Here is a 56,653-nt window from a genome sequence, read left to right on the forward strand (position 1 = left end):
GAGCAGCCAGACCTCGTTGCCGTCCCAGACCGGGCCGATGGTGTTGATCAGGACCCGGCGCTCGGTGCGGTCCCTGGCCAGCAGCTTGGTCAGTACGCCGATGCCGAAGTCGAAGCCTTCGAGGAAGAAGTAGCCGGTCCACAGGACGGCGATGAGGAGGAACCAGATGTCGTGAAGGTGCATGGCTAACGCTCTCCCTGCCGTCAGTACGCGAAGGTCAGCGGACGGTCGGCGTCCTCGCCGGCACCACCGGAGCCGGCCGCGCCCGCCCCGCCACCGGGCCCGTCACCAGGTCCGCCGCCCGGCCCGCCGAGGGGCAGCCGGAGCCGGGGATCCTTGGCCGGCGGCTTCTCGTCCACATCGGGACCGGCCTTGGCGTACTTGGCCAGCAGCCGGATCTCGACGACCGCGAGCACCCCGTACAGCAGGGTGAAGACGCTCATCGAGATCAGCACCTCGGTGGTGCTGACGGTCGGCGAGACCGCGTCGCCGGTCTTCATCAGCCCGTAGACCACCCAGGGCTGGCGGCCCATCTCGGTGAAGATCCAGCCGAAGGAGTTGGCGATCAGCGGGAAGCCCATGGTGAGGATGCCGAGCCGCCAGGCCCAGGCGGTGAGGAACGGGTTCAGCTCGCGGCTCCGGGTCAGCATCAGCCGGGGCACCTCGGTCTCCCCGGTGCGGAACTCCGGCGCCAGCCACCGCTTGCGGCGGGTGGTCCACAGGCCGACGAGCCCGGCGACGAAGGAGGTCATCCCGAAGCCGATCATCAGCCGGAAGCCCCAGAAGGTCATGAAGATGCTGGGGATGTAGTCCTCGGGGTCGCCGCCGTAGCGCGCGGCCTCCCGCTCGGCGATGTCGTTGATACCGGGGACGGCGTCGGAGAAGTTGTTGTGCGCGAGGAAGGAGAGCACCCCGGGTATCTCCAGCTCGACGCTGTTGCGCCCCTCGCTGACGTCGCCGACGGCGAAGACCGAGAAGGGCGCCGGGTCCTGCGTCTCCCACAGCGCCTCGGCGGCGGCCATCTTCATCGGCTGCTGCTCGAACATCACCTTGCCGAGCTCGTCACCGCTGATCGCGGTCCCCAGCCCCGCGATCACCGCCACGACCAGGCCGACGCGGAGTGAGGAGCGCATCGCGCCGACCTGCTTGCGGCGCCGCACGTCGAACTCCTCGCCCTTGTCCTGGGCGCGCTTGGCCCGCCACAGGTGGAGGGAGGAGATGCCGACGACGAAGGCGGCACCGGTCAGGAAGGCCGCGGTGAGGGTGTGGAAGACCACGACCAGCGTGGTGTTCTGGGTCAGGACCGCCCAGAAGTCGGTGAGCTGCGCCTTCCCGGTGGCCTTGTCGAGGGTGTAGCCGACCGGGTGCTGCATCCAGGAGTTGGCGGCCAGGATGAAGTACGAGGACAGGATCGTCCCGGCGGCCACGATCCAGATGCAGGCGCAGTGCAGCTTCTTCGGCAGCTTGTCCCAGCCGAAGATCCACAGGCCGATGAAGGTGGACTCGAAGAAGAAGGCGATCAGCGCCTCCATCGCGAGGGGCGCGCCGAAGACGTCACCGACGAAGCGGGAGTAATCCGACCAGTTCATGCCGAACTGGAACTCCTGCACGATGCCGGTGACCACCCCCATCGCGATGTTGATCAGGAAGAGCTTTCCCCAGAACTTCGTGGCATGGAAGTACTTGTCCTTGCCCGTGCGGACCCACGCCGTCTCCATGCCCGCGGTGAACGCGGCCAGGCTGATGGTCAGCGGGACGAAGAGGAAGTGGTAGACGGTCGTAATCCCGAACTGCCAGCGCGCCAGTGTCTCCGGCGCCAGAGCGAGGTCCACGTCGTTCTCCTTACCGTCGTGCTCGCATCGCGGCGGCAGCCGCGGACCCCACCGCGGTTGCTCAACCCTTCACAAAGGCACATAAAGCGTGCGCGCTTGTGAACGCGTTCACATTCACAAGCAATTATGGAGCACACGACAACGCCCCCTGTCACCGGGGTGGCAGGGGGCGGAATCAGTCACGCATGAGAGGCTGAGAGGTCGGGCGTCACGCGGTCAGGCGTCACCTCGCGGGCGCCGTGCGATCACGCGCAGGGCGCCGGTGTCACGCCGGCGGGGGTCACAGGGCCTTGCGGAACTCCTCCGCCGCCCGCAGGAACAGATCGTTGGCCTCCACCTCGCCGATGGTCGTCCGCACGCCCTCGTTCCCGTACGGCCGGACGATCACGCCCGCCTTCTCGCAGGCCGCCGCGAAGTCCTGGGTGCGGTCCCCCAGCCGCATCCAGACGAAGTTCGCCTGCGACACCGGCACCGTCCACCCCTGGGCGACCAGCGCCTCGTACACCCGGGTCCGCTCGGCCACCAGCGTCTCGACCCGCTCCCGCAGCGCGTCCTCGCTGCGCAGCGAGGCGACCGCCGCGTCCTGCGCCAGCTGGCTCACGCCGAAGGGCACCGCGGTCTTGCGCAGCGCCGCCGCCACCGGCTCGTGCGCCACGGCGAAGCCGACCCGCAGCCCGGCCAGGCCGTACGCCTTGGAGAAGGTGCGCAGCACGCAGACGTTCGGCCGGTCGCGGTAGAGCTCGATGCCGTCCGGGACCTGCGGGTCGCGGATGAACTCCTTGTAGGCCTCGTCCAGCACCACCAGGACGTCGGACGGCACCCGGTCCAGGAACCGCTCCAGCTCGGCGCGGCGCACCACGGTGCCGGTGGGGTTGTTGGGGTTGCAGACGAAGATCAGCCGGGTCCGGTCGGTGATGGCGGCGGCCATCGCGTCCAGGTCGTGCGTCTCCCCCTCGTCCAGCGGCACCTGCACCGAGGTGGCGCCGGAGACCTGGGTGATGATCGGGTACGCCTCGAAGGAGCGCCAGGCGTACATCACCTCGTCGCCCGGGCCGGAGGTCGCCTGCACCAGCTGCTGCGCGACGCCGACCGAGCCGGTGCCGGTGGCGAGGTGGCCGATGGGCACCTCGAAGCGCTCGGACAGCTCCGCCATCAGCCCGGTACACGCCATGTCGGGGTAGCGGTTGAACGCCCCGGCGGCGCGGGTGGCGCTCTCCAGCACGCCCGGCAGCGGCGGGTACGGGTTCTCGTTGGAGGACAGCTTGAAGGCGACCGGCCCGCCCGCGGCGGCGGGTTTCCCGGGCTTGTACGTGGGGATGCCGTCCAGCGCAGCACGCAGCTTGGGGCTCTTCTCAGACACCGCGGGTCCTCCTCGACCGTCCGGGCTCATCAATACTCCACACCTTATGAGGATTGCCCCGGCTGCCGTAAGGAGTGAGTTCACCGAGAGCGCTGTCCGAACCGCTGAAGATCTCCGGCCCGGGCCGGGCCCGGGGGTCCGGGCGGGACGGGCCCGGGGGTCCGGGCGGGACGGGCCCGGCGACCACACCCGCACTCGACCGCGGGCCCCGGCCGCACCCCGCGAGGTCTCCCGGCGGAGCCCGGTCGAGCCCCGGGGGGCGCAGAGGAGAGATCCGTGCGCTGGTGGCGGGCGCCGTAGCGCGCATCCCTCGTGCAGGTGAGTTGAGACCTCTTCGAAACCTGAACCAATCAGCAGGCGTAGATATGCCAGGGGCCTACAGAGGCGCACCCGCTCCCTCAACTGCCTTGGTTTCCAAGGCGAATTGGGGGGTCATCTCTTGCAGAATCGTGCCTTCGGACCGCCATTCGTGGGACCCCGCAGACGTGGCATCTGAGCCCTACTATCGGCTCGCCATGACAGCAGCAGGTAAGCACCAGGTGAGCGGGTCGACCGGCCGCCGGTTGGGGCGAGCGGGCATCAGGGACGTGGCCGCCGCAGCCGGGGTATCGATCACGACTGTCTCCGACGCGCTCAACGGCAAGGGCCGACTACCGGAAGCCACCCGCCGCCACGTCCGCGAGGTCGCCGACCGGCTGGGCTACCGCCCGTCCGCGGCCGCCCGCACCCTCCGTACCGGCAAGTCGGGGCTCATCGGCCTGACCGTGACCACCTACGGGGATGAACCTTTCACCTTCACCGAGTTCGCCTACTTCGCCGAAATGGCACGGGCCGCGACCTCCGCCGCCCTCGCCCGCGGCTATGCGCTCGTCATCCTCCCCGCCACCTCCCGCCACGACGTGTGGTCCAACGTGGCGCTCGACGGCACCGTGGTCATCGACCCCTCCGACCAGGATCCGGTCGTCACCGAGCTGCTCCGCCAGGGCATCCCCGTGGTCAGCGACGGCCGCCCGGCCGGCACCCTGCCGGTCACGGCCTGGGTCGACAACGACCACGAGGCCGCGGTGGTCGGCCTGCTCGACCATCTCGCCGAGGCCGGCGCCCGCCGCATCGGGCTGCTGACCGGCACCAGCACCGACACCTACACCCGGCTGTCCACGTCCGCGTACCTCGACTGGTGCAAGCGGGTCGGCCAGGACCCGGTGTACGAGGAGTACCCCGCCCACGACCCGTGCGCCGGGGCGGTCGCCGCCGACCGGCTGCTGGCCCGCCCGGACCGCCCCGACGCCGTCTACGGACTCTTCGACCCCAACGGCACCGACCTGCTCGCCGCCGCCCGGCGCTACGGCCTGCGCGTCCCGGACGATCTGCTGCTGGTGTGCTGCAGCGAGTCCGCGGTCTACTCCGCCACCGACCCCCCGATCACCACCCTCTCGCTCAAGCCCCGCCGCATCGGCACCGCCGTCGTCCAACTGCTGATCGACGCCATCGAGGGCCACGCGCCCACCGGTCCGGTCGAACAGGTGATACCGACCGAGCTGATGGTGCGGACGTCCTCCCAGCGCCGGCCGCACCGCACCACGGTCAGCCCGCCACGGGGTCCCACCCGCGGGTGACCGGAAGACGCCTGCGTGATTGACCACCCGCGCCGGACTCCTACCAGGTCAATTCGGGAGAAAAGCCCAGGAGAGTGGAGCCTGGCCCCGATTGACGGCACCCTGGTGCGACACAAGCCGTGAGAGTCATTCCTATGATGGGCGGATGACACCGTGGACCGCCCTCGACCAGGCACGGTCCACAAGGTGCACGGCGGCGCGATGGTGGAGGGGTCGATGACTCAGGGGGCCGGTCTGGGACCCACGGCACGGACCACGGCGGCGGTGCCGCCCGTACCCGCGTACGCCGCGCCCACGCCCGTGGCTCCGCCCGTGCGCCCGCGCCCCTACGCGACCCCCACGCCCGCGACCACGTCCACCCAGCCGCCCGCCCGCCCGGACGTCCCGGAGTACACCCCGACCGAGCACAGCCTGCCGGCCATGGGCCCCGGCCACACCCTGATCGACCGCCCGCTCGTCACCACACCCGACCGGCCCACCGTGACGCTCCACCCGGTGCCCGACCCGGCCCGCGCGGCCGCCGAGCCCGAGGGCCCCGGCCCGCTCTACGTCGTCGGCGACGTCCACGGCTACCACGACGAGCTGCGCGCGGCGCTCGCCGCCGAAGGGCTCATCGACGCGGACGGAAACTGGTCCGCGGGCAACACCCGGCTGTGGTTCCTCGGCGACTTCACCGACCGCGGTCCGGACGGCATCGGCGTCATCGACCTGGTGATGCAGCTGTCCGCCCAGGCCGCCGCGGCCGGCGGATACTGCAAGGCCCTGATGGGCAATCACGAGCTGCTGCTGATCGGCGCCAAGCGCTTCGGCGACACCCCGGTCAACTCCGGCGCCGGCACCGCCTCCTTCCAGGCCGCCTGGCTGCTCAACGGCGGGCAGCGCACCGACATGGAGCGGCTGGAGGACCACCACCTGCAGTGGATGTCCCGGCTGGACGCGATGGCCGAGGAGGACGGGCACCTGCTGGTGCACTCCGACACCACCGCCTACCTGGAGTACGGCGACTCGATCGAGGCGGTCAACGACGCGGTGACCGAGGCGCTCCAGCGCAGCGACGCCGACGAGTGCTGGGACCTGTTCCGCAAGTTCACCAAGCGCTTCGCCTTCCGCGACGAGGAAGCGGGCCCGCCGGCCGTGCGCGAGCTGCTCGAGACCTACGGTGGGCGGCGCATCGTGCACGGGCACAGCCCCATCCCGTACCTGCTGGGCGAGGTCGGCTCGGAGGACGGCGAGGACGGCGGCGCGCCCTCGGTGGACGGGCCGCACGTCTACGCGGACGACCTCGCCATCGCCATGGACGGCGGCGTCACGATGGCCGGAAAGCTGCTGGTCTGCCAACTCCCCCTGGCTGGATGAGGATTCAGCGGGCAGCCGCTTGGGCAGGTAGGCAGTTCATTCGGCCGGAGCGAACCGGAGTGAATTCGGGACACACTCTGTCACCCCGCGCCGGATCCGCTCTACCATCGGCTTATCCGTAGCAGGCTCTCCTCCGTTTCCGCCGCACTGCCCGGTGTAGGCCCTACGGAGCATCGGGGGATGCACATGAACAGCGCTCCGCACCTGCTGATCGAGGACCGTCCGGAATTCGAGCGAGTCCTCGACGAGGCGCTGCGCGACGCGGACCGCCACCCGGAACTCGCCGCCATGGGGCAGCGGCTCAACGCCGAGCAGCTGCGCACCATGGCGCTCAATGCCTCGGCCGCGATATCGGCGTGCGCGGCCGCCGAATACCAGCAATTCGTCACCGCGCGCGATCAGCTGCGCGAGCCACCGCCGCGCCGCGAGCCCTCCGACGCCGCCGCCTCGGGCGCGTCGGCCACCCCGTCTGCCTCGGACGCCTCCGCTGCCCCGGCCGCCTCGCGCGCTACGTCTGCGTCGTCGTCCGCCGCGTCGTCCGAGGACCCCGCCACGGGGGAGACCGCCGTCAGCGCCATGGATGACACCACCGGTGCCGGCCTGGTGGCGATCCTCGCCGTGCTGGCCCCGGTGCTCGCCGGGACCGCCGCGCTGATCTTCCTGCTGGTGGGCTACGGGCTGCGGATGGTCGACCCGGTGCCGTCCATCGCCCAACCGATGATCACCGCAGGCTGGCTCTTCACCGTGCTCACCGCCGCCGGCATCCTGCTCGCTGCCGTCGGCCTGCTGATCACCGCCCTGCGCAACGATTCCGCCGCCGAGCCCGACCCGGTCGGCCGGCAGCGCATCGAGGAGGTCGCCCAGGCCAGAGAGGCCTGGCGGCAGGCGCTCCTGGAGCGCGGGGTGCTGCCCTTTCTCCGCGAGGCCCTCGCCGATCCCGCGGCCCCGCTGACCAGCGCCACCGGCTCCCCCGCCCCGCACGGGCCACAGCCCGCCGGCCGCACCCCCCAGCTGGGCTACAGCCGGCCCGGCTTCAGCACCGAGCGCGACGCCCCCAGCACCCGCCCGAGCTTCACCAGCCCGGACTTCACCAGCCCCGACTACGGCGGGCCGGAACACCCGGCGGAATGACACGAGCGATGCGTGTCATTCCCGGCCCGGCCCGCGGCGTCGTGCTCGATCAGTCCGCGATCGGCAGATAGACGCGATTGCCCGCCTCCGCGAATTCGCGGGACTTCTCGGCCATACCGGCCTCGATGTCGTCCAACTCGCCGCCATGCCGCCGCCGGATGTCCTGAGAGATCTTCATCGAGCAGAACTTCGGACCGCACATCGAGCAGAAGTGGGCGGTCTTCGCCGGCTCGGCCGGAAGCGTCTCGTCGTGGAAATCCCGGGCGGTGTCCGGGTCGAGGGCCAGGTTGAACTGGTCCTCCCAGCGGAATTCGAAGCGGGCGTCGGAGAGGGCGTCGTCCCATTCCTGGGCGCCCGGGTGGCCCTTGGCCAGATCCGCGGCGTGTGCGGCGATCTTGTAGGTGATGACGCCGGTCTTGACGTCGTCGCGGTCGGGCAGCCCCAGGTGCTCCTTGGGGGTGACGTAGCAGAGCATCGCGGTGCCCCACCAGGCGATCATCGCGGCGCCGATGCCGGAGGTGATGTGGTCGTAGGCGGGCGCGACGTCGGTGGTGAGGGGGCCGAGCGTGTAGAACGGGGCCTCCTCGCAGATCTCCTGCTGGAGGTCGATGTTCTCCTTGATCTTGTGCATCGGGACGTGCCCGGGGCCCTCGATCATGGTCTGCACGTTGTGCCGCTTGGCGATCGTGTTGAGCTCGCCCAGGGTCTTGAGCTCGGCGAACTGCGCCTCGTCGTTGGCGTCCGCGATGGAGCCGGGGCGCAGCCCGTCGCCGAGCGAGTACGTCACGTCGTAGGCGGCGAGGATCTCGCAGAGCTCTTCGAAGTTCTCGTAGAGGAAGCTCTCCTTGTGGTGCGCCAGGCACCAGGCGGCCATGATCGAGCCGCCGCGGGAGACGATGCCGGTCTTGCGCCGGGCGGTGAGCGGCACGTACCGCAGCAGCACGCCGGCGTGGACGGTCATGTAGTCGACGCCCTGCTCGGCCTGCTCGATGACGGTGTCCTTGTAGATCTCCCAGGTCAGCTCCTCGGCCTTGCCGTCCACCTTCTCCAGGGCCTGGTAGAGGGGGACGGTGCCGATGGGGACGGGGGAGTTGCGCAGCACCCACTCGCGGGTGGTGTGGATGTTGCGGCCGGTGGACAGGTCCATGACCGTGTCCGCGCCCCAGCGGGTGGCCCAGGTCATCTTCTCCACCTCCTCCTCGATGGAGGAGGTGACGGCGGAGTTGCCGATGTTGGCGTTCACCTTCACCAGGAACTTCTTGCCGATGATCATCGGCTCGATCTCCGGGTGGTTGACGTTGGCCGGAAGCACCGCGCGGCCCGCGGCGATCTCCTCGCGGACCACCTCGGGGGAGACGTTCTCGCGGAGCGCGACGTACTCCATCTCGGCGGTGATCTCGCCACGCCGCGCATACGCCAACTGGGTGACCGCGGCCCCGTCACGGCCCCGGCGGGGGAGCCGGGGGCGGCCGGGGAAGACCGCGTCGAGGTTCTTCAGCCCGCCGCGCGGCGCGGTGTGCTTGATTCCGTCGTCCTCCGGGCGCAGCGGGCGCCCGGCGTACTCCTCGGTGTCGCCGCGCCCGACGATCCAGTTCTCCCGGAGCGGCGGCAGGCCGCGCCGCACGTCCGTCTCGACGGCGGGGTCGGTGTACGGGCCGGAGGTGTCGTACAGCCGCACGTCCTGGCCATTGGTGAGGTGCACGCGCCGCACCGGGACCCGCAGGTCCGGGCGGGATCCGGTCACATAGTCCTTGTGCCAGCCGATCCGCTGCTCATCGCCGCTGGCGGCAGGCGTGTGTGCATCCTGAACGGTCATCAGACCTACTCCCTACGCCGGCATTACCCGGTAACAGGTTCAGCGGTCGACGCAGCGGTGTCCGTGTCCGGAATGCCGGTATCGCCCGGCGGTCCGTGTGACGGAGGTCAGCGTCCTCTCAGCCCGGTGCTCCGAGCTCCCGCGATTGCAAAGGTGCCACGAGGCTAGCGGTTCCCCCGGCCTGCTGAACAGAGGCCCCCGCTTCCCTTGCGGGGATCGGCTCTCTTGCGATGATCGGTCGGTGACCCCGACATCCGATGGACCGCCACCCGACCCCTCGCACGGGAACGCGCACCAGCACGGCCACAGCCACGGACACGCGCACGGGCCCGCCACACCGGTCTCCGCCCATCTGCGCAAGGTCATCGCGGCCGTGCTGATCCCGTTCGCCGCGGCGGTGGCGGTCGGGCTGATCGTGCTGTGGCCCGGCGGCGCGCCCGAGGGGAAGGGCGGGGAACGCAGCGGCCTGGGCTTCGACCAGGACACCGTCTCCGGCCGGGTGGTGCGGATCGAGGAGGTCGACTGCGCGGACGTCAATGCCCAGCCGCAGCAGCCGGCGCCCGGGGAGAGCCAGACGGCGCCCGCCGAGGGAGGCGGCGAGCCGTGTGAGCGGACGACGATCGAGGTGACCTCCGGCAAGGACAAGGGCCGCCGCTTCGAGGAGATCGTGCGGCCGGACGCCTCCCGCCACTACTCGACGGGTCAGAAACTGAAGCTGGCGTACGCGCCCAAGGCGCCGAAGAACCTCCAGTACTCGGTCAGCGATGTGGACCGGGGCTTCCCCATGGCGGTGCTGGCCGGGCTGTTCGCGGCGGCCGTGGTGGTCGTGGGACGGCTCCGCGGGGTGTTCGCGCTGGTGGCGCTGGCGATCAGCTTCGGGGTGCTGACGCAGTTCATCCTGCCGGCGATCCTGCAGGGCGAAAATCCGCTGGTGGTCGCGGTGATCGGAGGCAGCGCGATCATGCTGATCGCGCTCTATATGTGCCATGGGCTCAACGCGCGGACCTCGGTGGCGGTGCTGGGCACGCTGATCTCGCTGCTGCTGATCGGGCTGCTCGGCTCGGTGTTCATCGCGTGGGCGAGCCTGACCGGCAACACCGACGACCAGACGGGCCTGGTGCACGGGCTCTATCCGGACATCGAGATCGAGGGTCTGCTGCTGGCGGGCGTGATCATCGGTTCGCTGGGTGTGCTGGACGACGTGACGGTGACACAGACCTCCGCGGTGTGGGAACTCAAGGACGCCGACCCCACGGCGGGTTGGCGCAAACTGTATGCGGCTGCGATGCGGATCGGGCGAGATCACATCGCCTCGGTGGTGAACACGCTGGTACTGGCATATGCGGGCGCGTCCCTGCCGCTGCTTTTGCTGTTCACGATCGCGGACAGCGGGGTGGGCACGGTAGCGACGAGCGAGATCGTCGCCGCGGAGATCGTCCGCACCCTGGTGGGCAGCATCGGGTTGGTCGCCTCGGTGCCGGTGACCACCGCACTGGCCGCGCTGGTCGTCTCGGCCGACCGGGCACCGGCGGAGGGTGGCCGGGCCGGCGCCGGCGGCCGGGGGCGCCGGCGCCGGGCGAAGCCGAGGGGCCGCGGCCGGAGCTGATCAGCCCGCGAACCGGTCCTTGGCGAGGATCCGGTCCAGCTCCGCGTCGAGGTCGGCGACCGGATCGCCGGCATCCCGCTCCTCGCCGAACGGCACCAGGCGATCGGTGCGGTCCAGGAAGGCGACCAGCGGGGCGGCACCGGCCCGGAACAGGGCGCGTTCACCGCCGACTTGCAGTCGGATGAAGACGTCGGGACTGCCTTCAGGGTTGGTGGGGGCGATGTGGACATCGCCCTCCCCGGCGGGCCGGCTGAGCCCGTCGAGAAGCAGTTCACGGGCGAATGCCCAGGTCACAGGTGCGTCGCCGGGCAGGTGGAAGGTGATTTCGACGGCGTACGGATCATTGCTGTCGTACGCCAGCTCGACCGGGATGCGGAAGGACAGGTCCGTGGAGACCACGAAGGACATCGTCACTTCCGCCTGGACTGTGTCGCGCATGTCTCGCATCGTTCGCCGCCCCGAATCGATTGGGAATGGCCAGGTTTGAACCCTCTGGCCTTCTTGACAATATGGTCCGCCATCGTCTAGCGGATCACAAGGAGTGGGTTTTCAGATACTGATAGAGAACGAGAGAGAGCTGATGACCTGACTGACCCTGGAGCGTAGCGAATCCGTCGCAGTACGGAGTCGTTCCGCTTCAGCGCACGGTACCGAAATCGCCAGAGTGGCCGCCGTCGGGCCCGCCGCGACCGGGAACGCGCCGCAGGCCGTGCCCAGCGCGTACTCCTGGCATTCGAACACCGGTTGTGCACGGCAGCGGCCGTTCAGCCGCCGCCGGAGTTCCCCCGCGTCCCGCACCGAGTACGGGGTGATGGCCTGGACCGGATGCCGGGACAGATGATCTTCCCGGGCCTGCTCGTCGAGCTGCCCGAGCAGGCACTGACCGATCGCATGCGCATGCGCGGTGCTGCGGAAATCGGCCCATTCCTCAACGACGGGCGACTGAGGTCCCTCGGCCACCGCGAGCACCTCGACTTCGCCTTCCCGGTAGATGGAGAAATACACCGCGACGTCGAGCTCGGCGGCGAGCAGGGCGAGCGTGTCGGCCATCTCGGCGCGCTGCCGCTCCCGGTCACCGGCCCGGCCCAGCCGTGTCGCGGCCTCGCCGAGCACGAACACGCCGTGCTCGCGGCGCAGATAGCCCTCATGGGTCAGGGTGCGCAGCAGGTGGTAGGCGGTGGGCAGCGGCAGGCCCGTCTCGCGGGCGAGTTGCTTGGCCGGAGCGCCGCCACGATGAGCGCCCGCCGCTTCCAGGAGGTGCAGCGCACGCTGCACCGAGCTGATCAGGGTCGGCTCGCAGGCCGCACCCGCCTTCGCTGTCGCCAACAGGCACCCCCGGGGTGTGTTTGCGAGGGCAGGCGCCGATCCTTCGAGACGAGGAGGGGCGCCGGGGACTCGCACTTTAACCGGAGTAATGCCTTCAGGCGGAGGATGGGTGCGCCATGTCCCTCACGCGGCGTACCCCCATGACGGACGCTGCTTACGATTACCAGTCACCTCGGGACGAAGACGATGAAGAGGTGAATTTCCGTACGGCATAGATCAAACCGCCAACCAGCGCCACCAGCAGCAGAACCCGGAACGCCAGCCAGGCGACGAAGCCGACGACGGTGAGGATCAGGCCGCCGAAGACCGCGAGGACGAGGACCGGCACGGCGATCCACGTCACCCACCACGGCAAGCCCTGGAATATGTTCTTCGCGGCCACTGTCGGTCCCTGCTTTCTGCCTGGATCAGGTCTTCGTTCTCTCGCTCCCCCTCGCACTTTCGATGCTAGGGCGCGCAGCGCCGGATGGGCGGCCGCACGCCCCCCGTCCTCCCCTGACCTGTCCCTTACGGGTTCCGGGGACGGATCTCCGCTCTCCGGATGGGTCCGGGGCTCAAGGCCCTCAGCCCTCCGGCGGAGAGAAGACCACCATCACCCGCAGGTCCTCGCTGATGTGATGGAACTTGTGCGCCACCCCGGCCGGCACGTACACCACACTGCCCCGCCCCACCTGGGTCGTCTCCATCCCCACCGTGATGGAGGCCCGGCCGCTCACCACCAGGTACACCTCGTCCTGGTCGTGTGGGCGCTGCGGGTCGATCGCGCCCGCGTCCAGCGCGTACAGGCCCACCGACATATTCCGTTCACGCAGGAACTGCAGGTATGCGCCGTCGTTCGCGGCGCGCTCCGCTTCCAGCTCATCCAGTCGGAACGCCTTCATCTTCTCCTCGCCCCTTGATCGGCCGCATGGGTCTGCCACGATCTCAGCATGAAGAATTTCGTAGTCAAGACGCTCGCGAACGCGGGGGCCCTGGCGGTCGCCATCTGGCTGCTGAAGGACATCACGCTGTCCGGCGGTGTCGGTGACAAGGCGCTCACCCTGATACTGGTCACGCTCCTCTTCGGCGTGGTCAACACCATCGTCAAGCCGGTCGTGAAGCTGCTGTCGCTTCCCCTGTTCATCCTGACCCTCGGCCTGATCACCCTGGTCATCAACGCGCTGATGCTGCTGCTGACCTCCTGGCTGGCCGGGAAGTTCGACCTCACCTTCCACGTCGAGGGCTTCGGCACCGCCGTGGTCGGCGGCCTGATCATCGCCATCGTGGCCTGGGCCCTCCATGTCATGCTGCCCGACGACAAGGACTGACCCGCCCCGGCCGGCTCCGGGCGGGCGACCGGGAGGAGCGCCGTGAACCCTGGCGACGGAACGCGAGCGGTACGGGCCGGGCTGCCCGAGCCCGAGCCCTACCAGCCCACCCTGCCCGGTCCGGTCTTCGCCGCGCACTACCACCTGCCGGGCGACGCCGACCCCACCACCGGCGCCTTCACCTACGGCCGCGACACCAACCCCACCTGGTCGCTGCTGGAGCGGGCCATCGGCGAACTGGAGTCCCCCGGCACCGAGGCCGAGACGGTGATCTTCGCCTCCGGCATGGGTGCCATCTCCGCGGTGCTCCTCTCCCAGGTCCGGGCGGGCGACGCGGTGGTGCTCCCGGACGACGGCTACAACCTCCTCGTCGGCCTGCGCGAGCGGCTGACGGACTACGGCGTCGAGGTGCGCACCGCACCCACCGCGGGCGACGCCCAACTGAGCGTGCTCGACGGCGCCAAGCTGCTGTGGATCGAGTCGCCGTCCAATCCCGGGCTCGACGTGTGCGACATCCGGCGCCTCACCGCCGCCGCCCACGACCACGGCGCCCTGGTCGCGGTCGACAACACCCTGGCCACCCCGCTCGGTCAGCGTCCACTGGAGCTGGGCGCCGACTTCGCGGTGGCCAGCGGCACCAAGGCCCTCACCGGCCACGGGGACGTCCTGCTGGGCTACGCCGCCACCCGCGACCCGGAACTGGCCGCCCGGGTCAGGGCGTGGCGCAAGATCGTGGGCGCCATCCCCGGCCCGATGGAGGCCTGGCTGGCGCACCGCTCACTGGCCACCCTCCAGCTGCGCGTCGACCGGCAGGCCGCGAACGCGCTGGCCCTCGCCGAGGCGCTGCGCGACCGCCCCGAGGTGACCGGGCTGCGCCACCCCGGCCTGGCCGACGATCCGGCGCACGCCGTCGCGGCGGCGCAGATGCGCGGCGGGCGGTTCGGCTGCGTGGTCTCCTTCGCCCTTCCGGACAGAGCACACGCACAGCGCTTCCTGGGCGCACTGCGGCTGGTGGACGACGCGACGAGCTTCGGCGGGGTCCGCTCCACGGCGGAGCGCCGCGCGCGCTGGGGCGGCGACGCGGTTCCGGAAGGCTTCATCCGCTTCTCCGCCGGCGCCGAGGACCCGGACGACCTGATCGCGGATGTGCTGCGGGCGCTGGACGAGGCGGCCGGCCAGGTTCGCCGCGCGTAGACGGGTTTCGGCCAGCTCCAGGTGCGGCAGATGTCACCTATGACCGATCGACCTGTGGTCAAGCGCACCGCTCGCGCCATCCTGCTCACCGGCGGCACCGACGCCGGCAGCGAGCCGGAGATGATCCTGATCAAGCGGACCAAGCCGGGCGAGGCGCCGTACTGGATCACTCCGGGCGGTGGCATGGAGCCCGACGACGCCTCGGTCGTCGACGCCCTGTACCGCGAGGTCGACGAGGAGTTGGGTGCCACGGTCAGCCAGGTGGTGCCCGCCTTCGTCGACACCGTCCCGCACCGCGAGCCCGCGCCGCCCGGAGCGGCGGGTGCGGATGCCGCCGTCGGGGAGGGGGTGAAGGTGCAGCACTTCTTCGTCTGCCGGCTGGCCTCGATGGACCTGTCCCGGCGGCACGGCCCCGAGGTGGACGAGCCGTGCGGGGAGTACGAAGTGGTGCGTATCCCCTTCACCCGCAAGGGCATCGCCTCGGTGGAGGTGGTGCCGCCGTCGCTGCGCGCCTATCTCGACGCCAACGTGGAAGGGGTGCTGGCGCTGCTCGCGGACGACTTCGGCCACGGCGTGTGAAGGGCGCGCGCCGTGGAGCGGGCCTGGCGGAGACCAGCCGGCGCCGCCCCTGACCGCGCGGCGCATCCGCCGCGCCCTGGCCGCGTCCGCCGTGGCTGGCCGCGTCCGCCGCGCCTGGCCTAGCCGAACCAGCCGCTGAACGGCTGCGCCGCCTGCTCGTCCCGCTGCCGTGCCCTGGCCAGCGCGCGCTCCGCCTCCCGCCGCCAACGCCCCGGGTCGGACGGCGCCTGCCGAGCCACCGGCCGGACCCTCCGCGGGACCCGGCCACTCGCCTCGGCGGCCGCGCCGAAGAAGTCGCCGCCCTTCCGCTTGACGTCGTCCGTCCCCCAGTCGCGGTCCGGATCCAGGTGCGGAGCACCGGCCTGCTCGGCGACCTGCGGCCTGGTCTGAGGCCCGGTCTGAGGCCCGGTCTGTTCACTGGCGGCGAGCGCCTGGGCGCGGTCGCGCGCCGCGGAGCGCGGCTGCGGGGGCACCTTCGCCAGCCGTGGAATGTGCTTGGCGCAGTGGATGTACGCCTCGTCGACGGTCACCTCGACCCACATCACCGCACGGCGGCCGGGCACCGGATCGACCGGCAGCCCCGGCCGGGCCGCGCGCATCTCCGCGTCCTCCACCAGCCGGGCACGGCCGTTGACGTGCAGCCCGATCCGGTCCCGGAGGAAGTCGATCACGAGGATGCCGACCTGGGGGTTCTCCTCGATGTTGCCGAGGCTGGCCAGGACGCCGTTCCCCCGGTATTCGGGGTAGGCGAGCGTACGGTCGTCGAAGACGCGCAGGAATCCCGGCGGCCCGGCGCGGAAGGTGCTGTCGCAGTGACCGTGCCGGTCGGCGGTGGCCAGGAAGAACATCTCCTGGCGCGCCAGGAACTCGCGCATCCGGACGTTGAGATGGTCCAGCACCTGCTCGTCGTAGAACCGGTCGGCGCGCTCGGCCGTGCCCAGCCGGTGCTGGAGCGCGTGCTCGCCGTCGCTGCCCGGGCGCCTCTCGGTCGCCATCGCCGTCACCGCCGCCGTCGCGCTGTTGTCCACAGTCCTCGTCCCCAGTCCGGGCCTTGAGATCTTCGCTTCCTTGCGCGACGGGGCTAGCGCCCGGCCGCGACCAGCTCTTCGATCGAGTCGTGGCGGATGCGGTGGCTGGGAACACCGACGCCCACCAGCGCGTCCACGCTGCTGCGGATCATCCCGGGCGGCCCGGAGAGATACGCGTCATAGGTGTTCCACGGGCCGTACTGCCGTACGGCGTCCGGAAGTTGTCCGCTCAGCCCGTTGGTGGGCCCGTCCGAGACCACCGGGCGCACCGAGAGCCAGGGGTGCGCCCGCTCCAGGCCCAGCATGGTCTCCATGTCATAGAGGTCATGGTCGCTGCGGGCGCCGTAGAAGACCTCCACCGGGCGGGTCCGGCCGTGCTCGGCGACGTCCTCCACCAGCGCCTTGATCGGCGCGATGCCGGTGCCACCGCCGAGACAGAGCAGACCGTTGTCGGTCTTGTGGTCGACCGTCATGGAGCCGGCGGGCGGGCCGAGCCGGAGGACGTCGCCGGGGCGGGCGCGGTTCACCAGTGCGCTGGAGACCCAGCCCGCCGGAACCGCCTTGATGTGGAAGGAGAGCAGCCCGTCCGGCCGGGGAGCGGACGCGAAGGAGTAGTGCCGCCAGACGCGCGGCCACCAGGGGGTCTCCAGGCTGGTGTACTGCCCGGCGAGAAACGGATAGGGCTGGTCCGGGCGGACGGTCACCACGGCGATGTCCGGGGTGCGCCGCTCATGCGCGACGACCTCGGCCTGCCACCAGGCGGGGGCGCGCAGTTCGTCCTCGGCGGCCGCGTCGATCATGATCTGCGAGATCGCGGTGTACGCCCGCACCCAGGCCGCCTCGGTCTCCGCGTCCCAGCTCTCCGTGGCGTAGCGGGTGAGGGCGCCGATGAGGCACTCCCCGACGGCCGGGTAGTGCTCGGGCTGGGTGCCGTACTTGCGGTGTCCACGGCCGAGATTGGCGAGATACGCGGTGAGGATGTCCGCGTCGTCGACATGCTGGGCGGCGGTGAGCAGCGCCTTGAACAGCCGGTCGCGCTGGGCGTCCATGGAGGCGGGGAACAGCGCCCGCAACTCGGGGTTCTGGAGGAAGAGCAGCGCGTAGAAGTACGAGGTGACCTTGTCGGCGATGGGCTCGATCTCGGCCATCGTGCGGCGGATCAGCACCGCGTCCGGGGACGGCTCGTCGACGTAGGCGCGTGCGCGTGAGGGGGCGGAGGCGGAGGCAGCGGCGGGTGCCGAAGCGGGTGCGGGGGCCGAAGCTTGGGCGGGGGCCGAAGCTTGGGCCGGCGCCGGGGCGGAGGCAGGGGCTCGCGCGGATATCCGAGTGGGGTGCTGAGCGGCGTCCGGTCTCAGCCCGTCGACGCGCGGCGGAGCCGGATCGGCCAGGCGCGCGGGGGCGGAGGCCGGGGCGGGGGCCGAAGCCTGGGCGGGCGCTGAGGCCGGGGCGGCGGCAGCGGCTGGGGCAGCGGCGGGGGTCGGGGCCGGGGCGGCGGCGGTGAAGGAATCGGCGGCCCCGGAGGGCGAGGCCGTCTCGGTCTCCTCCCGCGCCGCGGTCTCGCGCCGCGCCGCGAACCCCGGACCGGGCTCCACACCCGGCGCGCCGCTTGCGGCCGGGACGGGCTCCACACGCTGGGCACCGCTGCCGGCCGGGCCGGGCGCCGATCCGGCCTGCGGCACCTCAGGCCAGGAGGTGGCGGCGGCCGGACCGGCGTCGACAGCGCCTTGACCGGGCGCGGGGCGGCGGGGGACATCCGTCTCCGGCCCCGGCTCGGCGGTCCGCTGATGCTCCATGCGGTACAGCGAGGGCACGGAGAGATCGGGCTGCCCGGCGTTCGGCCGCTCCCACTGCCGGGGCACGGACGTCTGTTGCCGGGCTTCCGCGGCAGCGGGCGTCGAGGGACCGGGCACAGGATCCGGGGCCAGATCCGGAGCCGGGGCCGTCGCCGGGCGCTCCTGAACCGCGGGCGACGGGGCGGCCGGGGCCGGGGCCGGGCGCTCCTGGACCGCGGGGGACGGGGACGCCGGCGCGGCCGTACGGCGGTCGGCACCGGTTCCGACCGGCCGTATCCGGCTCACCTGCCGGCTGGGTACGGGCCCCTCACCCTGCGCCGCCGGTTGCCGGTCGGTGTGCTCCGCGCCCTTCTTGCCCGGGGTGAACCATCCCCAATCGCCGCTGTTGCCGCCGGGGTCGCCACCCTCGGCAGACGACGTGGTGGTCGGAGCGTCCATGGTTCCCTCGCCTCGAACATCTCTCTGTCGGTCCTGGCACACCCGAAGTGGGACGTGCCTGTCATTCCCCGTTCCGTTCCATTCGTGTCGCTGCGGTCCCGTCCGGCCGGCGCCCGGCCGCGGTCCTGCCGTGCAGCTTGCCATCAGTCCGTCGGCAACGGACAAATAGCCGGAAGTCCGCGTAACGAGAGGTCTTGTCCCGTTAGGCTGGGTTGGCCGATGCGGCGGCGCGCCGGCGTCCCGGCGCGTGACCGGGGTCGACCCTACCGGGCGTCGTGATTTGCACAACCCCCGAACCGAATGGCCCCTTACACCCGGCAATGCCGGTAATTACCTGCGGTTACCGACCAATTCGTATGCCTCGCGCAGATCCTTCCCGGTATATGCGTAGGAGGCGATTCCGCTCACATGGTGATCGGCGTTGACCGCGACCGATGTGGCCGCCACGGCGAACAGTTCGGCGTCTGACATCGAGTCCCCGTACGCCACGACGTCGGCTCTGGTGAGGCCGTAATTCGCGCAGAGTTCGTCGGCGATCCGCACCTTCGCGGTCGCGTTGAGAATGCCCGCCGGATCCACCGGCTCGCGGAATGGCACCGCGGGCCAGCGCGACCCATGGGCGGCGTCCGCTCCCCAGTCCAGCAGCCGCTCCACGAAGAAGCCCGGTGAGAGGGAGATCACCGCGCACCGCTCGCCACGTGCTCGGATGTCCGCCCAGACCTCCCGGATGCCCGACAGCCACGGCGCTCCTTCGAAGGCCGCCGAAACCTGCTCCTCGGTCAGCTCGCTCCACAGCGCACAGGCCCGTATCGCGAACTGGTCCGGTACCAGTTCACCCCGCGCGAAGGCCCGCTCGAGGTCGTCTATCTCGCGCTCCACACCCAGCTGCCGCGAGATCTCGATGGCGGCGGCGGATCCATGAATGAGCGTTCCATCGAGGTCGAACAGGTGCAGTCTCGTCATGAATCAAGAGCGTAGGCGTACGCGCTTTTCCCCGGGCGAGGAGGAGGAGCCGAAGATCCCGCGCAACGGGAGAGGTCGAGGCGTCCCGGCTTCTTTCTCCAGGGGAATGGGACGCCGGGAACGCCGCTGCGCGAACCGCCCCGCGCGAACGCCCACGCGCGGACACCAAAGCGCTCCGGTGCCGGGTCGGGATCGGGGCACCGGAGCGCTGGGGCTGCCGGGTGGGTGAGGGGTGCCGCGCATCGGGCGCGGGGCGAGGTCAGCGGGCGGAGGACACCGATTGGTCGACCGGCGCCGGGGTGCCGCCCGTGGCGACGACGCGACTGGTGCGCACCGTGCGACGCTCCAGGGTCACCGAGACGACGGCGGTGCCGAGAGCCGCGGCGGCCATCAGGGCGCCGACCCAGTTGGTGGCGGTGTAGCCCAGGCCGCCGGCGATGACCAGTCCGCCGAGCCAGGCGGCGAGGGCGTTGCCGAGGTTGAAGGCCCCGATGTTGGCCGCCGAGGCGAGGGTGGGGGCGTTCGGCGCCTGGTCCATGACCCGCTTCTGCAGCGGCGGTACGGAGGCGAATCCGAGGGCGCCGATCAGGGTGATGGTGACGGCCGCGGCCACCTTGTCGTACGCGGTGAAGGAGAACAGGCCGAGCGTGACGGCCAGCGCGCCGAGGGTGCTGAAGAGCAGCGGCATCAGGAAGCGGTCCGCGTAGCGCCCGCCGATGAGGTTGCCGACGACCATGCCCAGGCCGAAGAGCACCTGGAGCCAGGTGACGGAGGACTCCGCGTAACCGGCGGCGTCGGCCATCATCGGCGTGATGTAGGTGATGGCGGCGAAGACTCCGCCGAAGCCGAGCACGGTCATGGTCATCGCCAGCCACACCTGGGGGTTGCGGAAGGCGGCCAGCTCGCGGCCGAGGCGGGCGGCGGCCGGTCCGGGCTGCGCCGGGACCAGGGCGGCGATCCCGGCGAGGCCGATCGCGCCGAGTCCGGCGACCACGTAGAAGGTGGCGCGCCAGCCGAAGGTCTGGCCGATCCAGGTGCCCATGGGGACGCCGACGACGTTGGCGACGGTCAGCCCGGTGAACATGGTCGCGATGGCCCCGGCCCGCTTGTCGGGGGCGACGAGGTCGGCGGCGACGACCGAGCCGATGCCGAAGAACGCGCCGTGCGCGAAGGAGGCGAGCACCCGGCCGGCGAGCAGCACCCCGAAGGCGGGGGCGACCGCGGAGAGCAGGTTGCCCGCGATGAACACCCCCATGAGCATCAGCAGCATCTGCTTGCGGGTGAAGCGGGTGCCGAGCACGGTCAGCAGCGGGGCGCCGACAGCCACGCCCAGGGCATAGCCGGTGGTGGCGTACCCGGCGGTCGGAATGGACACGTCGAAGTCGGCCGCGACCTCGGGCAGCAGCCCCATGATCACGAACTCGGTGGTGCCGATCCCGAAGGCGCCGATGGCGAGCGCCAGAAGGGCGAGAGGCATGTCGGGGTCCCTCAGTTGATTGCGGGGGCGGCTTTACGTCACTGACAATAGTTGCAGACGCGCTATATATGCAAGCGCCGTCTATTTCGCTGCTGCTCTATCCTGGGCAGTGCCGCGCCGACGGCACCGAAGGAGGGACCCCATGGGACGATCCGCGCCGCACCCGCCGAGCCCGTCGCGCCCGGCCGGCGGAAGCCATGCCGCCGACCCGCCCGTCGGCCCCCGGCCCGCGCCCCCGACCCTCGCTCGCGGCTGGTGCGCCCTGTCCTCGCTGCACGGGCGGATCGAGAGCCATGTGGAACGCGCCCTGCAGGCCGCGCACGGTCTGAGCGTCCGCGAGTTCTCGGTGCTGGACGTGCTCAGCTACCAGCACGACGGCGACGGCGGCCACCTCCAGATGAACCAGCTGGCCGATGCCGTGGTCCTCAGCCAGAGCGCGACCACCCGACTGGTCAGCAGGCTGGAGGACCGCGGTCTGCTGACCCGCTACATCTGCCCCACCGACCGCCGGGGCATCTACACCGACGTCAGCGCCGACGGCCTCCAGCTGCTGGAGGAGGCCCGGCCGACCAACGAGACGGCCGTCCGCGAGGCGCTGGAGGAAGCCGCGAAGCGGCCCGAGCTGGCGCCGCTGGTCGCCGCCGTCGAAGCGCTGGAGTCCGGCACCGCACAGCGCTAGAGGACACCCCCCAGGGGGTGTCCGATGGGTCGCCGTGGGAGAGGAGACCCGTCGGACACCCCCTAGGCTGCCGATCATGAGCGACTTCGACATACGCCCGGCCGCCCCCGCGGACATCCCCGCCATCGTGGCGATGCTGGCCGACGACCCGCTCGGGTCGCGCCGCGAATCACCGGATGACCTCACGCCGTACCAGACGGCCTTCGCGCGACTGGACCGCGATCCGAACCAGCACGTGGTGGTCGCGGTCCGCGAGGGCCGCGTCGTCGGCACCCTGCAGCTCACCGTCGTCCCCGGACTGTCGCGTCGCGGGGCCACTCGCTCGATCATCGAGGGCGTCCGCGTCCACAGCGACGAACGGGGCTCCGGGCTGGGCACCCAGCTGATCGAGTGGGCCATCGACGCGTCACGCCGCGAGGGGTGCCAACTGGTCCAGCTCACTTCGGACGCGACCCGCGTCGATGCCCACCGCTTCTACGAGCGGCTCGGCTTCACCGCCTCCCACCTGGGCTTCAAGCTCCAGCTGGGCTGAGGGCCACAACACGGCCGGCCCGGAGGACAGCCGAGGCCGGCGGGGCGAGCGGGCGCGCTCAATCCGCCGAGGAGGGTGCGGCGACGTCCTGCCGGGCCCGCCTGCGGTGCGCCTTCTGACGGCAGGCGGATCCGCAGAAGCGGGGCGGCCGGCCGGTGCGGGCCGGCCGCATCGGAGCACCGCAGACCTCACAGTGCCAGGACCTGGTTTCGTTACGGTCGCCGAGCGACGTTCCGTTACCCCCGGTACGCCGCGCACGGGGTTTCGTGACAACTGCCTGCTGCGGCGGAAGCGGCGCCGCCGGGCTGGATTCGCGGGCCCGAAGCCCGTCACAGATGATCGCGATGGCCCGCCCGGGCCCACCGGCCGCGGACCGGCACCGCTCCATGAGCATCGCGCCGGCCAGCAGCGCCCGGATATCGGCGGTATCCACATCCTGCCGTACGGCGCCCGCTCGCTGAGCATTCGTCAGAAGCTCGCCCAGCGCCTGGTCGAAGTCCGTGCCGGCCGTGGCGCACTCCGCGTACGGCGCCTCCGCGAGCGCGCCGAAGGCTTCCCGGAGCGCCTTGTCGCCGCCGGCCGCGGCCACAACTCCGTGCAGGAACCCGAAGAACGCGCCTTCCGCGTCGGGCGACTGCGCCAACCGGACGGCCTCGTCGGTGAATTGCCGCACCGCCCCCTCCACCACGGCCCTGAACAGCAGCTCCTTGGAGGGGAAATGACGGTAGACGGTGCCCGCGCCGACCCCGGCCCGTCGCGCGACCTCGCCCAGAGAGGCCGTCAGACCCTGTGTGGTGAAGGCGGATCGAGCCGCTTCCAGCACCCGCGTCCGGTTCCGCCTGGCGTCGGCGCGCAGCGTCTCGTTCACATCCGTCACCTGCGTGCCTCCTCGACGGAGCGTGCCGTCACCTGGGTAACCGGGCCGCACATTCCGTATTTTCCAAGCGGGTCGGGACTTCCGATTCTAACGACGGAGAGCGGGCCGGAGGAGCGGGGGATAAGCGGATCAGATAAGTCCGATTTCCTGCGTCGTCCGATGCCGTCCGATGCCGTCCGTCACAGACCGCGCCAGCCCTCCGGGTCGATACCCCCGGGCACCACGTCACCCGGCTCGTAGGGCTGCCGGGTGAAGACGAAGGTGCCCACATCCAGATGGGTGTCCGCGCCGCCATGGCCACCCGCGCCGGGCACCACCCGCAGCGTCTCCCCCGCGTAGTAGCCGCTCAGCCCGGTCCAGGTGCCGTCCGCCTCGGCACGGAAACGCGCGGCCCGCTGGCTGGGCCCGCGCAGCGGAGTCAGCTCCAGGGCCCGGTCAGCGGCCAGCCGCAGCAGATACGGGGTGGTACCCCAGTACCAGGGGCCGGTCAGCGCCAGCAGCTCCGGATCCACCTCGGGCAGCGGCCGCCAGGGCTCGGGAACGCGCGGCTCACGTTCGGCCACGATGCGCACCAGGTCGGCGGCGGTGGCGCCGACCGCCGGCCCGGAGGTGGCGTTGGACAGCACGATCGCGGCCAACCGGTCCTCCGCGCTGATCCACAGCTGGGCCAGGAAGCCGGGCATCGATCCGCCGTGGCCGAACAGCGCCCGCTCGCCGTCCCGGGTGAGCTGGATGCCCAGCCCCCACCCGCCGGCCGGGTCGCCGGGCTGCGGCACGGCGGTCGGCGTCCGCATCTCGGCCAGGGTGGCGGGCGCCAGCACCCGCTCGTCTCCGTCGAGCAGGAAGGCGGCCCATCGGCCCAGGTCATCGGCGGTCGACCACAGCTGACCGGCCGGGCCCATGAGGCCGGTATCGACAGCTGGTTCGGGCATCATCACGTCCGCCCAGGGGTGCACCGCCCATCCACCAGCGTGCGGAGCCTGCGGTTCCAAGGTGGTGCGGGTCATGCCCAGCGGCTCCAGCACCTCGCGCCGCAGCACCTCCCCCCACGGGGCGCCGCGCACCTCCTCCACCAGCGCGCCGAGCAGCGCGAAGCCGGGGTTGGAGTAGTGGAACCGCCGGCCGGCCGGATGCGGCCACGGCCGCTCGCCCAGCAGGTCGCCCCGCTCCGGGCGCAGCTCCCCCGGCGTCCGCTCCCACCACGGCCCGCGCGCCTCGGCGGCCAGCCCGGAGGTGTGCGTCAGGAGCTGGGCGATGGTGACCTCGGCGGCCTCGGCGGCGCCCAGCCCCGCGCCCATGCCCGCGCCCGCGTCCGTCCCCCGGCCCGCGCCCATGCCCGTGCCCGCGTCCGTCCCCCGGCCCGCGCCCGTGCCCGCACTCGCGTCCGTGCCCGCGTGCCCGAGCGTCAGATGCTTGCCGAGCGGGTCGGCGAGATCCAGCAGGCCCTCGTCCCGCAGCCGCATCACCAGCACCGCCACGAACACCTTGGTCAGCGACCCGATGCGGTACTGGGTGTCCCCGTCCGGAGCGTGGCCGTCCACGCAAGTGCGCGCCCCGGTCCACACCGGCCGCCCGTCTCGCACGACCGCGCCCACCAGTGAGGGGGTGCGGCCCTCGGACTGGGCGACCGCGATGCGGTGCCACAGGGCGCGCCGGGTCTCGGGCAGCAGCTGGGCGAAGTCGTCATCAGGCGTCATGAGCGCACCCTACGGGCCCGGTTCCGGCGGCTCACCCCAATTCGCCCGGGCCTCGACGCGGGCCGCGGGAGGCGCGGATCGGGTCGCCGCCGCCACTGGCCTTCACCCCGACGTCAAGGTCTACGGTCGAAGCCATGCGGATCGGAGAGCTGGCCAAGCGGACCGGGACGACCACACGCACCCTGCGCTACTACGAATCCCTGGGGCTCCTCCCGGCGCGCCGCGCCGGAAACGGCTACCGCGCCTATGACGAGGAGGACCTGCGGCTGGTCCGGGAGATCAGGACGCTCCAGGCATTCGGCTTCGGCCTGGAGGAGACCCGGCCCTTCGTGGAGTGCCTGCGCGCCGGCCATCCGGCGGGGGACGCCTGCCCGGCCTCGCTCGACGTCTACCGGCGCAAGCTCGCCGAACTCGACGACTGCATCGCCCGCCTGCAGGGGATACGGGAGCAGGTCGGCGCCCAGCTGGTCCAGGCCGAGCAGGCCCGGGCCGAGCTGGACGCGGCGTCCCGCACCCCCGGCGGCCCCGAACCGCGCTGCGAACTGGCGCACTGACGCGGTGCGGTGCGGCCGCTCGCCCGTACACGACTCCACGAAGACGACTCACGTACCCGACTCAGGTACACGGCTCACAGGAGACAGAGATGATCCAGACGACAGGCGTGACCACGGTCACCGACGCGACCTTCTCCCAGGAGGTCCTGGACTCCGACCGTCCCGTCCTGGTGGATTTCACCGCCGCCTGGTGCGGCCCCTGCCGGATGATCGCTCCGGTCCTCGCGGAGATGGCCCAGGAGGAGGCCGACCGCCTCAAGATCGTCCAGCTGGACGTGGACAGCAATCCGCAGACGACGGCGGCGTACGGCGTGCTGTCGATGCCCACCCTCATGGTCTTCCGGTCCGGTGAGCCGGTGAAGTCCCTGGTGGGCGCCCGGCCCAAGGCCCGCCTGCTCCGCGATCTGGCCGACGTCCTGGACTGAACCCACCCCCGGCATCAAGCGATTTCTTGGGGGGCTGCAAGGAAATCCAAGGATTGACTTGGGTTTTCGGGGTGGACGACGATCTGTGCGGGCCCAGGCGGCAACCTGTCCAGGGACTTCACCCACCGGTCCGGACCATCGGTGGAGTCCCTGGACGGGTGCCGACCCCTCGTTGTCCACACGCATGATGTTCCGGAAGGTGAATGATGGAAGCTCTGGAGGCCCTGGCCATCGGCGCGGCGGGCGTCGCCGCGGGCGGGATCAACGCAGTCGTCGGGTCGGGCACCCTCATCACCTTTCCCACCCTGCTGGCCTTCGGCTACCCGCCGGTGCTGGCCAACGTCTCCAACAACATCGGCCTGGTGCCCGGCGTGCTCAGCGCCACCTACGGCTACCGCAGGGAGCTCAAGGGCCAGTCGAAGCGGCTGATCCGCTTCGGGAGCGCATCGCTCATCGGCGGACTCACCGGTGCCCTGCTCCTGCTGCAGCTCCCCTCCGCGACCTTCGACGCGGTGGTCCCGGTGCTCATCCTGACCGCCTGCGCCCTGTTGCTGCTGCAACCCCGGATCAACCGCTGGGTGAAGCAGCGTCAGGGCGAGCGCCGGGAGGACGGTGGCCTGCCCATGTGGTGCGGGGTTCTCGCCGCCGGGGTCTACGGCGGGTATTTCGGCGCGGCCCAGGGCGTGCTGCTGATGGGGCTGTTCGGCAGCTTCCTCCACGACGATCTGCAGCGGCTCAACGGCGCGAAAAATGTGCTCGCCGCCATCGTCAACGGCGTCGCCGCGATCGTCTTCGTCGCGGTGGCGGACATCGACTGGGCGGCCGCCGGACTGATCGCCGCCGGCTCCAGCCTGGGCGGCCTGCTGGGCGCGCGCATCGGCCGCCGACTGCCGCCGTCCGCGCTGCGCGCCGTGATCATCACCGTCGGTGTGACGGCGGCGGCCGTCATGACCGTGCGCTGATCATTAAGCGGCCGGCCGAGCCGAAAAAAGGCACTCGAACCCGCTCCGATAGCATGACGAACTCACGAGGATCAACCCTCGCCCGTCCTTCACCGCAAAACATGCTATCCAGCACGAAGAGTGACCTCATTAGCCAACGACTGACAAATCGGCCAAACAATTGATATCCATAGCATCGCGGGTGCTTTCGCGAATAAACGGAAGAATAACGTTCGCCGCGTGGCGTCAACCGCGGACGATCCTGTGGGCCGCAGCGGGTGTGGTGACCCTCGGATTCATCATCGCGCTGGAGATCGCCGCACGTCACTACGGCCTCCCGGGGCCGATGACCAACCAGGCGAAAGAGGTGATCTGCGCTCCCAAGTCAGGGCCTCTGCTGTACGCCAGCATGGCGCTGATGATGGTGGTGCTCACCTGGCGCCAGCGGTTCATCGCGTTGGGTACCGCGATCGGTATCGATCTGGTCTTCCTGCTGGTGCGGTTGGCGTTCCACATCAAGATGACCGACGGTCACTTCTTCGGCAACGGCGCGCTGTGGGTGATGCTGGGCTGTGCGGTCGTCGCGGTCACGCGCCGCACCGGCGCCGAACGCACACTGCTGCTGAAGGGCGTGGGGCTTGGCCTGCTGCTGGTGGCCGGCCGCAAGACCGGTGACACCTGGCTGCTCATCACCTCGAAGACCCGCCCGACGGTGCTCGACCAGTACGTGGCCACCGCCGATCACGCGCTGGGCAACCCGTCATGGGTGGTGGGCCAGATCGTCAAGGCCACCGGTCCGGTCGGCAGCCATCTTCTCGACTGGGTCTACATACAGCTCGCGGTGGCCGCGGTCGTGGTCACCATGTACCAGCTGCGCAACGTGGCGAGCGAGCGCCGCTTCCCGCGCCATCACCTGGTGCGCACCTTCCTGGTGATCGGCCTCCTGGGGCCGGGTATCTACATGATCTTCCCGGTGGTCGGGCCGATCTTCGCCTACGGCCCGGGTGCCACCGGCACCGGCGGCCTGCACTGGGCGGTGGCCGATCTGTGGCCGCACACGCCGCCGTCGCTCACCACCCCGCACTCGATGCCGTACGACGACCTCACCCCGCGCAACTGCATGCCCAGCCTGCACACCGCCTGGGCTACCGCGATATTCATCCATTCCCGCAAGGGCCCGCGTGCTCTGCGATTCGCCGGCGCTTTCTGGCTGATCGCCACGCTCGGTGCGACGCTGGGCTTCGGCTACCACTACGGTGCGGACATCATCGCCGGCGTGGTGTTCACCCTCACCATCGAGGCAGCTCTGCGCGCGCAGGTACGTGGCTGGGACCGGTCCGCAATTCAGCTGGTCGCTCACGGCGCGACGGTTTTCGCCGCGCTCCTGGTCTCCTATCGCTATCTGCCGATGGAGATGGCCCAGCATCGGTGGGTGTTCGGACCGCTGCTCATTCTGGCGATGGCTTCGGTGATCTACGGCTACGTGCGGACCACCAGATCGTGGGAACAGAAGACCGCGCCACCGGTGCGGCAACCGGAACCGCAACCAGAACTGGTGTGAATCACGTGGTGGCCGGGGTGCGTCAGGCCCCGGCCATGTCCACGAAGCGCGAGTAGTGACCCTGGAAGGCGACCGTGATCGTCGCGGTCGGACCGTTACGGTGCTTGGCGACGATCAGGTCGGCCTCGCCGGCGCGCGGCGACTCCTTCTCGTACGCGTCCTCGCGGTGCAGCAGGATGACCATGTCGGCATCCTGCTCGATCGATCCCGACTCACGGAGGTCCGAGACCATCGGCTTCTTGTCGGTGCGTTGCTCGGGGCCACGGTTCAGCTGGGAGAGCGCGATGACCGGCACCTCCAGCTCCTTGGCGAGCAGCTTGAGGTTACGGGACATGTCCGAGACCTCCTGCTGGCGGCTCTCGGGACGGCGGGCGCCACCGGACTGCATCAGCTGGAGGTAGTCGATGACGACCAGTTGGAGGTCGTTGCGCTGCTTGAGCCGGCGGCACTTGGCGCGGATCTCCATCATCGACAGGTTGGGCGAGTCGTCGATGTAGAGCGGGGCGGCGGAGACGTCCGGCATCCGGCGGGCCAGCCGGGTCCAGTCCTCGTCCGTCATGCTGCCGGAGCGCATGTGGTGCAGCGCCACCCGGGCCTCGGCGGACAGCAGACGCATCGCGATCTCGTTGCGCCCCATTTCCAGCGAGAAGATGACACTGGGCAGACCGCTCTTGATCGAGCAGGCCCGCGCGAAGTCCAGCGCCAGGGTGGACTTACCCATGGCCGGACGAGCGGCGATGACGATCATCTGGCCAGGGTGCAGGCCGTTGGTGAGCGCGTCCAGATCGGTGAAGCCGGTGGGGACGCCGGACATCTGACCGCTGCGCGATCCGATGGCCTCGATCTCGTCGAGCGCGCCCTCCATGATGTCGCCGAGCGGCAGATAGTCCTCGCTGGTGCGCTGCTCGGTGACGGCGTAGATCTCCGCTTGGGCCTTGTTGACGATCTCGTCGACGTCACCGTCGGCCGCGTATCCCATCTGGGTGATGCGGGTGCCCGCCTCGACCAGGCGGCGCAGCACGGCCCGCTCGTGGACGATCTCGGCGTAGTACTCGGCGTTGGCCGCGGTCGGGACGGACTGGACCAGGGTGTGCAGATACGAGGCGCCGCCGACGCGGGTGATCTCGCCGCGCTTGGTGAGCTCGGCCGCGACCGTGATCGGGTCGGCGGGCTCGCCCTTGGCGTAGAGGTCGAGGATCGCCTGGTAGACGGTCTCGTGCGCGGGCCGGTAGAAGTCGTTCCCCTTGAGGACCTCGACCACATCGGCGATCGCGTCCTTGGAGAGCAGCATGCCGCCCAGCACCGACTGCTCGGCGTCGAGGTCCTGCGGCGGGACCCGCTCGAAGCTCGGACCATCCCAGCCGCCGCCGCCGTCCCGGTCGCCGTCCTGCTGCGAGTCGCCGCCGAAGGAGGCGCGGCCCTCACCCCGGCGCTGCCTGGGGGACGGGAGTCGGTCGCTCGGGCCGCTGCCCGCCCAGGGGTCGTCAAGGGGCTCGGGCATGCTCACCCGCCACCTCCCTCCCGTCCGCGGCGCGGACTTCGTGGTGCCCCTTTTTCCTCACGGCACGGCTTTCCGACAACTAGGCGCTCGGCTCCGTTCACAGCGGCGGGCGCCGCACCACGGTAGGCCCACCAGGGCCGTCCGCCAATCTGGTTATCCACAGGCCATGTGGACGACGCGACGCTTCCTGTGGAGAACGTCCCCGATCCTGTGCACGACACGGGGGACAGCACTGTGGACAATGCCACTCCCCACCTGCAACCACCCCTGTGACCTGCGCTTTCTCGATCCATAGGCTGTGGGGAAGAAAAACTTTCCCGAGCGGGGCAAGATCGCGACAAACGGCGCAGAGAAGATCACCGTCCGCCACCTGTTGTAAGAGACACAAAGCCATTGTGTCCCTTACCTGTGGAAGATTAGATTGGGGGGCATGACCCAGGCTCCCGTGAGCGCCCCGAGCGGGCGGAAGAACCCCGCCCGCCGCCATGACCGCGAGATCATCGCCCTCGCCGTCCCCGCCTTCGGCGCACTCGTCGCGGAGCCGCTCTTCGTCATGGTCGACAGCGCGATCGTCGGCCATCTCGGCACCCCGCAGCTCGCCGGTCTCGGCGTCGCCGCCGCCCTGCTCACCACCGCCGTCAACGTCTTCGTCTTCCTCGCCTACGCCACCACCGCCGCCGTCGCGCGCCGGCTCGGCGCCGGTGACCGGCCCGGGGCCGTGCGGCAGGGCATGGACGGCATCTGGCTCGCCCTCATCCTCGGCGGCCTGCTGATAGCCGTGGCCGTGCCGGCCGCCCCGGCGCTGGTCGAGCTCTGCGGCGCCTCGGCCACCGCCGCCCCGCACGGCGTCACCTATCTGCGGATCAGCGCGCTGGGCATGCCCGCGATGCTCGTGGTGCTCGCCGCCACCGGCGTGCTCCGCGGCCTCCAGGACACCCGCACCCCGCTGTATGTGGCCATCGGCGGCTTCGCCGCCAATGCCGCGCTGAACGCCGCTCTGGTCTACGGTGCCGGGCTGGGCATCGCCGGGTCCGCCTGGGGCACCGTGATCGCCCAGCTCGCCATGGCCGGCGTCTATCTGACCGTCGTCGTCCGGGGAGCCAGACTGCACGGCGCCTCGCTCCGCCCCGACCCCGCCGGCATACGCGCCTGTGCCCAGGCCGGGGCACCGCTGCTGGTCCGTACGCTCTCGCTGCGGGCCATTCTGATGGTCGCCACCGCGGTCGCGGCCCGGCTCGGCGACGCCGACATAGCCGCCCATCAGATCGTCCTGACCCTGTGGAGTCTGCTCGCCTTCGCGCTGGACGCCATCGCCATCGCCGGGCAGGCCATCATCGGCCGCTACCTCGGGGCCGGCGACGCCGCGGGTGCCCGTGCCGCCTGCCGGCGGATGGTGCAGTGGGGAATCGCCTCCGGGGTGGTGCTCGGGCTGCTGGTGGCGGCCTCGCGACCGCTGTTCATCCCGCTCTTCACCAGCGACGCGTCGGTCCGCGACGCGCTGCTCCCGGCCCTGCTGGTGGTGGCCGTCGCCCAGCCCGTCGCCGGCATCGTCTTCGTCCTGGACGGCGTGCTCATCGGGGCGGGGGACGGTCCGTATCTGGCCTGGGCGATGATCGCCACCCTGCTGGTCTTCGCACCCGCAGCCCTGCTGGTGCCGGTCCTCGGCGGCGGACTGACCGCCCTGTGGTGGGCGATGACCCTGATGATGGCCGTGCGGATGGCGACCCTGTGGCTGCGCGCCCGGTCCGGCCGCTGGCTGGTCACCGGAGCCGTACGAGCCTGACCGGCGCGGGGCGGACACGGCCCGGACACAGCGAAGGGGGCCGCACCCCGCAGGGTGCGGCCCCCTTGTCACGCCATGCCGAGTGCGGCGATCAGGCCGCGATGACCTCGATGCCGAGCTTGGCGACAACCTCGGCGTGCAGACGCACGGAGACCTGGTGCGAGCCCAGGGTCTTGATCGGCGCGGCAACCTCGATGCGGCGCTTGTCCACGTCCGGACCACCGGCAGCCTTGATCGCCTCGGCGATGTCGGCCTGGGTGACGGAGCCGAACAGGCGGCCGGCCTCGCCGGCGCGGACGCCCAGCTTGACCTTGACGCCCTCGAGCTGGCCCTTGACCTCGTTGGCCTGCTCGATCGTGGCGATCTCGCGGATCTTGCGACCGCGACGGATCTGCTCGACGTCCTTCTCGCCACCCTTGGTCCAGCGGATCGCGAAACCACGCGGAACCAGGTAGTTGCGGGCGTAGCCGTCCTTGACGTCCACGACATCGCCGGCAGTGCCGAGGCCGGAGACCTCGTGGGTGAGGATGATCTTCATGATTCGGTCACCCTTCCCTTAGCGCGCGGTGGAGGTGTAGGGCAGCAGCGCCATCTCACGGCTGTTCTTCACGGCCGTGGCGACGTCACGCTGGTGCTGGGTGCAGTTGCCGGTGACCCGGCGGGCACGGATCTTGCCGCGGTCGGAAATGAACTTCCGCAGCAGGTTCGTGTCCTTGTAGTCGACGTAGGAGATCTTCTCCTTGCAGAACACGCAAACCTTCTTCTTAGGCTTGCGAGCAGGCGGCTTCGCCATTGTCTCTCTCCAGTGTGATCAAGAAGTTTGTGCTGTCGCCCTGCCGGGCCGCGCGCTGTTTCACGTGAAACAGCGCATCGGGCCTAGAAGGGCGGCTCGTCCGAGTAGCCGCCGGAGTTGCCGGAGCCACCGCCCCAGCCACCACCGCCGCCGCCCTGCTGGCCGCCGGACGGTGCGCCGGTTGCCCACGGGTCGTCGGCGGGAGCGCCGCCCTGCTGGCCGCCGCCGGAGCCACCGCCCCAGCCGCCGCCCTGCTGGCCGCCGCCGCCGTAACCGCCCTGGCCACCCCGACCGCTGGTCTTGGTGACCTTGGCCGTGGCATTGCGCAGGCTGGCGCCGACCTCGTCGACATCCAGCTCGAAGACCGTGCGCTTGACGCCCTCGCGGTCCTCGTAGGACCGCTGCTTGAGCCGGCCCTGCACGATGACGCGCATGCCGCGCTGGAGCGACTCGGCGACGTTCTCAGCCGCCTGCCGCCACACCGAGCAGGTCAGGAACAGGCTCTCGCCGTCCTTCCACTCGTTGGTCTGGCGGTCGAAGGTGCGGGGGGTGGACGCGACACGGAACTTCGCGACCGCCGCACCGGAAGGGGTGAAGCGCAGCTCGGGGTCGTCGACAAGATTGCCGACGACCGTGATGACGGTCTCGCCTGCCATTGGGGGAACCTCTCGGCGGGATTGCTGCTTGCTACTCGTTGCGATGCAGCCCGATTACCGCTGACGCGAGTGTCAGTGGGTCTCGGGACGGAGGACCTTGGTCCGGAGGACCGACTCGTTCAGGTTCATCTGGCGGTCGAGCTCCTTGACGACCGCAGGCTCGGCCTGCAGGTCGATGACCGAGTAGATGCCCTCGGGCTTCTTCTTGATCTCGTACGAGAGACGACGACGGCCCCAGGTGTCGACCTTCTCGACCTTGCCGTTGCCCTCACGGACCACGGAAAGGAAGTTCTCGATCAAGGGGGAGACAGCGCGCTCCTCCAGATCGGGGTCGAGGATGACCATCACCTCGTAGTGACGCATGTGGAACCCACCTCCTTTGGACTCAGCGGCCACGGTCGTTCCGTGGCAGGAGGGTCGTAATGCGTTCCACACCGGCCTGTGCCGCCCAGCCGCGTCGCTCACGGAGCTTGCCGTGGGCTGTGCGGGTCCTGAGGGCAGACACCGGTGCAGACCGTACACAGTACCCGTCCACGTGCTTCCGGTTGAAATCCAGCCGCCTATCCCCTCAATCTGTACACATCGGGTGTGAGCGGCGTTACAGTACGCCGCCCAAGTCCATTCGGAGGTGCCCCCATGGCACAGGCAGCACGGACCACTCGGCCCCGTGGCCTTCTCGCGCTCCTCGACACCGACGGCAAGCCGCATCCCATCGAAGACAGCTTCGTCGCCGCGACGCTGCTGCTCGGGGTGCTCTCCTTCATCACCGCCCAGTTCCACAGCCTCCACCTGCTCAGTTCCTGGAGCGGCCTGATCGGCATCCTCACCGGCGCCTGGGGCCAGATGATCTCCAAGACCATCGGCGAGCGGTTCGGCCTGGTCATCGGGCTCGGCGCGGCCGGCGCCGGGTTCTACCTCGGGATGGCCCACGGCGGCCTCTTCGGCGGCGTACTCGGCTAGCCGGCACCCGGCCGGAACAGGCTCACGCCTCTCGGCGGACGGGCCCACCGGCGGCCATCCGCCGTGGGCCCAGACGGGTCGCTCCCTTGTCGCAGTAGGCTTCGGCGCGAGAGCTGGAGCCCCGACCATGGGGACAAACCTGCCGAGGAGCGCCCCGCATGAGCCTGACCCTGAGGACGATCAGCCGAGAGCAGCATCTGGCGTATATCCAGAGTCTGCCTGCGGCCAGCCACATGCAGGTGCCGGCGTGGGCGGACGTGAAGGCGGAGTGGCGCTCGGAGAATCTGGGCTGGTTCGACAAGACCGGCCAGCTGGTCGGCGCTGGTCTGGTGCTCTACCGACAGCTGCCCAAGATCAAGCGTTATCTCGCATACCTGCCCGAAGGCCCGGTGATCAACTGGTACGCGCCCAACCTCGCGGACTGGCTGCAGCCGATGCTGGCCCACCTGAAGCAGCAGGGCGCCTTCTCGGTGAAGATGGGCCCGCCCGTCATCATCCGCCGCTGGGACGCCGGCGCGATCAAGTCCGGGATCCAGAACCCGGACGTGAAGCGGCTGCGCGATGTGGAGGCCACCCACATCGAGCCGCGCGCCTTCGAGGTCGCCGACCAGCTGCGCCGGATGGGCTGGCAGCAGGGCGAGGACGGCGGTGCCGGCTTCGGCGACGTGCAGCCCCGCTACGTCTTCCAGGTACCGCTGGCGGGCCGCTCGCTGGAGGACGTCCACAAGGCCTTCAACCAGCTGTGGCGACGGAACATCAAGAAGGCCGAGAAGGCCGGTGTGCAGGTCGTCCAGGGCGGCTACGAGCACCTGGCGGAGTGGCAGCGGCTGTACGAGATCACCGCCGAGCGCGACAAGTTCCGGCCCCGCCCGCTCAGCTACTTCCAGCGCATGTGGAACGTCCTCAACTCCGAGGACCCCAACCGCATGCGGCTGTATTTCGCCCTGCACGAGGGTGAGGCCGTGGCCGCCGCCACCATGCTGATCGTGGGCGGGCACGTCTGGTACTCCTACGGCGCCTCCGCCAACCACAAGCGCGAGGTCCGGCCGTCCAACGCGATGCAGTGGCGGATGCTCCAGGACGCCTACGGGCTCGGCGCCACCGTCTACGACCTGCGCGGCATCAGCGACTCCCTCGACGAGAACGACCACCTCTTCGGTCTGATCCAGTTCAAGGTGGGCACCGGCGGCCAGGCCGCCGAGTACCTCGGCGAATGGGACTTCCCGCTCAACAAGCTGCTGCACAAGGCACTCGACATCTACATGTCGCGCCGCTGACGCGCCCCCGCCGCCACTGAGGCGGCGGGTTCCCTCACCCCTGTAGAAACACCGCTCCACTCGCCACGAGAAAGGTTCCGGGTCTCCGCCATGGCGCTCACCCTTTACGTCGACACCGCACGCTGGCGGGCGCATCAGCAGTCCGTGGTGCAGCAGTTCCCCGGCATAGTCCCGGTCTGCAAGGGCAACGGCTACGGCTTCGGCCATGAGCGGCTGGCCGAGGAGGCCGCCCGCATCGGCACCGACATCCTGGCCGTCGGCACCACCTACGAGGCGGCCCGGATGAAGGACTACTTCAGCGGTGACCTGCTGGTACTGACCCCCTTCCGGCGCGGCGAGGAGCCGGTGCCGCTGCCGGACCGGGTGATCCGCTCGGTGTCCTCGGTGGACGGCGCCTACGGCCTGGCCGGCGCCCGGGTCATCGTCGAGGTCATGAGCAGCATGAAGCGGCACGGCGTCGCCCCCGAGGAGCTGGCCCAGCTGCACGCCGCCGTGGAGAACGTGCGGCTGGAGGGCTTCGCCATCCACCTGCCGCTGGACCGCACCGACGGCATCGACGCGGTGGAGGAGGTCATCGGCTGGATGGACCGGCTGCGCGCCGCACATCTGCCGCTGCACACGATGTACGTCAGCCACCTCAAGGCGGAGGAGCTCGCCCGGCTCCAGCAGCAGTTCCCGCAGACCCGGTTCCGGGCGCGGATCGGCACCCGGCTGTGGCTCGGCGACCACGACTCCACCGAGTACCGGGGAGCGGTCCTGGATGTCACCCCGGTCGCCAAGGGCGACCGCTTCGGCTACCGCCAGCAGAAGGTCGCCTCGGACGGCTATCTGGTGGTCGTGGCGGGCGGCACCTCGCACGGGGTCGGCCTGGAGGCCCCCAAGGCGCTGCACGGCGTCATGCCGCGCGCCAAGGGCGTCGCACGGGCGGGTCTGGCGACCGTCAACCGCAATCTGTCGCCGTTCGTCTGGGCCGGTAAGCAGCGCTGGTTCGCCGAGCCCCCGCACATGCAGGTCTCGCTGCTCTTCGTGCCGGGCGACGTGCAGGCGCCGCAGGTCGGTGACGAGCTGGTCGCCTATCTGCGGCACACCACCACGCAGTTCGACCGCCTGGTCGACCGCTGATGTGAGCGCGGGCGGCCCGGGGGCCTGAAGCGGTGGTCAGCCGACCCGCTTCGGGCCCTCGGCCGCTTCCCGGGGGCGCCCCCACTCCACCACCGGGCCGGTGTCCGCCTCCGCGCCCCGCGCCCGGGTGTCCTGGTGCAGCCGCTCCGCGGCCTCGCCCAGCACGAACGCGTCCGGTGCCCCGTCCAGCACTCCGCCCGACGGATCGTCCGAGCCGTCCTTGCGCACCACGTCCCGCTCCGGCATCAGCACGTCCCGCACCACCACCGCGCAGAGATAGAGCGTGGCCAGCACGTGGACGGCGATCGCCACCTGGTAGCCCTCCGGCGGCAGTCCCCGGCGCGAACCGCCGCCGTTCATCCACGCCAGGTACATCCAGATGCCGACGAAGTAGATCACCTGGCCGGCCTGCCAGATCAGGATGTCGCGCCACTTGGGGCGGGCCAGCGCGGCGAGCGGGATGAGCCAGAGCACGTACTGCGGCGAGTAGACCTTGTTGGTGAGGGCGAACGCGGCGACCACCAGGAAGGCCAGCTGGGCGAAGCGCGGGCGGCGCGGCGCGCACAGCGCCAGCGCGGTGATCCCGGCGCAGGCGAGCACCATCAGCGCGGCGACGTAGGTGTTGGCGTCCTCGATCGGGTCCCCGGTGCGCTGCGAGATGATCATCCAGACGGAGCCGAAGTCGACCGGCCGCTCCTGGCTGAAGGTGTAGAACTTCGCCCATCCCTCGCGGATGTGCAGCCCGCCGCCGCTGGTGGAGAGCATCACCGGCAGGTTCACCACCAGCCAGGCGCCCACCGCCCCGGCCAGCGTCGAGCGGCAGGCCCGCAGCCGCCCGGCCCGCAGGCACAGCAGCAGCAGCGGCCCGAGGAGCAGCACCGGATAGAGCTTGGCGGCGGTCGCCAGGCCGATCAGTACGCCCGTGGCCAGTGAGCGGCCGCGCGACCACATCAGCATCGCGGCGGCGGTCAGCGCCACCGCGAACAGATCCCAGTTGATGGTGGCGGTGAGCGCGAAGGCCGGGGCGAGCGCGACCAGCAGGCCGTCCCAGGGGCGGCGGCGGTGGGTGCGGGCCACGCAGACGGCCATGACGGCGGCGCAGGCCATCAGCATGCCCGCGTTGACCATCCAGTAGATCTGCTGCTGGTGCTCGATGCCACCGCCGTTGGGTGTGATCCATGCCGCGACCTGCATGAACAGCCCGGTGAGGACCGGATACTCCAGGTAGTCCATGCCGCCCGAGAGGTCGGACGGGATGCGGTCGAAGTAGGGGACGATCCCGTCGGCGAAGCCGCGCCCGCGGTACAGGTGCGGGATGTCGGAGTAGCAGGCGTGGGTGTACTGGCTGGTGGCGCTGGAGAACCAGCCGCCGTCGTAGCAGGGCGCCTTCTGGACCATGCCGAGCGCGAACATCCCGATGGCGACGAGCGCGATGATCCGCACCGGTGTCCACCAGTTGACGCCGACCAGCGCCCGCCGGCCCACGGGCCCGCCGAGCAGTTCGCTGCCGGCCGCGGCGATCTCGTCCTCGACGGTCGGCCGCACCGGCTGGGAGTCCTCACGCGCGCTCGTCATGCGGCCATCCTGCCGTACCGGGCGCGGCACCTCAGCGGGAGTCGGCCCCCTGGGCTATGGCGGGCGGACCCGTGGAAACGGCCGCGGCCGCGCGGAGCGAGGTGCGCTCCACGCGGCCGCGGCCGTGATGGGGGGCGGTCAGGGCCGCCCGCGTCGGTTCGGGACCGGCTCAGGGTCGTCCATCGGCCGCAAGACCGCCGGACGGGCCCTGGCCGGCTACTCCCTGCTGTAGCCCTCCGGTCCGCCGAAGATGCCCCCGTCGCTGGGCGTCTCGGTGGGCGGCGAGCTGGTGTCATCACCGCCCGGGCCACCACCCGGGCCGCCGCCGGGGCCACCACCCGGGCCACCGTTGCCGTTGCCGCCGGTGTCGGTCTGGCAGTCCGGGTCGAACGGATCGCAGGGGTCGGCCGAGCTCGGCGTGGTGGACGGGGTCGTGGACGGGGTCTCGGACGGCGTCTGGGACTTCGTCTCCTCGTCCTCCGGGGTGCGGCTCGGCGCCGCGGAGGTCGGGTCGGGGCTGGCGCCGGCGCCGTACCAGCTCTCGCCGATCGGCGCGGGGTCGGGGAAGTCCTCCTTCTCCTCGCCGTTCAGCGCCGCGCGCATATAGGCCGCCCAGATCTTGGACGGGTACGAGGCGCCGTGGACCTTCTCCTCGCCGCCCACGCCGTACATCGGCAGGAAGCCCTCGTCACTGTGCTTGTCGTCCAGCCGCCACATACCGATCGCGGTCGACAGCTGCGGGGTGTAGCCGGCGAACCAGGCCGACTTGTTGTCGTCGGTGGTGCCGGTCTTGCCCGCCGCCGGGCGCCCGATCTGCGCGTTGGTGCCGGTGCCCTCCTTGACCACGGTCTGCAGCACGTCGGTGACGTTGTCCGCCACCTCGGTGTCGAACGCCCGCTCCTTCTTCGGCGCGTGCTCCTTGTGGCTCCAGATCTCGACGCCGTCCTCCTCGATCGTCTCGACCGAGTACGGGTCGGCCTGCATGCCGCGGTCGGCGAAGGTGGCGTAGGCGCCCGCCAGGTTGATGGCGCTGGGCGCCGAGGTGCCGAGCGAGAACGTCGGGGTGAGCGAGGTGAACTCGTCCTTGTCCATGCCCGCGCGGATGGCCGCGTCCCGCACCTGCTCAAGGCCGACGTCCATGCCCAGCTGGATGTAGGCGGTGTTCACCGACCACTGCATCGCGGTGCGCAGGTCGATCGGGCCGCGCTGCTGGTTGTCGTCGTTGCGCTGGTGCCACTCCCGGTTGTCCTTGTCGTGCCAGACGGTCCGGTCGTAGTTGTACAGCGTGAGCTTGTTGTTGCCGTTGTACTTGGCCTTCGGCGACAGCCTGGTGCGCATCGAGGCGGGCTGGTCCTCTTCGCCCTCCGGATCCCGGACGCCGTCGGACATCGCGGCGGCCAGCACGAACGGCTTGAAGGTCGATCCCACCTGGACGCCGGTGTAGTCGGCGTTGTTCTTCCAGTGCTCCAGGGCGTTCTTGCCGCCGTAGATGGCCACGATCTTGCCGGTACCGGGCTCGACCGAGGCGCCGCCGAACTGGACATGGGTGTCCGTCTTGGGGCGCTGCTTGGCGTCGATGCTGGCCTTGCTCACCTTCTCGACCGCGGTCTTCATCTTCTCCACCTTCGCCTTGTTGAAGGTGGTGTGGATCTGGAAGCCGCCCCGGTCCAGCTGCTTCCGGTCGATGTTGGTGTGGTCGATGATGTACTGGTCGGCGAGGTCGGTGAGGTAGCCGATCTGCCCGGCTTTGTTGGTCGCCGGCTTCGGCGGATGCGGGGTCGGGAATTCCTTGCTGATCCACTTGGCCCGGTCGGCCTCCGTCATGCGGTCGGTCTCGACCTCACGCTTGAGGATCCAGGCCCAGCGCTCCTTCGCCCGCGCGGTGTTCTTCTCCTTGGTGGCCGCCACCCCGATGCCGCCGGCCGGGTCGTAGAGGTTGGGGCCGTTGAGCGTGGCGGCCAGGAAGGCGCTCTGGCTGTCGTTCAGCTCGTCGCAGTCCTTGCCGTAGTACGCGCGGGCCGCGGCCTGGATGCCGTACGCACCCCGCCCGTAGTACGCGGTGTTGAGATAGCCCGCGAGGATGTCGTCCTTTTCCTGGGTGGCACCGACCTTGATCGCGATGAACAGCTCGGTGACCTTGCGCTTGAGCGTCTGCTCCTGCTTCAGGTAGGTGTTCTTCACGTACTGCTGGGTGATGGTCGAACCACTCTGGGTGGCTCCGCCCTTCGCCATGTTGACGACGGCGCGCGCGATACCCATCGGGTCGACGCCGGAGTCCTCGTAGAAGCTCGCGTTCTCCGCGGCGATCACCGCGTCCTGCATCGACTGCGGGATCTTGCTGAGCGGGACGATCTGGCGGTTGTAGTCGCCACCGCCGGAGACGACCATCTGGTCGCCGTTGTCCCAGTAGTAGACGTTCTTCTGGGTGGTGGCCGCGGCCTGGGCGTTGGGCACCTCCACCAGCATCAGCCCGATGGCCACCGCGCCGATCAGCATGGCGACGAAGAACAGGAAGGTGCCGGTCACCAGCTTCCAGGACGGCACCCAGCGCCGGAAGCCGGTCTTGCCCCTGCGGGGGTAGTCGATGAAGCGCTTCTTGCCCGGCGGCTGGCCGCCACCGCCACGGCCGCGGCCACCGCCGCCGCCGCTGCCACCGCCGCGCCTCCCGCCGCCGTGTCCGGCGGATCCGTGGCCGGCTCCGGAGCCGGCCGCTTCGGGGGCACGGCGCCGGCCGCGCTGTGCGGCCCGCCGGGCCTCGGCCCGGCCGCCGTAGGGGCGGTCCTCGCCCGGCGGCGTGGCGCCCTGCGGGCCGGCTCCGGGCACAGCGGCATTGCTTGGTGGCGCTGCACGGCGACCGGGCGGCTGCTGCGCAGCGCGCCGGGCCGCTGCTCGTCCGCCGCCCTCGGGCTGCGGCGGCTTGCGACGGTGCTCGCTCATGGAACGACTACTCCTCGGGCAGGCGCTATCGCCTGAAAGCGGCAGGTTTCCGGTCCCCCCGACGTGCGGACCGGCCGCTGGCAGCGTCCGGGCGCACTGCATCCGGGACGAGGACGACTGGCGACGTCGCACGGTTCCCGGTGGTCTGCATGGCGAACAGAGTACGCATGGTCAAAACTGGCCCACCGGTCATCTTCACTCCAAATCAGGCAGGTTGACTTCAACGAATCCCTGATGTGACGCCGTTCACCACACTCGCTCTTGTCCCAGGGGGGTGCTCCCTCTATCGTCTGGATGTATCGAGTCGATACATCAGCTCGCCATAAGGGACGAGAGGGACAAGGAGGCGGAGAATGAGCAGGCGCTCCGGCATCCTTGAGTTCGCCGTCCTGGGCCTGCTGCGCGAGTCCCCTATGCACGGCTATGAGCTGCGCAAACGGCTGAACACCTCGCTTGGGGTGTTCCGCGCCTTCAGCTACGGCAGCCTCTACCCGTGCCTCAAGACACTGGTCGCCAACGGCTGGCTGGTCGAGGAGCCGGGCAGTGCGCCGGAGGACGCTCTCGCGGCGTCACTGGCCGGCCGGCGAGCGAAGATCGTCTACCGGCTGACGGCCGACGGAAAAGAGCGCTTCGAGGAGCTGCTCGACCACACCGGCCCGGACGCCTGGGAGGACGAGCACTTCGGCGTCCGCTTCGCCTTCTTCGGGCAGACCTCACGCGATGTCCGGATGCGCGTCCTGGAGGGCCGGCGCAGCCGCCTGGAGGAGCGCCTGGAGAAGATGCGTGCCTCCTTGGCTCGCACCCGCGAGCGGCTCGACGACTACACGCTCGAGCTGCAGCGACACGGCATGGAGTCGGTGGAGCGTGAGGTCCGCTGGCTCAACGAGCTGATCGAAAGCGAGCGGGCCGGGCGCGACCAGCGCAGCGGTACCGCCGATCCGGAGGCCCCCAGCCCCAGCGCCGGGAGCCAGGACCGGTCAGGAGATACGGGCGGCCTGCCCCGGCACCGGGGTGGTACCCGGCCGGATCCGTCCGATGACACCACCAAGTAAGCCTCTGCACCCCCGCAGGGCTTTGTCAGTTACGAACAGGGAGCAACCGGAATGGGTTCGGTTCGCGTAGCCATCGTCGGCGTGGGCAACTGCGCCGCGTCGCTGGTGCAGGGCGTCGAGTACTACAAGGACGCCGACCCGAACAGCCGCGTGCCGGGTCTGATGCACGTGCAGTTCGGCGACTACCACGTCCGTGACGTGGAGTTCGTGGCCGCCTTCGATGTCGACGCGAAGAAGGTCGGCCTCGACCTCGCGGACGCCATCGGCGCCAGCGAGAACAACACCATCAAGATCTGCGACGTCCCGAACACCGGCGTGACCGTGCAGCGCGGCCACACCCTGGACGGCCTGGGCAAGTACTACCTCCAGACCATCGAGGAGTCCCCCGAGGCCCCGGTCGACGTCGTCCAGGTCCTCAAGGACAAGCAGGTCGACGTTCTGGTCTGCTACCTGCCGGTCGGCTCCGAAGAGGCCGCGAAGTTCTACGCGCAGTGCGCCATCGACGCCAAGGTCGCCTTCGTCAACGCCCTGCCGGTCTTCATCGCCGGTACCAAGGAGTGGGCGGACAAGTTCACCGAGGCCGGTGTGCCGATCGTCGGTGACGACATCAAGTCGCAGGTCGGCGCCACGATCACGCACCGCGTGATGGCGAAGCTGTTCGAGGACCGGGGCGTCATCCTGGACCGCACCATGCAGCTGAACGTCGGCGGCAACATGGACTTCAAGAACATGCTCGAGCGCGAGCGCCTGGAGTCCAAGAAGATCTCCAAGACGCAGGCCGTCACCTCGCAGATCCCGGACCGCGAGCTGGGCGAGAAGAACGTCCACATCGGCCCGTCCGACTACGTGGCCTGGCTCGACGACCGCAAGTGGGCGTACGTCCGCCTCGAAGGCCGTGCCTTCGGTGACGTTCCGCTGAACCTGGAGTACAAGCTCGAGGTCTGGGACTCCCCGAACTCCGCGGGTGTCATCATCGACGCGGTGCGCGCCGCGAAGATCGCCAAGGACCGCGGCATCGGCGGCCCGATCCTCTCCGCGTCCTCGTACTTCATGAAGTCGCCGCCGGTGCAGTACTTCGACGACGTGGCTCGCGAGAACGTCGAGAAGTTCATCAAGGGCGAGGTCGAGCGCTAAACACGCCGTCAGCGCTTGAACGAACCAACTTGATCACAGGCCCCCGGGTATCCCTCCGGGGGCCTGTGCGTTGTGTGAGGCTGAGCGCCATGGCCGTCGTACGTGATCTGCGCGTGCTGCTCCGGCTCCGGGACTTCCGGCGCCTGCTGACCGTCCGCCTGCTCTCCCAGCTGGCCGACGGCGCCTATCAGGTCGCGCTCGCCAGCTATGTGGTCTTCTCCCCGGAGAAGGAGACCTCCGCCGCGGCGATCGCCTCCGCGATGGCCGTGCTGCTGCTCCCCTACTCCCTCCTCGGGCCCTTCACCGGAGTGCTGCTGGACCGCTGGCACCGCCGCCAAGTGCTGCTCTACGGAAACCTGTTGCGCGGCGGGCTCGCCGCCGTCACCGCCGTGCTGATCCTGGCCGAGGTCCCCGACTGGCTTTTCTACGCCTCCGCCCTCTCGGTCACCGCGGTCAACCGCTTTGTGCTGGCCGGCCTCTCCGCCGCCCTGCCGCGCGTCATCGACAGCCCGGAGCGGCTCGTCATGGCCAACTCCCTCTCCCCGACGGCCGGGACGCTCGCCGCGACCGCCGGCGGGGGACTGGCCTTCGTGGTGCGCCTGGCCGCGCCGGTCCCGGAAACCGCCGCCGACGCACTCGTCGTCCTGCTGGCCGCGGTGATCTACCTCTGCGCCGGTCTGGCCGCCCTGCGGATGGCGATCGGGCTACTCGGCCCCGACCTCGGCAGGCTCCAGCAGCAGCGGCTGGGAGCGGCGCTGATGGACACCCTGCGCGGGCTCGTCGACGGGCTCCGCCATCTCCGGCAACGCCGGCTTACCGCGTACACGCTGGCCGCCATGTCGATGATGCGCTTCTGCTACGGCGCGCTGACCGTGACGGTGCTGATGCTCTGCCGCTACGCCTGGACAGACGCGGGTTCCGACGGGCTCGCACTGCTGGGCGTCGCGGTGGCCCTGTCCGGCGCGGGTTTCTTCGCCGCGGCCGTGACCACCCCCTGGGCCGTGGGCCGCTTCGGCACCTCCGGCTGGATCGTGGGATGCGCTGCCGGCGCGGCCGTTCTGGTGCCCGGCCTCGGGCTGCCCTTCGAACCGGCCCCGATGCTGATCGCCGCGTTCGTCCTCGGGCTGGCCACCCAGGGCGCGAAGATCGCCACCGACACCGTCGTCCAGGCATCGGTGGACGATGCCTACCGGGGGCGGGTCTTCTCCCTCTACGACATGTTCTTCAACGTCGCCTTCGTGGGCGCGGCGGCGGTGGCCGCGGCGATGCTGCCGCCGGACGGCCGGTCGGCGGTACTGGTGGTCCTGGTGGCACTCATCTACGCCGCGACCGCGCTGCTGCTGGTGTTTCACGTGAAACACCAGCAGCCCCTCCCGGGCCGGAGCGATGTTTCACGTGAAACGTGAGGCACCAGGTGCCGGAAGTGCGCCCTCGGGCATGCGGTGGCCGGGACGGCAGCGGGTGGCGGTTCAGCTCTGCGACGCGGCCGCCCACCACTCCTTGAGCGCGGCGACCGCGGCGTCCCGCTCCATCGGCCCGTGCTCCAGCCGCAGCTCCAGCATGTGCCGGTACGCCTGGCCGATCTGCGGGCCCGGACCGATGCCGAGGATCGCCATGATCTCGTTGCCGTCCAGGTCGGGACGGATGGAGTCCAGCTCCTCCTGCTCCTGGAGGAGCGCGATGCGCTCCTCCAGGCCGTCGTAGGCCCGGGAGAGCGCGGTGGCCTTGCGCTTGTTCCGGGTGGTGCAGTCCGAGCGGGTCAGCTTGTGCAGCCGGTCCAGCAGCGGCCCGGCGTCCCGCACGTACCGGCGGACGGCCGAGTCCGTCCACTCACCCGTGCCGTAGCCGTGGAACCGCAGATGGAGCTCGACCAGCCGGGAGACGTCCTTCACCAGATCGCTGGAGTACTTCAGCTTGGTCATCCGGAACTTGGTCATCTTGGCGCCGACCACCTCGTGGTGGTGGAAGGAGACCCGGCCGTCCTTCTCGAAGCGGCGGGTCTTCGGCTTGCCGATGTCGTGCAGCAGGGCGGCCAGCCGCAGCACCAGGTCGGGGCCTTCTTCCTCCAGGTCGATGGCCTGCTCCAGCACGGTCAGCGAGTGCTCGTAGACGTCCTTGTGCCGGTGGTGCTCGTCACGCTCCAGGCGCAGCGCCGGCAGCTCCGGCAGCACCCGGGCGGCCAGCCCGGTGTCGACCAGCAGCTTCAGCCCCTTCCGGGGGTGCGCGGCCAGCACCAGCTTGTTGAACTCGTCGCGCACCCGCTCCGCCGACACGATGTCGATGCGGTCGGCCATCTCGGTCATCGCGGTGACCACCTCGGGGGCCACGTCGAAGTCGAGCTGGGCGGCGAAGCGCGCGGCGCGCATCATGCGCAGCGGGTCGTCGGAGAAGGACTCCTCGGGGGTGCCGGGGGTGCGCAGCACGCGCGCGGCGAGGTCCTCCAGCCCGTTGTGCGGGTCGATGAACTCCTTCTGCGGCAGCGCGACAGCCATGGCGTTGACCGTGAAGTCCCGGCGCACCAGGTCCTGCTCGATCGAGTCGCCGTAGGACACCTCGGGCTTGCGCGAGGTCCGGTCGTACGCCTCCGACCGATAAGTCGTGACCTCGATCTGATAGTCCTGAACGGCCCCATTGCCCAGCGGGGCCTTCTTGCGGCAGCCGACCGTGCCGAAGGCGATGCCGACGTCCCAGACCGCGTCGGCCCAGGGGCGGACGATCTTCAGCACGTCCTCCGGGCGGGCGTCCGTGGTGAAGTCCAGATCGTTACCGAGCCGGCCCAGCAGCGCGTCCCGCACCGAGCCGCCGACCAGGGCAAGCGTGAACCCGGCCTCCTGGAAACGGCGGGCGAGGTCGTCGGCGACGGGGGACACCCGCAGCAGTTCGCTCACCGCACGGCGCTGGGCCTGGCTGAGCTCTGTGGTCGGCTGCGGGGTGGGGCTGTCATTGTTGGCGTTCGGCACAACAGAACAGGGTACGTGGCCGTGCGCGCGGAGGCTTCCACGTTCTCCGCCGTGACGCCACCCCACCTGACATGGCCGGAATGCCGACTGTGGTCGCGATCTTGAGCAACCCTCCGCGGCACTCCGCCCCGCCGGTCATCGTTACCATGCGTTGGACGCACACTACGACGACCACTGACGACGACGAGGGACGGGCGAGCGCGTGGCCGAGGCGGCAGAGTTCCAGGGGACCCCTTCTGCTGCCCGCCGGTGGTTCAGACGGACCGCGACACTGCTCGCCGGTGTCCCGCTGCTCGCCGGTGCGGTGCAGCTCCCGGCGGCGTCCGCCGCCCCCGCGGGGACGGCGGTTTCCCTCACCCACGCGCAGAACCGGACCGCCGGCACCCAGACCCTGACCACGGGGACCGAGGGCCGCGTGACGGGGACCGCAAGCCGGACCACCGGGACCCTGGGCCGGTCCGCGACCGGCTCACGCACGGTGGACGTCATGATCAAGAGCTTGACGCCCACCACGCCGTCCGCCGACGACACCGTCAAGATCACCGGCACGGTCACCAACAACGGCCGCTCCACGATCACCCAGGCCTCCGTCGCGCTCCGGATCGGCCCGCCCATGAACAGCCGGACCGCGATCGACGACGCGGCCCGCCGCACCGGCTACTCCCCGGGCCTCGACGGCGTCGAGATCGGCGGCAAGTACGCCCGCAACGTCGGCCGGCTGCCGGCCGGCGGCAGCCGCCACTTCGCCCTGTCCGTCCCGGTGGCGCAGCTGCACCTGGGCCGCACCGGCGCCTACCAGATCGGGGTGGCGCTCACCGGGCAGACGGCCGAGCAGGGCTGGCAGCAGGTGCTCGGCATCCAGCGGACCTTCCTTCCCTGGCAGCCGTCCACCGCTCCCGCGAAGAGCCGCCTCACCTTCCTGTGGCCGCTGGTCTCCTCCACACACCTGACCGCGCGGACGGACACCGACGAGCAGCAGACCCCGATCTTCCGGGAGGACGACCTCAAAGCCGAGCTCGGCCCCGGCGGGCGGCTCCAGCAGCTGGTCACCCTGGGCAAGGACCTCCCCGTCACCTGGGTCATCGACCCGGACCTGCTGGCCACCGTCGACGCGATGACCCGGGGCTACGAGGTCGAGGCCGAGGACGACACCACGGTCCCCGGCGAGGGCCAGGAGGTCGCCGAGCAGTGGCTCAACGACCTCCAGCACGCGGTGCAGGGCAAACAGGTGATCGCGCTGCCGTTCGCCGACCCCGACCTCGCCTCACTCGCCCACCGCGGCAAGAACTCCGGCGCCCTCAGCCACCTCCAGACGGCCACCGAGCTCGCCTCCACGACCGTCGAGACGATCCTGCACCTCACGCCGCGCACCGACTTCGCCTGGCCGGTGGACGGCGCCATCGACTCCGCGATCGTGGACGTGGCCACCTCGGCCGGGGCGCACAACGTCATCACCCGCAGCGACAGCCTCAAGGAGACCGGCGGGCTTCTCTACACGCCCAGCGCCGCCCGGCAGATCGGCAGCGGCAACACCGCGGTGGTCGCCGACGCACGGCTCTCCACCGCCTTCGCGGGCGACATGTCGCGGTCCGAGAACTACACGCTGGCCGTACAGCGGTTCCTCGCCCAGAGCCAGATGTTCACCTTGCAGGCCCCGAAGCAGCGCAGCGTGGTGGTCGCTCCGCAGCGCATGCCGACCGCGAGCCAGGCCCAGGCCATGGCCGCCGCCCTCGGCGGCCTCTCCGGCCGCTGGAGCCAGCCGCAGACCCTGGGACAGGCAGCCAAGGCCAAGCCCGACCCTGCGGCCACCCAGCGGGTGCCCAGCGGCCAGGCCTACCCGCGCTCACTGCGCGGCAGGGAGCTGCCCGCCGGCGCCTTCCAGAAGATCCAGGAGACCCAGGGCGCCCTGGACCGCTTCCAGCTGATCCTCTCCGCGCCATACCGGGTGGCCACCCCGTTCGGCACCGCGATCATGCGGGAGATGTCGACCTCGTGGCGGGGAGACGCCAAGGAGGCGAAGCGGTTCCGCGGCTCGGTGCAGGGCTATCTGCGCGGGCTCACCGAGAAGGTGCGGCTCATCCCGAAGTCGCGGATCACGCTGTCCGGTCGCAGCGCCACCATTCCGGTCACCGTGCAGAACGGGCTCGTACAGAGCGTCAAGGGCCTCCGGCTGCGGCTCGTCTCCCACCAGGCGAACCGGCTGGCCGTGGGCGAAGAGCAGCCGATCCAGGTGGAGGGCGGCCACAGCCAGTCCGTGAAGTTCGGGACCACGGCCAACGCCAACGGCCGGGTCCGGATCACCGCCCAGCTGGTCACCGCCGACGGGCAGCCCTACGGCCAGAAGATGGACTTCGAGGTGAACGTCACCGAGGCCACCTCGACGGTCATCCTGGTGATCGCCGGCGGCGTGCTGCTGCTGGTCCTCGCCGGCATCCGGATCTATGTTCAGCGCAAGCGCGGCGCGAACAGTGACGAGAGCAACAAAGAGGGCGAGGAGGACGGTAACGGAGAAGGGGCAGAGAGCAAGGAGAGGGCCCCGGACAAGGGCGAACACGAACCCGCCGGCGACACCGCGGCACCCGTCGTGCCGGGGCAGCCGAGTGACCCGACACCGGACACCGGTTCGCAAAGCGCTGAGCCATCCGGCTCAGGTGAGAAAGTGGACCATTGAGCACTGGTGGGGCCGATCCGGCCGCAGACGATGAGGTGGGGTAGCGATGAACGCGCCGTACGACGGTGATCGCGGCCATGGCCGGGGCGACGACCCGGCCGGCCAGGTCCCGCCGCCGCAGTCCGCGCCCCCGAACCCGTACGCGCCCGAGCCGCACCAGCAGGACCCCTACCTGGGCGATCCGGGACAGGCCGGTCACGGACCGGTGCACTATGCGCAGGACCCGTACATCCAGGATCCGTACGTCACGGGCAGCTACACGCCGTACCCGTACCCGGCGCAGGATCCCTATGCGCACGACCCGCTGACCGACGCGATGTACGACCGGGCGGCGCACCCGCCCGCGCCGGACCCCTACCGGAACGAGACCCCGCTCTACCAGCAGCCGCCCCAGGCACCGCACGCCCCCGACCCGCAGGTGTGGGCCCCGACGCCCGCCCCGGAGCCGGAGGGCCCCTCCCGCATGCTGCCGTACGGGGACGACCCCGCCACGACGCAGTATCTGGGCGTCGACGGTCTGGTCGGCCAGTCCGGCGAGGAGCAGCCGCAGCAGGACGCCTTCGCGTACCTCTTCCGCGATCAGCAGCCGTACCAGCCGCAGCACCCCGCTCCGCACGACCCCGGCCAGCAGTACCCGCCGCAGCAGTACCCACAGCAGCAGCCGGCGCAGCAGTACCCCCAGCAGCAGTACCCGGCCCCGCCGGCGCCGCCTGGGCAGCCGCCGGCACACGCCCCCGGCCCCGGGCAGATCCCCGCGGGTCAGGGCACGCCCGCCGCGGGGGCCCGCCCGGCGGCTGCCGCACAGCTCATGGACGATCCGTCTCCGGCGGCGGCCCCGGCCCCCAAGCGGGGCGGGCGTGCGACGAGCTTCCTCCAGTCCAGCGCGGTGATGGCCGCCGGCACCCTGGTCTCCCGGCTGACCGGCTTCGTCCGCCAGATGGTGATCATCGCGGCGATCGGCGCGGCCACCCTCGGCGACACCTACACCGTCGCCTACACGCTGCCGACGATGATCTACTTCCTCACCGTCGGCGGCGGGCTGAACTCCGTCTTCGTCCCGCAGCTGGTCCGCGCGATGAAGGAGGACGGCGACGGCGGCGTCGCCTACGCCAACCGCCTGCTCACCCTGACCATCGTGGTGCTCGGCGGGCTTGTCGCCCTCTCCTTCTTCGCGGCGCCATGGCTGATCCAGATGCTCTCGCCGACCATCGCGGACAATCCCGCGGCCAACGAGGTCGGCGTCACCTTCGCCCGCTACTGCCTACCCACGATCTTCTTCATGGGCATCCACGTGGTGGTGGGACAGATCCTCAACGCCCGTGGCCACTTCGGCGCCATGATGTGGACCCCGGTCCTCAACAACGTCGTCGTCATCACCACCTTCTCCCTGTTCATCTGGGTGTTCGGGACGTTCAGCAGCTCCAAGATGGGCGTCACGACGATCACCGCCGAGGGCATCCGGCTGCTCGGCATCGGCACCCTGCTCGGCCTCACGGTCCAGGCCCTGGCGATGTTCCCCTATCTGCGGGCCTCCGGCTTCCACTTCCGGCCCCGCTTCGACTGGCGCGGCCACGGCCTCGGCAAGGCCGCCAAGCTAGCCAAGTGGACCCTGCTGTTCGTGCTCGCCAACCAGGCGGGCGCCATCGTCGTCACCCGGCTCGCCACCGCGGCCGGAGCCGAGGCCGACAACAAGGGCTTCCCCGGCACCGGCTTCATCGGCTACTCCAGCGCCCAGCTGATCTGGGGCATGCCGCAGGCCATCATCACCGTCTCGGTGATGGCCGCTCTGCTGCCCCGCATCTCCCGCGCCGCCCACGACGGCGACGCCGGCGCGGTCCGGGACGACATCTCCCAGGGCCTGCGCACCTCCGCCGTCGCGATCGTGCCGCTCGCCTTCGGCTTCGTCGGCCTCGGCATCCCGATGTGCACCCTGCTCTTCGGCACCTCGGGCACCGATGCGGCCCAGTCGATGGGCTACATCCTGATGGCCTTCGGCCTGGGCCTGATCCCGTTCTCCGTGCAGTACGTCGTGCTGCGCGGCTTCTACGCGTACGAGGACACCCGCACCCCCTTCTACAACACGGTGATCGTCGCCGCCGTCAACGCCTCCGCGTCCGGACTCTGCTACCTGGTGTTGCCCGCCCGCTGGGCCGTGACCGGTATGGCCGCCTCCTACGGACTGGCTTACGCCATCGGCGTGGGCGTCGCCTGGAAGCGCCTGCGCGACCGGCTGGGCGGTGATCTCGACGGCCGGCGCGTGGTCCGCACGTACACCCGTCTGGCGGGCGCCAGCATCCCGGCAGCCGTCCTGGCCGCTGGCGCCGCCTATGCCGTCACCAACTCGCTGGGCAGCGGCATCACCGGCTCGCTCGCGGCCCTCACCGGTGGTGGTGTCGTCCTGATCGCCGTGTTCTACCTTGCTGCCAAACGGATGCGCATCGACGAACTGACGGCCATGGTTGGTATGGTCCGCGCACGTCTTGGCCGATGAGCTGAGCACAACCTTCATCCGCCATCGTGTGTCGTGCATAGCGGCGGACTGTGGGCACAATTGTCTTGGCTGTGGACCAGCGCTATGGATGGGGAGGCAGGAACGACGGTGGCGGAACGGAGCACAGCTGCCGTCGACGTGGCCGACAACGATGGCGAGAAGCCATCGGCCACCGAGGCGGAGCAGGCCATGACCGACGGGGCGGGGACCGATTCGAAGGCCGGTGAGGACACCGGCGCGGCGCGCGCGGACAGCGAGGGCGACAGTGCCGTGTGCCCGTCCAACCCCCCGGAGCTGCACAGCGGCCACAAACTCGCCAGACGCTACCGTCTCGAGGAGTGCGTCACCCGTCTGGACGGGTTCAGCAGTTGGCGGGCGGTGGACGAGAAACTCCGCCGCGCCGTCGGCGTCCACATCCTGCCCGCCGAGCATCCGCGTGCCCGGCCGGTGCTCGCCGCCGCGCGTTCCGCGGCTCTCCTCGGCGACCCCCGGTTCGTCCAGGTCCTGGACGCGGTCGAGGAGAACGACCTCGTCTACGTCGTCCATGAGTGGCTGCCCGACGCGACGGAGCTGACCGCCATCCTGGCGAACGGCCCGATGGAGGCGCACGACGCCTACCAACTGGTCAGCCAGGTCTCCCAGGCCATGGCCGCCGCCCACCGCGAGGGGCTGGCCCATCTCCGCCTCACCCCTGGCTCGGTGCTCCGTACCGAGTCCGGCCAGTACCGCATCCGCGGCCTCGCCGTCATGGCCGCGTTGCGCGGGATCACCGCCGAACGGCCTCAGCGGACCGACACCGAGGCGATCGGCGCCCTGCTGTACGCCGCGCTCACCCAGCGCTGGCCGTACGAGGACGATGCCTACGGACTCTCCGGGCTGCCCAAGGGAGTTGGGCTGATCGCCCCCGACCAGGTCCGCGCCGGGATCCACCGCGGCCTGTCGGACCTGGCGATGCGTGCCCTGGTGAACGAAGGGGCCACCGCCTCGCGGCAGGAACCGCCGTGCACCACTCCCGAGGAGCTGGCCAAGGCGGTGGCCGCGATGCCCCGAATCCGGCCGCCAGAGCCCGCGTTCACGCCTCCCGAGGTCTTCCAGAGCAACGGCTACCCCCGGCCCTACGGCGGGTCGCAGAGCCGCAGCGGGCGCCCTGGCGCGACCGCTCCGGCACCCGTGCCGCCACCGCCCCCGTTGCAGAGCCGCACCGGAAAGGCCCTCAAGTGGGCTGTCTCGGCACTGCTGATCGCGGCGTTGGGCCTGGGCAGCTGGCAGTTGGCCGACACGCTTCTCAAGGAGGAGTCCCGGTCCAACGGTTCGAACACCTCGGAGCGCAAGGGCGGCGGCGACAAGGCGAAGAAGCAGACCCCTCAGCCGATAAAGATCGTCGGAGCGAAGGAGTTCTCGCCCACCGACACGCAGAAGCCGGCCGACGTCGACAACACGTGGGATGACGACCCGTCGACCAGCTGGCGTACCAAGAGCTACATCGACGGTCCGGAGTTCCACCCGAGGATCGTCGCCTCCAAGGGCGTGGGAATCATCTACGACCTGGGATCCGAGCAGAAGGTCAGCGGCGCCTCCCTGGGCCTGCACTACGCCGCCGAACCGGGCAGCAACAGCTATACCGGCGTATCGCTGTACGCCACCGACTCGCAGGAACCCTCGGTCGGCGACGTGGCGGATCCCACGGCCTCCTTCGGTAAGCCGTTCGCCACCGTGAGGGAGACCGGGACGTCAGCGAAGCTGACTGCGAAGAGCGCGGTAAAGACCCGGTACGTCCTGGTGTGGCTCACAGCCCTGCCGAAGTCCCCGCCAGAGGCCGAGTTCAGGTACCCGTACAAGCAGGCCGTCACGGACGTGAAGTTCACCGGCTGAACCAGGCGCAGGCGCAAGGGAGGGGCTCGACGTTGGACGACGACGCCGCATTCGCTGAGGCGAGCGACGCCGAGCTCCTTGCGCTCCACGTCAAGGGCGACCCGAACGCCTTCTCGGAGATCGTCCGGCGCCATCGGGACCGGCTCTGGGCGGTGGCCCTGCGCACCCTCGGTGACCGGGAGGAGGCGGCTGACGCGGTCCAGGACGCCCTGGTCTCCGCCTATCGGGCTGCTGCGAGCTTCCGAGGGCAGTCGGCCGTCACCACCTGGCTGCACCGCATCACGGTCAATGCCTGCCTGGACCGGGCCCGCAAGGCCGCGTCCAGGCGCACCTCTCCCGTCGCCGAGACAGAGCGCCTGGAGCACCTCCTGGAGCCCCATGAGTCCGCTGCGGCGCCGGCCGAGCGCGGGGACCTCCACCGGGAGCTGATCCACGCGCTGAGCACCCTTCCGGCCGATCAGCGTGCGGCGCTGGTCCTGGTCGATATGCAGGGGTATCCGGTGGCCGAGGTGGCCGCGATGTTGGGAGTTCCCGTAGGCACGGTGAAGAGCCGCTGCTCGCGGGGGAGGGCCCGGCTGCTGCCACTCCTGTCGCATCTCCACCCCGCCGAGAGGGGTGGCGAGCCACCCGACCGGGCAAGGAACCGGACGCAGGGGACATCCGTCCCACCGGCGGCAGGACCGAACGACGCAGATGCCGTGAAGGGCGGAGGTGGACGGGCGTGACACCCACGACCGGCACGGACGACCACCCGGAGGTCACCGAGATCTCCGCGCTCGCCGAGGGCCTGCTGGCTCCGGAGCGCAGCGCCGAGGTGCGAGGGCATCTCGACGGCTGCCCCCTGTGCGACGACGTTCGCGCATCCCTGGAAGAGATCCGCTCGCTGCTCGGCACCCTTCCGGGGCCGGTGCGGATGCCCTCCGACATCGCGGGGCGGATCGACGCCGCCCTCGCCGCCGAAGCCCTTCTGGACGCCACCACACCGGCGGACGCGGTTTCACGTGAAACACCCGGCGACACCACCGCTCCCGTTTCACGTGAAACCTCGCGAGCGCCGGAGGACGGCGAGCCGGACGGAGAGTCCCGCCCGGACCGCTCGACGGGGGAGCGTCCCGCCGACCGGCCTGCCGGGCGGCCCCGGGCCGCCACCGGGCCTGGCCGGAAGACCTCCCGCCGCGAGGGCCGGCGGTCCCGCCGCTGGCCGACGGTCCTCCTCACCACCGCCTGCGCGGCGGCAGTGATCGGCGTGGGCACCTTCTTCATCCAGCAGTCCCCCGGCTCCTCCGGCGAAGGCCCACAGCAGGCGGCGCGGGACACTACGGCCTCGGCGAAGAAGAACGCGGAGTCCGCCGCGCTCTCCGCGGCCGACCTGGAGGGCCGGGTCAAGGAGCTGCTCGCCGGTCAGCCGAAGGGGTCTCGTCCGGATGAGCCCTCACGCGGGGTGGCCTCGCAGACCTCCCCGGCCGCGCCGCTGCGCGCCGGGGAGGACCAGGTGCCCTCGTGCGTCCAGGCCGGAACCGGTCGCCAGGAGACTCCACTGGCAACCCAGCAGGACACGTACAACGGGACCCCCGCCTACATCGTCGTCCTTCCGCACCCCGCCGACAGCTCTCGGGTCGATGCCTTCGTGATCGACGCCGCCTGCACCAAGGCCTCTCCGGCCGCTGCCGGCACGGTCCTGGAGACGCGCACCTTCGCCCGCGGCTGACCGCTGCCGCCGGGCGCTGAGCCTCTCGGGAATGCTGGCCCCGTAGGATCCGTTGGGTGGGGTGAGCCTCCCAATCCATCAGCGTCGGCAGAGACAAGGAAGACATCAGTGAGCGACGTCCGCAACGTGATCATCATCGGTTCCGGGCCCGCGGGGTACACGGCCGCGCTCTACACGGCCCGCGCCGCGCTCAAGCCCCTGGTCTTCGAGGGCTCTGTGACGGCTGGCGGTGCGCTGATGAACACCACCGAGGTGGAGAACTTCCCCGGCTTCCGTGACGGCATCATGGGCCCGGACCTGATGGACAACATGCGCGCCCAGGCCGAGCGCTTCGGTGCCGAGCTCATCGCGGACGATGTGGTCGCGGTCGACCTCTCCGAGGAGATCAAGACCGTCACCGACTCCGCAGGCACCATCCACCGCGCCAAGGCCGTGATCGTGACCACCGGCTCCCAGCACCGCAAGCTGGGGCTCCCCCGGGAGGACGAGCTGTCCGGCCGCGGTGTCTCCTGGTGCGCCACGTGTGACGGCTTCTTCTTCAAGGACCAGGACATCGCCGTGATCGGCGGCGGCGACACGGCCATGGAGGAGGCCACCTTCCTCTCCCGCTTCGCCAAGTCGGTCACCGTGGTCCACCGGCGGGACACGCTGCGCGCCAGCAAGGCGATGCAGGAGCGGGCCTTCGCCGACCCGAAGATCTCGTTCGTCTGGGACAGCGAGGTGGCCGAGCTCCACGGCGACGGCAAGCTCTCCGGGCTGACCCTGCGCAATGTGAAGTCGGGGGAGACCGCCGCGCTGCCGGTCACCGGCCTCTTCATCGCCATCGGCCACGACCCGCGCACCGAGCTGTTCAAGGGCCAGCTGGACCTGGACGACGATGGCTACCTCAAGGTCGAGGCTCCCTCGACCCGGACCAACCTGGTCGGCGTCTTCGCCGCGGGTGACGTCGTGGACCACACCTACCGCCAGGCGATCACCGCCGCCGGCACCGGCTGCTCCGCCGCGCTGGACGCCGAGCGGTTCCTCGCGGCTCTCGCCGACGGCGAGAGCGCCGCCTGACCCCACCTCCCCCCCCTCTGCACCAACTGATGAAGGAGATTGCCATGGCCGGTGCCACGGTGACCGTGACGGACGCCAACTTCGAGGAGCTCGTGCTCAACAGCGAGAAGCCGGTGCTCGTCGACTTCTGGGCCGCCTGGTGCGGTCCGTGCCGCCAGATCGCGCCGTCGCTGGAGGCCATCGCCGCGGAGCACGACGAGATCGTGATCGCGAAGCTCAACATCGACGAGAACCCGAACACCGCCGCCAAGTACGGCGTGATGTCGATCCCGACGCTCAACGTCTACAAGGGTGGCGAGGTCGCGAAGACCATCGTCGGCGCCAAGCCGAAGGCCGCCATCGAGCGCGACCTGGCTGACTTCTTCACCAAGTGACGCCTCTGCCGACAGCGCACTGAGTTTCACGTGAAACGGTGAGAACGGGCCCGCCCCTATCCAGGGGCGGGCCCGTTCGCGTTCGTGCGGCTGTGTGGCAGCGGCAGAAGGCTCGGTGTGCGGCACCGCCGGAGACTTACAGGCACACCGCCCGGAGGCTCACAGAGGCCGGAGCGCGGGCTCCTTCTGGACGGCGCCGAGCAACCGGTCCAGCGCCAGCTCGACATCTTCCTTCCAGGAGATCGTCGTCCGCAGTTCCAGCCTCAGCCGGGGATAGCGCGGGTGGTGCCGGACGGTCTTGAACCCCACGGCGAGAAGGTGATCGGCGGGCAGCACACACGCCGGTTCCTTCCATGTGGCGTCCCCGAATGCTTCGATCGCCTTGAAACCCCGCCGGATCAGGTCCTTGGCCACGGTCTGCACCATCACCCGGCCCAGCCCCTGGCCCTGGTAGCCGGGCATCAGCCAGGCCGTCATCAGCTGCACCGCATCGGCCGCTACGGGGCTGGTGGGGAAGGCCGTGGAGCGTGGCACATAGGCCGGAGGCGCGTAGAGCACAAAGCCGACCGGCACCTCATCGACATAGACGACCCGACCGCAGGAGCCCCATTCCAGTAGCACCGCCGAGATCCAGGCTTCC

At 70.5% G+C, this 56,653-nt stretch carries 50 protein-coding genes (2 of these 50 cut by a window edge); 27 read left to right on the forward strand and 23 right to left on the reverse strand.

The genetic code is table 11. The features are described from left to right. The 3 genes from cydB to hisC form a co-directional block, all read right to left on the reverse strand. Positions 1-183: the start of a cytochrome d ubiquinol oxidase subunit II gene (gene cydB / locus AC4BDD_RS14270; RefSeq protein ID WP_490691375.1), read on the reverse strand. 819 nt of this gene lie to the left of the window's left edge; only the first 183 of its 1,002 coding nucleotides appear in the window; it begins with the start codon at positions 181-183; its stop codon lies beyond the left edge, outside the window. 20 nt (positions 184-203) lie between these two features. Beyond that, the gene (locus tag AC4BDD_RS14275; RefSeq protein ID WP_490691376.1) at positions 204-1,832 is read right to left on the reverse strand and encodes a cytochrome ubiquinol oxidase subunit I; all 1,629 of its coding nucleotides are present in this window, start codon (positions 1,830-1,832) and stop codon (positions 204-206) included. Between the two features lie 280 nt (positions 1,833-2,112). Beyond that, a complete protein-coding gene (gene hisC / locus AC4BDD_RS14280; protein WP_490691377.1) occupies positions 2,113-3,192 on the reverse strand; it encodes a histidinol-phosphate transaminase in 1,080 nt (359 codons plus the stop codon). Positions 3,193-3,707: 515 nt separating this feature from the next. On the opposite strand from hisC, the gene AC4BDD_RS14285 reads away from it, so the two are divergent. The 3 genes from AC4BDD_RS14285 to AC4BDD_RS14295 all read left to right on the forward strand — a co-directional run bounded on the left by AC4BDD_RS14285 (position 3,708) and on the right by AC4BDD_RS14295 (position 7,295). Then, entirely contained in the window at positions 3,708-4,808 is a 1,101-nt protein-coding gene (locus AC4BDD_RS14285; RefSeq protein ID WP_490691378.1) for a LacI family DNA-binding transcriptional regulator, read from the forward strand. Positions 4,809-5,024: 216 nt separating this feature from the next. After that, positions 5,025-6,164, forward strand: coding sequence for a metallophosphoesterase (locus AC4BDD_RS14290; RefSeq protein ID WP_490691379.1), 1,140 nt, complete (start codon positions 5,025-5,027; stop codon positions 6,162-6,164). A gap of 180 nt (positions 6,165-6,344) precedes the next feature. After that, positions 6,345-7,295, forward strand: a complete 951-nt coding sequence (locus AC4BDD_RS14295) for a hypothetical protein (RefSeq protein WP_490691380.1) — start codon at positions 6,345-6,347, stop codon at positions 7,293-7,295. A 49-nt stretch (positions 7,296-7,344) separates the two neighbouring features. On the opposite strand, the gene thiC is transcribed toward AC4BDD_RS14295, so the two are convergent. Then, positions 7,345-9,111, reverse strand: a complete 1,767-nt coding sequence (thiC, locus tag AC4BDD_RS14300) for a phosphomethylpyrimidine synthase ThiC (protein ID WP_490691381.1) — start codon at positions 9,109-9,111, stop codon at positions 7,345-7,347. A 241-nt stretch (positions 9,112-9,352) separates the two neighbouring features. Here thiC and AC4BDD_RS14305 point away from each other — a divergent pair, with 241 nt between their 5' ends. Continuing rightward, a complete protein-coding gene (locus AC4BDD_RS14305; RefSeq protein WP_490691382.1) occupies positions 9,353-10,717 on the forward strand; it encodes a YibE/F family protein in 1,365 nt (454 codons plus the stop codon). Here the strand turns inward: AC4BDD_RS14305 and AC4BDD_RS14310 are convergent, their stop codons facing one another. From AC4BDD_RS14310 to AC4BDD_RS14325, 4 genes are all read right to left on the reverse strand, one after another. Further along, entirely contained in the window at positions 10,718-11,155 is a 438-nt protein-coding gene (locus AC4BDD_RS14310; RefSeq protein WP_490691383.1) for an SsgA family sporulation/cell division regulator, read from the reverse strand. A gap of 111 nt (positions 11,156-11,266) precedes the next feature. Continuing rightward, positions 11,267-12,043 (reverse strand): IclR family transcriptional regulator, encoded by a 777-nt coding sequence (locus AC4BDD_RS14315; protein WP_490691384.1) that lies wholly within the window; start codon positions 12,041-12,043, stop codon positions 11,267-11,269. 160 nt (positions 12,044-12,203) lie between these two features. Next, on the reverse strand, positions 12,204-12,425 hold the full coding sequence (locus AC4BDD_RS14320) for a DUF5326 family protein (RefSeq protein WP_490691385.1): 222 nt from the start codon (positions 12,423-12,425) through the stop codon (positions 12,204-12,206). A 181-nt stretch (positions 12,426-12,606) separates the two neighbouring features. Continuing rightward, positions 12,607-12,924 (reverse strand): cupin domain-containing protein, encoded by a 318-nt coding sequence (locus tag AC4BDD_RS14325; protein WP_490691386.1) that lies wholly within the window; start codon positions 12,922-12,924, stop codon positions 12,607-12,609. Positions 12,925-12,972: 48 nt separating this feature from the next. Here AC4BDD_RS14325 and AC4BDD_RS14330 point away from each other — a divergent pair, with 48 nt between their 5' ends. The 3 genes from AC4BDD_RS14330 to AC4BDD_RS14340 are packed head-to-tail and all read left to right on the forward strand — an operon-like array spanning position 12,973 to position 15,123. Beyond that, positions 12,973-13,350, forward strand: coding sequence for a phage holin family protein (locus AC4BDD_RS14330; protein WP_490691387.1), 378 nt, complete (start codon positions 12,973-12,975; stop codon positions 13,348-13,350). 42 nt (positions 13,351-13,392) lie between these two features. Next, positions 13,393-14,544 carry a cystathionine gamma-lyase gene (locus tag AC4BDD_RS14335; RefSeq protein ID WP_490691388.1) on the forward strand — a complete coding sequence of 384 codons (1,152 nt, stop codon included), beginning with the start codon at positions 13,393-13,395 and terminating at the stop codon, positions 14,542-14,544. Positions 14,545-14,583: 39 nt separating this feature from the next. Further along, positions 14,584-15,123, forward strand: coding sequence for an NUDIX domain-containing protein (locus tag AC4BDD_RS14340; RefSeq protein ID WP_490691389.1), 540 nt, complete (start codon positions 14,584-14,586; stop codon positions 15,121-15,123). Positions 15,124-15,242: 119 nt separating this feature from the next. Here AC4BDD_RS14340 and AC4BDD_RS14345 read toward each other — a convergent pair whose 3' ends face one another. From AC4BDD_RS14345 to AC4BDD_RS14360, 4 genes are all read right to left on the reverse strand, one after another. Then, a complete protein-coding gene (locus AC4BDD_RS14345; RefSeq protein ID WP_490691777.1) occupies positions 15,243-16,118 on the reverse strand; it encodes a pyridoxamine 5'-phosphate oxidase family protein in 876 nt (291 codons plus the stop codon). Positions 16,119-16,204: 86 nt separating this feature from the next. After that, a complete protein-coding gene (locus AC4BDD_RS14350) occupies positions 16,205-18,382 on the reverse strand; it encodes a globin domain-containing protein (RefSeq protein ID WP_490691390.1) in 2,178 nt (725 codons plus the stop codon). Positions 18,383-18,712: 330 nt separating this feature from the next. Beyond that, entirely contained in the window at positions 18,713-19,345 is a 633-nt protein-coding gene (locus AC4BDD_RS14355) for an HAD family hydrolase (RefSeq protein WP_490691391.1), read from the reverse strand. A gap of 259 nt (positions 19,346-19,604) precedes the next feature. Continuing rightward, positions 19,605-20,822, reverse strand: a complete 1,218-nt coding sequence (locus AC4BDD_RS14360; protein ID WP_490691392.1) for an MFS transporter — start codon at positions 20,820-20,822, stop codon at positions 19,605-19,607. A gap of 142 nt (positions 20,823-20,964) precedes the next feature. Here AC4BDD_RS14360 and AC4BDD_RS14365 point away from each other — a divergent pair, with 142 nt between their 5' ends. Both AC4BDD_RS14365 and AC4BDD_RS14370 read left to right on the forward strand, forming a co-directional pair. Continuing rightward, entirely contained in the window at positions 20,965-21,501 is a 537-nt protein-coding gene (locus AC4BDD_RS14365; RefSeq protein ID WP_490691393.1) for a MarR family winged helix-turn-helix transcriptional regulator, read from the forward strand. Between the two features lie 76 nt (positions 21,502-21,577). Continuing rightward, on the forward strand, positions 21,578-22,033 hold the full coding sequence (locus AC4BDD_RS14370) for a GNAT family N-acetyltransferase (RefSeq protein WP_490691394.1): 456 nt from the start codon (positions 21,578-21,580) through the stop codon (positions 22,031-22,033). Between the two features lie 58 nt (positions 22,034-22,091). Here the strand turns inward: AC4BDD_RS14370 and AC4BDD_RS14375 are convergent, their stop codons facing one another. Together AC4BDD_RS14375 and AC4BDD_RS14380 are read right to left on the reverse strand one after the other, a co-directional pair. After that, positions 22,092-22,910: a TetR/AcrR family transcriptional regulator gene (locus tag AC4BDD_RS14375; protein ID WP_490691395.1), complete on the reverse strand. Its 819-nt coding sequence runs from the start codon at positions 22,908-22,910 to the stop codon at positions 22,092-22,094. Positions 22,911-23,089: 179 nt separating this feature from the next. Further along, positions 23,090-24,607 (reverse strand): serine hydrolase domain-containing protein, encoded by a 1,518-nt coding sequence (locus AC4BDD_RS14380; protein ID WP_490691396.1) that lies wholly within the window; start codon positions 24,605-24,607, stop codon positions 23,090-23,092. Positions 24,608-24,741: 134 nt separating this feature from the next. On the opposite strand from AC4BDD_RS14380, the gene AC4BDD_RS14385 reads away from it, so the two are divergent. The 4 genes from AC4BDD_RS14385 (at position 24,742) to AC4BDD_RS14400 (ending at position 28,088) form a co-directional block, all read left to right on the forward strand. Beyond that, positions 24,742-25,161 (forward strand): MerR family transcriptional regulator, encoded by a 420-nt coding sequence (locus AC4BDD_RS14385; RefSeq protein ID WP_490691397.1) that lies wholly within the window; start codon positions 24,742-24,744, stop codon positions 25,159-25,161. Positions 25,162-25,250: 89 nt separating this feature from the next. Beyond that, positions 25,251-25,586: a thioredoxin gene (trxA, locus tag AC4BDD_RS14390; RefSeq protein WP_490691398.1), complete on the forward strand. Its 336-nt coding sequence runs from the start codon at positions 25,251-25,253 to the stop codon at positions 25,584-25,586. A 206-nt stretch (positions 25,587-25,792) separates the two neighbouring features. Further along, positions 25,793-26,548 carry a sulfite exporter TauE/SafE family protein gene (locus tag AC4BDD_RS14395; protein WP_490691778.1) on the forward strand — a complete coding sequence of 252 codons (756 nt, stop codon included), beginning with the start codon at positions 25,793-25,795 and terminating at the stop codon, positions 26,546-26,548. Between the two features lie 205 nt (positions 26,549-26,753). Next, complete coding sequence (locus AC4BDD_RS14400; RefSeq protein WP_490691779.1) at positions 26,754-28,088, forward strand: phosphatase PAP2 family protein; 1,335 nt, start codon at positions 26,754-26,756, stop codon at positions 28,086-28,088. Positions 28,089-28,110: 22 nt separating this feature from the next. Here the strand turns inward: AC4BDD_RS14400 and dnaB are convergent, their stop codons facing one another. After that, positions 28,111-29,589, reverse strand: a complete 1,479-nt coding sequence (dnaB, locus tag AC4BDD_RS14405) for a replicative DNA helicase (RefSeq protein ID WP_490691399.1) — start codon at positions 29,587-29,589, stop codon at positions 28,111-28,113. Positions 29,590-30,019: 430 nt separating this feature from the next. On the opposite strand from dnaB, the gene AC4BDD_RS14410 reads away from it, so the two are divergent. Next, entirely contained in the window at positions 30,020-31,372 is a 1,353-nt protein-coding gene (locus tag AC4BDD_RS14410; protein WP_490691400.1) for an MATE family efflux transporter, read from the forward strand. 91 nt (positions 31,373-31,463) lie between these two features. On the opposite strand, the gene rplI is transcribed toward AC4BDD_RS14410, so the two are convergent. The 4 genes from rplI to rpsF all read right to left on the reverse strand — a co-directional run bounded on the left by rplI (position 31,464) and on the right by rpsF (position 33,184). Next, positions 31,464-31,910 carry a 50S ribosomal protein L9 gene (rplI, locus tag AC4BDD_RS14415; protein WP_490691401.1) on the reverse strand — a complete coding sequence of 149 codons (447 nt, stop codon included), beginning with the start codon at positions 31,908-31,910 and terminating at the stop codon, positions 31,464-31,466. A gap of 18 nt (positions 31,911-31,928) precedes the next feature. Continuing rightward, positions 31,929-32,165, reverse strand: a complete 237-nt coding sequence (gene rpsR, locus AC4BDD_RS14420) for a 30S ribosomal protein S18 (RefSeq protein ID WP_003978893.1) — start codon at positions 32,163-32,165, stop codon at positions 31,929-31,931. An 83-nt stretch (positions 32,166-32,248) separates the two neighbouring features. Continuing rightward, positions 32,249-32,821 (reverse strand): single-stranded DNA-binding protein, encoded by a 573-nt coding sequence (locus tag AC4BDD_RS14425; RefSeq protein ID WP_490691402.1) that lies wholly within the window; start codon positions 32,819-32,821, stop codon positions 32,249-32,251. A 72-nt stretch (positions 32,822-32,893) separates the two neighbouring features. Next, positions 32,894-33,184 (reverse strand): 30S ribosomal protein S6, encoded by a 291-nt coding sequence (rpsF, locus tag AC4BDD_RS14430; RefSeq protein ID WP_006604399.1) that lies wholly within the window; start codon positions 33,182-33,184, stop codon positions 32,894-32,896. A 273-nt stretch (positions 33,185-33,457) separates the two neighbouring features. Between rpsF and AC4BDD_RS14435 the strand changes: the two genes are divergently transcribed. The 3 genes from AC4BDD_RS14435 to AC4BDD_RS14445 all read left to right on the forward strand — a co-directional run bounded on the left by AC4BDD_RS14435 (position 33,458) and on the right by AC4BDD_RS14445 (position 36,180). Continuing rightward, the gene (locus AC4BDD_RS14435) at positions 33,458-33,781 is read left to right on the forward strand and encodes a hypothetical protein (protein ID WP_490691403.1); all 324 of its coding nucleotides are present in this window, start codon (positions 33,458-33,460) and stop codon (positions 33,779-33,781) included. 158 nt (positions 33,782-33,939) lie between these two features. Continuing rightward, the gene (locus tag AC4BDD_RS14440) at positions 33,940-35,058 is read left to right on the forward strand and encodes a lipid II:glycine glycyltransferase FemX (RefSeq protein ID WP_490691404.1); all 1,119 of its coding nucleotides are present in this window, start codon (positions 33,940-33,942) and stop codon (positions 35,056-35,058) included. A 90-nt stretch (positions 35,059-35,148) separates the two neighbouring features. Next, positions 35,149-36,180, forward strand: a complete 1,032-nt coding sequence (locus AC4BDD_RS14445) for an alanine racemase (protein WP_490691405.1) — start codon at positions 35,149-35,151, stop codon at positions 36,178-36,180. 36 nt (positions 36,181-36,216) lie between these two features. Here the strand turns inward: AC4BDD_RS14445 and AC4BDD_RS14450 are convergent, their stop codons facing one another. Together AC4BDD_RS14450 and AC4BDD_RS14455 are read right to left on the reverse strand one after the other, a co-directional pair. Next, the gene (locus AC4BDD_RS14450; RefSeq protein WP_490691406.1) at positions 36,217-37,755 is read right to left on the reverse strand and encodes a glycosyltransferase family 87 protein; all 1,539 of its coding nucleotides are present in this window, start codon (positions 37,753-37,755) and stop codon (positions 36,217-36,219) included. 216 nt (positions 37,756-37,971) lie between these two features. Then, positions 37,972-40,692, reverse strand: coding sequence for a transglycosylase domain-containing protein (locus AC4BDD_RS14455; protein ID WP_490691407.1), 2,721 nt, complete (start codon positions 40,690-40,692; stop codon positions 37,972-37,974). Between the two features lie 353 nt (positions 40,693-41,045). Here AC4BDD_RS14455 and AC4BDD_RS14460 point away from each other — a divergent pair, with 353 nt between their 5' ends. The 3 genes from AC4BDD_RS14460 to AC4BDD_RS14470 all read left to right on the forward strand — a co-directional run bounded on the left by AC4BDD_RS14460 (position 41,046) and on the right by AC4BDD_RS14470 (position 44,284). After that, positions 41,046-41,744, forward strand: coding sequence for a PadR family transcriptional regulator (locus AC4BDD_RS14460; protein ID WP_490691408.1), 699 nt, complete (start codon positions 41,046-41,048; stop codon positions 41,742-41,744). Between the two features lie 51 nt (positions 41,745-41,795). Next, positions 41,796-42,878, forward strand: a complete 1,083-nt coding sequence (locus AC4BDD_RS14465) for an inositol-3-phosphate synthase (RefSeq protein WP_490691409.1) — start codon at positions 41,796-41,798, stop codon at positions 42,876-42,878. 89 nt (positions 42,879-42,967) lie between these two features. Further along, on the forward strand, positions 42,968-44,284 hold the full coding sequence (locus tag AC4BDD_RS14470) for an MFS transporter (protein WP_490691410.1): 1,317 nt from the start codon (positions 42,968-42,970) through the stop codon (positions 44,282-44,284). A 63-nt stretch (positions 44,285-44,347) separates the two neighbouring features. On the opposite strand, the gene AC4BDD_RS14475 is transcribed toward AC4BDD_RS14470, so the two are convergent. Then, a complete protein-coding gene (locus AC4BDD_RS14475; protein WP_490691411.1) occupies positions 44,348-45,838 on the reverse strand; it encodes a CCA tRNA nucleotidyltransferase in 1,491 nt (496 codons plus the stop codon). 202 nt (positions 45,839-46,040) lie between these two features. On the opposite strand from AC4BDD_RS14475, the gene AC4BDD_RS14480 reads away from it, so the two are divergent. The 7 genes from AC4BDD_RS14480 to trxA (AC4BDD_RS14510) all read left to right on the forward strand — a co-directional run bounded on the left by AC4BDD_RS14480 (position 46,041) and on the right by trxA (AC4BDD_RS14510) (position 56,013). Continuing rightward, positions 46,041-48,509, forward strand: a complete 2,469-nt coding sequence (locus tag AC4BDD_RS14480; RefSeq protein ID WP_490691412.1) for a DUF6049 family protein — start codon at positions 46,041-46,043, stop codon at positions 48,507-48,509. A gap of 46 nt (positions 48,510-48,555) precedes the next feature. Then, entirely contained in the window at positions 48,556-51,000 is a 2,445-nt protein-coding gene (murJ, locus tag AC4BDD_RS14485) for a murein biosynthesis integral membrane protein MurJ (RefSeq protein WP_490691413.1), read from the forward strand. Between the two features lie 108 nt (positions 51,001-51,108). Beyond that, positions 51,109-52,872, forward strand: a complete 1,764-nt coding sequence (locus AC4BDD_RS14490; RefSeq protein ID WP_490691414.1) for a protein kinase family protein — start codon at positions 51,109-51,111, stop codon at positions 52,870-52,872. A gap of 32 nt (positions 52,873-52,904) precedes the next feature. Next, a complete protein-coding gene (gene sigM, locus AC4BDD_RS14495) occupies positions 52,905-53,597 on the forward strand; it encodes an RNA polymerase sigma factor SigM (RefSeq protein WP_490691415.1) in 693 nt (230 codons plus the stop codon). Beyond that, positions 53,594-54,580: an anti-sigma factor family protein gene (locus AC4BDD_RS14500; RefSeq protein ID WP_490691416.1), complete on the forward strand. Its 987-nt coding sequence runs from the start codon at positions 53,594-53,596 to the stop codon at positions 54,578-54,580. Before sigM ends, AC4BDD_RS14500 begins: the two co-directional genes overlap by 4 nt. Positions 54,581-54,688: 108 nt before the next feature. Further along, the gene (gene trxB / locus AC4BDD_RS14505; RefSeq protein WP_490691417.1) at positions 54,689-55,639 is read left to right on the forward strand and encodes a thioredoxin-disulfide reductase; all 951 of its coding nucleotides are present in this window, start codon (positions 54,689-54,691) and stop codon (positions 55,637-55,639) included. 44 nt (positions 55,640-55,683) lie between these two features. Beyond that, entirely contained in the window at positions 55,684-56,013 is a 330-nt protein-coding gene (trxA, locus tag AC4BDD_RS14510) for a thioredoxin (protein WP_490691418.1), read from the forward strand. 159 nt (positions 56,014-56,172) lie between these two features. Here trxA (AC4BDD_RS14510) and AC4BDD_RS14515 read toward each other — a convergent pair whose 3' ends face one another. After that, positions 56,173-56,653: the 3' portion of a GNAT family N-acetyltransferase gene (locus tag AC4BDD_RS14515; RefSeq protein WP_135337401.1), read on the reverse strand. It continues 137 nt past the right edge of the window; the window shows 481 of its 618 coding nt (coding positions 138-618); the start codon falls outside the window, past its right edge; it ends in the stop codon at positions 56,173-56,175.

It is taken from the genome of Streptomyces sp. JLBT605 (genome assembly GCF_058215555.1).

Coding starts and splice junctions, on each gene's coding strand:
- AC4BDD_RS14425 (WP_490691402.1), bottom strand. CDS start 32,821: ATGGCAGGCGAGACCGTCATCACGGTCGTCGGCAATCTTGTCGACGAC.
- AC4BDD_RS14325 (WP_490691386.1), bottom strand. CDS start 12,924: ATGAAGGCGTTCCGACTGGATGAGCTGGAAGCGGAGCGCGCCGCGAAC.
- AC4BDD_RS14295 (WP_490691380.1), top strand. CDS start 6,345: ATGCACATGAACAGCGCTCCGCACCTGCTGATCGAGGACCGTCCGGAA.
- AC4BDD_RS14450 (WP_490691406.1), bottom strand. CDS start 37,755: ATGACGAGCGCGCGTGAGGACTCCCAGCCGGTGCGGCCGACCGTCGAG.
- AC4BDD_RS14330 (WP_490691387.1), top strand. CDS start 12,973: ATGAAGAATTTCGTAGTCAAGACGCTCGCGAACGCGGGGGCCCTGGCG.
- rpsF (WP_006604399.1), bottom strand. CDS start 33,184: ATGCGTCACTACGAGGTGATGGTCATCCTCGACCCCGATCTGGAGGAG.
- AC4BDD_RS14470 (WP_490691410.1), top strand. CDS start 42,968: ATGGCCGTCGTACGTGATCTGCGCGTGCTGCTCCGGCTCCGGGACTTC.
- AC4BDD_RS14310 (WP_490691383.1), bottom strand. CDS start 11,155: ATGCGCGACACAGTCCAGGCGGAAGTGACGATGTCCTTCGTGGTCTCC.
- AC4BDD_RS14410 (WP_490691400.1), top strand. CDS start 30,020: ATGACCCAGGCTCCCGTGAGCGCCCCGAGCGGGCGGAAGAACCCCGCC.
- AC4BDD_RS14445 (WP_490691405.1), top strand. CDS start 35,149: ATGGCGCTCACCCTTTACGTCGACACCGCACGCTGGCGGGCGCATCAG.
- trxA (WP_490691398.1), top strand. CDS start 25,251: ATGATCCAGACGACAGGCGTGACCACGGTCACCGACGCGACCTTCTCC.
- AC4BDD_RS14365 (WP_490691393.1), top strand. CDS start 20,965: ATGGGACGATCCGCGCCGCACCCGCCGAGCCCGTCGCGCCCGGCCGGC.
- AC4BDD_RS14360 (WP_490691392.1), bottom strand. CDS start 20,822: ATGCCTCTCGCCCTTCTGGCGCTCGCCATCGGCGCCTTCGGGATCGGC.
- AC4BDD_RS14455 (WP_490691407.1), bottom strand. CDS start 40,692: ATGAGCGAGCACCGTCGCAAGCCGCCGCAGCCCGAGGGCGGCGGACGA.
- AC4BDD_RS14465 (WP_490691409.1), top strand. CDS start 41,796: ATGGGTTCGGTTCGCGTAGCCATCGTCGGCGTGGGCAACTGCGCCGCG.
- AC4BDD_RS14395 (WP_490691778.1), top strand. CDS start 25,793: ATGGAAGCTCTGGAGGCCCTGGCCATCGGCGCGGCGGGCGTCGCCGCG.
- trxA (WP_490691418.1), top strand. CDS start 55,684: ATGGCCGGTGCCACGGTGACCGTGACGGACGCCAACTTCGAGGAGCTC.
- AC4BDD_RS14385 (WP_490691397.1), top strand. CDS start 24,742: ATGCGGATCGGAGAGCTGGCCAAGCGGACCGGGACGACCACACGCACC.
- rpsR (WP_003978893.1), bottom strand. CDS start 32,165: ATGGCGAAGCCGCCTGCTCGCAAGCCTAAGAAGAAGGTTTGCGTGTTC.
- AC4BDD_RS14345 (WP_490691777.1), bottom strand. CDS start 16,118: ATGGCGACCGAGAGGCGCCCGGGCAGCGACGGCGAGCACGCGCTCCAG.
- AC4BDD_RS14290 (WP_490691379.1), top strand. CDS start 5,025: ATGACTCAGGGGGCCGGTCTGGGACCCACGGCACGGACCACGGCGGCG.
- AC4BDD_RS14370 (WP_490691394.1), top strand. CDS start 21,578: ATGAGCGACTTCGACATACGCCCGGCCGCCCCCGCGGACATCCCCGCC.
- AC4BDD_RS14440 (WP_490691404.1), top strand. CDS start 33,940: ATGAGCCTGACCCTGAGGACGATCAGCCGAGAGCAGCATCTGGCGTAT.
- dnaB (WP_490691399.1), bottom strand. CDS start 29,589: ATGCCCGAGCCCCTTGACGACCCCTGGGCGGGCAGCGGCCCGAGCGAC.
- AC4BDD_RS14380 (WP_490691396.1), bottom strand. CDS start 24,607: ATGACGCCTGATGACGACTTCGCCCAGCTGCTGCCCGAGACCCGGCGC.
- AC4BDD_RS14350 (WP_490691390.1), bottom strand. CDS start 18,382: ATGGACGCTCCGACCACCACGTCGTCTGCCGAGGGTGGCGACCCCGGC.
- AC4BDD_RS14285 (WP_490691378.1), top strand. CDS start 3,708: ATGACAGCAGCAGGTAAGCACCAGGTGAGCGGGTCGACCGGCCGCCGG.
- AC4BDD_RS14435 (WP_490691403.1), top strand. CDS start 33,458: ATGGCACAGGCAGCACGGACCACTCGGCCCCGTGGCCTTCTCGCGCTC.
- thiC (WP_490691381.1), bottom strand. CDS start 9,111: ATGACCGTTCAGGATGCACACACGCCTGCCGCCAGCGGCGATGAGCAG.
- AC4BDD_RS14460 (WP_490691408.1), top strand. CDS start 41,046: ATGAGCAGGCGCTCCGGCATCCTTGAGTTCGCCGTCCTGGGCCTGCTG.
- murJ (WP_490691413.1), top strand. CDS start 48,556: ATGAACGCGCCGTACGACGGTGATCGCGGCCATGGCCGGGGCGACGAC.
- AC4BDD_RS14355 (WP_490691391.1), bottom strand. CDS start 19,345: ATGACGAGACTGCACCTGTTCGACCTCGATGGAACGCTCATTCATGGA.
- rplI (WP_490691401.1), bottom strand. CDS start 31,910: ATGAAGATCATCCTCACCCACGAGGTCTCCGGCCTCGGCACTGCCGGC.
- AC4BDD_RS14340 (WP_490691389.1), top strand. CDS start 14,584: ATGACCGATCGACCTGTGGTCAAGCGCACCGCTCGCGCCATCCTGCTC.